Raw genomic sequence first — 57671 nt, 5'->3', positions numbered from 1 at the left:
CATTCTTCTTTGATTATCTTCTTTTTTATAATAAACTGTTAAAGACTTCCCTGTAGTTCCTCCTGTATTAGATTTAATGGCTTTTCCTTTTGGTATTGTGATTATATCTTCTATATTTTGTCTGACCATTTCTTTAGTTACAATAGGAAGTTTTGTTAAATCGTTAATATTTTTAAACTCTGTAATATTAACTTCTTTATACAATTCACGATAAAAGCGACTATTTTTTGATGCATACTCAATTAACTTCATCACTTCTTCAAATTGCTGTTCTTCTTGTTTTTTCTTCGAAAAATTATTAAAGCTATTAAGGAAATCTAAGTGTTCATAGTAATATTCTCCGAATCGTTCTTTTTTTATTTTATAACCATACATGGTGGCCATAAAATTTTGAATAAAAATAGGTGAATTATCATAAATCCCTTGATATTTCATCAATATCTCACTTCCTGTAGTAATTATATCAAATAATAAAAATAGACTATCCCTTGGATATAACCCTTATTTTAGTTTAAAAACTATCCCCACATCTAATCATCTAGGTATTCATAATTATATCTGAAATCATTCAAAATGCTCTTTTCGTTCATATAGTCTTAATTACTGTATAAGCCCATTATATTTTTGTAGCTTGTTATAGCCTCCAGTATAAATAGCTGGTATCTTCTGCCTCTTTTCTATTAAACATTCCCTTAACATCTATCAAGACTGGTCTATGGTTCCAGTATAACTTTCTAATTTCGCTTAGGTTCAAAGATTTAAACTCATTATGTGGAACTGCAAATATTAAGGCATCCATGTCTCTTACTTCTTCAACGGAGCATAGATTGATTTTATATTCATGCCATAAATCTTCTTTGTCTGCTATAGGATCCACTACAGTTATATCAATGCCATATTCCTCTAGTTCATTGATAATATCTATAACCTTGGTATTCCTTACATCAGGGCAATTTTCTTTAAATGCAATACCGAAAATCGCTACTTTTGCACCTTTAATTTGCTTATCTGCTTTAATAAGGTTTTTTACCGTATTTTCAGCTACATACTTTCCCATATCATCGTTTATTTTTCTACCTGAAAGAATTATTTGAGAATGATATCCCATTTCTTCTGCTTTATAAGTAAGGTAATATGGGTCAACACCAATACAATGCCCGCCAACCAGACCTGGGTGAAAATTCAGGAAATTCCATTTTGTTCCAGCTGCTTCTAATACTGCCTTAGTATCTATTCCCATTTTGTTAAAAATAATAGAAAGTTCATTCATAAAAGCAATATTGATATCTCTTTGAGAATTTTCTATAACTTTAGCAGCCTCTGCTACCCTGATACTCTCAGCTCTATGTACACCAGCTTCAATTATCATTTCATATACCCCTGCTATATTCTCTAGTGTCTCTTCATCCATACCAGCAACAACTTTTACTATACTCTCAAGTCTATGTACTTTGTCACCAGGATTAATTCTTTCTGGAGAGTATCCTACCTTAAAGTCCACGCCACATTTCAACCCTGATTCTTCTTCTAATATAGGCACACATATTTCTTCAGTAACACCAGGATAAACAGTAGATTCAAATACAACGATAGAGCCTTTAGTCAGATTTCTCCCAACAGTTTTGCTTGCGCCTTTGATTGGTCTTAGGTCAGGAGTTTTGTCGACATTAATAGGAGTAGGAACAGCAACTATGTGAAACTTACAATCTCTAAGAAATTTCTCTTCCCAAGTGAATTCGGCTGATGATTCTTTTATCGCTTGATTACCAACCTCTTTAGTAACATCAATTCCTTTAATATAATTTTGTACCTTTTCTTTTGAATTATCAAAACCAATAACATTTACAACTTTAGCAAATGTTATGGCTAGTGGCATCCCAACATAACCTAATCCGATAATAGAAATTTTCTCTTTTTTTTCTTTGATCTCATCATATAAACTCATTTATTATACCTTCCCTTTTAGAAGTAAATTCATTGTTTTTAATATCACTTCATTAACTTTATTTACATCAAATTTTTCTTTACATATCCTGAGGCTTTCTTGTCCCATTATCTCTGCGTCTTCTCTGTGTTCTATCATCCAAATCATTTTTTCAGCAAGTTTATTAGCATTTTTCACAGGAACTAAGAAACCATTAATTCCATCAACTACTGTCTCTCTACATCCAGGGGCATCTGTAGTAATAATTGGTCTGCCAATGGCCATTGCCTCAAGGACACTTTTAGGGGTACCCTCGTGGTAAGATGGCAACACATAAACCGTTGATTTTTCCAAAAATGGTCTTACATCGTCTGTAGGTCCTAAATACTCAATTATTCCTTGATTAATATATTCAGATATCTCTTCTTTTTTAATTGCTGTTGGGTTCGTGTCAAAATAGCCAACTATCTGTATTCTTGCTTCAGAATATTTATTTTTCACTATTTTTGCTGCTTCTAAATATTCTATTATTCCTTTATCTCTAATGATTCTGCCCACAAATAAGAATACTGGAAATTGAGTGATTGGTTTGTCTTTAAATTTTTCTAAATTAACACCTGAACCATTTATCATTACTATTTTTTCATTTTGTATCAGACCGGTGTTTTTCATCTCATTACAATCATCTTTGTTTTGGAAAAACACATTATCGCATAAATTAAAAGCAAATTTATACTCTGTCTTAAGAATAGCTCTTGCAATACTTCTTCGATCATTATTGCGAAAGACAGAACCAAGTCCTCCCATTAAGGCAAAAATCCCTTTTACTCCTACTAGCTTAGCTGCTATACAACCGTATATAATAGTTTTTGCTTGATAAGCAAATACTTTATCTGGCTTTTCCTTTTTTATTTGTTTAAGAATAGAGAAAAAACCATTAATATCTTTTATTGGATTCGTCCCAGTACGCTCTATTCCTTGAATAGAAACATATTTTATATTGCGTTCTTTAAATTTATGTCCCCATTCTTCCACTGGTTCAGGAGCAGCTGCTATCACTTCATGGCCATTATTAATCATTGCTTTCATCATATCTTCTCTAAAATAAAACAAAGTAGGAGCATAACTTGATAAAATCATAACTTTCATAAAAGAGGCCAACTTTCATTTTTAGTGTTATTTATTCTCTTAATCTTTCAAACTCATTTATTTCTGCTTCTATTCCTTTTTCAAAATCCATAGGGGTATAGTTAAAGTCTTTAGTAGCTAACTCATGACTATAAGCCCGATTCTCTCCCATGCGAAGGACTTTTTCAACAATATCAATTTTACCAAGAGATAGAATCTTGATTATGCCTGCAACAAAAGAACTTAACCTTAATGAAACAGGAATAAATAATGTTTTTTTATTTAGCTTATCGCTTATCATAGAAAGTGCTACTTTCATACTAATTGGCTTATCACCAGATAAATTGTATTGCTTATTAGTTGTTAATTCAGGATTCATTAAGACATCATAATAAGCTTGTCCTAAATCTCTAGCATTCACAGGTTGTATTAACCCTTTCCCACTATCGATTAATGGATAAATTTTCATTTTATTTATCATTTGTATAAACTTACTCATATTATGATCACACATGTCACCATAAATCATAGTAGGTCTCAATATTGTTAAATTCAATCTGTTCTGTTTGGCAATTTCTAATACTTCCGACTCTATCTTAATATATTCATTTGAAGCATCTTTAAATTTCGAATAAATACCCGTGGTATGGACTAAAATTGCTCGTTCTATTTTATTAGCTATAGCTGCTTGTATAATCCTGGGAGAATGATGAATATTATAGATATGCATAACTGTATGAATATCTTTCATGATTTCATTTGTGAAATTTACGTTGTTCAAGTCTCCGACTACGATTTCAATATCAAGACCACTTCTTTTTAATATGTCAACATTACTATTTTCTCTTACTATGCACCTTAATCGGTCTTTGTAGTTATTTTCCACTAGTTCCTGAAGAAAATACCTACCTGTATGTCCTGTAATACCTGTAACTAATAGCATAATTCCCCCCTACTTTAACTATGAATTTTTTTCTTAAGTTCAGTTTTTACTTCACTATTCCCCTCTTTAACTCCCTCGCTTCTAAGCACACTAAATACTGTCTTAAAAAAGATCTTTGTATCAAAGCTAAGACTAATTTTTTTAACATATTCTCCATCAAGTAACGCTTTAACTTTTATTGGTAGTTCGTCCCTACCATTTACTTGAGCCCAACCTGTTAGTCCTGGATATATATCATTAGAGCCATATTTATCTCTTTCAGCTATTAAATCATACTGATTCCATAGAGCAGGTCTAGGGCCTATAATGCTCATATCACCTTTTAGAATATTAATAATCTGAGGTAGTTCATCAAGACTTGTTTTCCTTAAAAACTTCCCACTTTTAGTTATAAATGCATCTGGGTTCTGTAACAAATGAGTAGGCATATCCTTAGGCGTATCTGACCTCATTGTTCTAAATTTAAGTATATAAAAATGTTCTTTATTTTTCCCTACACGCTTTTGCTTGAAGAATACCGGTCCCTTAGAGTCTAATTTTATAATTGCAGCAAAAATTAAAAAGATTGGCCAGAGAAAAACCATTGCAGTCAACGCAAGTATAAAGTCTAAAGACCTCTTGATTATTGGATAAACTTTCACGTAAACACCCTTCCTCAAAAACCTAGAAAATTAATAAATCATTATTTGTTAATCTTGTAATACTCTATATACCAATCTATAAAATTACCTATTCCATTTTTAATAGAAGTCTGTGGACGGAAATTTATATCCCTAAATAAATCCTCTACATCTGCATATGTTTCAGGAACGTCCCCTGCTTGTAAAGGCATGAAATCCTTCTTAGCTTCAATACCTAATTTACTTTCGATTGCCTCAATGAAATCCATTAATCTTACTGGATCATTATTACCAATGTTATAAATCTTATATGGTGCATAACTTGTTCCTGGGTCAGGTTTTTTTCCGCTCCATTCATGATTTGGTTCAGGTGTTCTTAATGTTAATCGGTATATACTTTCAACAATATCGTCAACATATGTGAAGTCTCTCATCATTTTACCGTTGTTAAATACCTTAATTGGCTCTCCATTGATAATGGCCTTAGTAAACAAGAATAATGCCATATCTGGTCGGCCCCATGGTCCATATACAGTAAAGAATCGTAACCCGGTAGTTGGAACCCCATAAAGATGGCTATACGTATGTGCCATTAATTCATTTGCTTTCTTTGTAGCAGCATATAAACTGATTGGATGATCAACATTATCATGTACTGAGAAGGGCAAACTCGTATTTGCTCCATACACTGAACTCGACGATGCAAAGATCAACTGCTCCACTTTATGGTGGCGGCTGCCTTCCAGAATATTAGTAAATCCAACTATATTGGATTCAATATATGCATGAGGATTTTCTATACTATAGCGGACACCTGCTTGCGCAGCTAAGTTAACTACAATTTCAGGCTTATAACTAGAAAAAACAGAATTCACTGCTTCTCTGTCTTCTAATGCCACTTTTTCAAAAGTAAAGTTTTTCTGATCTTGTAGGATTCTAAGTCGTGAATATTTTAGATTTACGTCATAATAATCGTTCACATTATCCAGCCCAATTACTTGAAAACCTTCTTTTAATAATCGATTTGAAAGATGAAACCCAATAAATCCAGCAGCGCCTGTGACTAAAACTTTTTTCATTTCACTTCTCCTTTTTTCTTTATGTATTTGGAATTCTTCCATTTTTGTTTTAAGGATTATATTCTTTGTTTTAAATATTAATTTTATCAACCAAGTTACTTTCACCAATTAGGACTACTTCTTTTAAATAAGCAATGATTTCATTTTGTAAAGCAAACTCAATCTTAGTTTTCACAAATCCAGCTCTTTCACCAACATCATACCTTTTACCTTCAAAGTCATAAGCAAATACATACTGCATTTGATTTAACTTTTGACGCGCATCCGTTAACTAAATTCCCCTGCCTCACCCATTTTTTGCTAGTCAAGCAAACTGAAGATTTCTGGAGTAAGAATATTTCCTTCCATTATGGCTAATTTGGAAGGGGCTGTTCCTAGTTCTTGTTTTTCTACAAAGTTTTCAACTTGGTAAAGTCGGCCATCTTGAAAAGCAGGAACTATTATCCCATAGCGATTCGTTTCTTCCTTAGGCACAATTTGAACTCCAATAATTGAATTATTTGTTTCTACACTGATTAATCAGCTGCTTTAAGCATGGAGTATCACTCTGATAAATATCATCACCTAAAAGTACAGCAAATGGCTCGTCCCCAATAAATTTACGTACGTACCATACAGCGTGTCCTAATCCTTTGGCCTCCTTTGTCTAATGTAATGAATATTAGCAAGGCAAGTAGGGTATTGTACCTTATTGAGTAGTTCCATTTCCCCTTTTCCCATTAGGTTTTGTTCGAGTTCTTGAGCATAATCAAAATGATCCTCAATCGCACGTTTGCCTTTCCAGTTACGATGATTATATCTTCTATTCCTGATGCAACGGCCTCCTCCACTATGTACTGGATAGTAGGTTTATAAACACATAGCTTTTGAAGCTGGCAAAAAACGAGTACCCAAACCATCGGCAGGAATTATTGCTTTTCTGACTTTCTTCAATCATATTCCTCCTAATATCTATTTCGCTGCTGAGAAAGCTTTATTCTTTCTCCTATTAGCTAAATTTATAACGAATTCTTTAAGTTCCATTATGGAAAAATCATCATAGGAGTTTAAAAGATACTGTATCTCTTCTTCCTGTTCCAGTACCGCTTTTCCTATAAAAATCTTAGGGAACACAGCTTCACTATGAACCTCTTTCTCCCCTAATAGTTCTTCATACATCTTCTCCCCAGGACGGATTCCTGAAAATTCAATTCCAATTTCGTCTATGGAATAACCTGATAACTGAATAAGGTTTGTCGCTAATTCTACAATTTTAACAGGTTCACCCATATCAAGAACAAAGATCTCCCCACCTCTAGCCAAGGAACTTGCCTGAATGACTAATCTGGATGCTTCAGGTATAGTCATAAAATACCTTGTCATGTCTGGGTGTGTGACCGTTACTGGTCCACCTGCTTGGATTTGCTTTTTAAATAAAGGAATGACACTCCCTCTGCTTCCTAATACATTTCCGAAGCGAACCGCGACAAATTTTGTTGTGCTATTTTTAGCTAACTGCTGGATGATCATTTCAGCAATGCGCTTGGTCGATCCCATAACGTTTGTTGGGTTAACGGCTTTATCGGATGAAATCATCACAAATGCACCTACACCAAAAGTATCTGCCGCTTCTGCAACATTCTTTGTACCAAAAACGTTATTCTTAACTGCTTCACGTGGATTATATTCCATAAGCGGCACATGTTTATGTGCAGCCGCATGATAAACAACGTCAGGTCGGTACGTGTCCATCACTTCAAAAATTCTTTCTCGGTCCTGAATATCCGCGATGATAGGTATGATTTCTATTTGATTTGCATAGAGCTTTTTCAGTTCCATATCAATCTGATAAATACTATTTTCTCCATGTCCAAGGAGAATAAGTTTGCCAGGTGAGAACCTGCATATTTGACGGCAAATCTCCGAACCAATTGAGCCTCCAGACCCAGTAACTAGGATGGTCTTGCCTGTTACATATTCAGATATACTGGTTATATCTAATTCGACGGGTTCTCTCCCTAGAAGATCTTCGACTTCCACTTCTTTAAACTGATTAACATTTACTTTCCCTAACATAATATCTTCAATCATCGGCATGATTTGTGTTTTGGCACTCGTTTTTACACATTCATCAAAGATGACCTTTAATTCTTTCTTACTTAATGAAGGAATCGCAATGACAATATTATCTATATGGTATTTTTCCACCATTTCAGGGATATGTTTAGAGTTACCAACAACGGGTATTCCTAAGATGTCTAACTTATTTTTCTTAGGATCATCATCAATGAATGCTACTGGTTTAAGCTCCGTACCATGATTATTAAGAAGTTGACGTACAACCATGGTTCCTGCCGATCCTGCGCCAATAACCAATGTGTTCCTGGTTTCCTTTTGATTATGTATCAAGCGGTCGCGCAGCATTCGCCACGAAAAGCGGGAACCGCCAATAAGGATGACATGCATCATCCAGGTTAATGCCATGGCTCTTACATAAACATCTTGAAAGACCATTAACTGGATGGCAATAACAGTGATAACCGATAAGCTTACTGCTTTTACAATGGACAGTAATTCCCCAATACTCGCATATTCCCAGGCCTTCTTATACAGTTTATAAATAGAAGCAAAAAAATGATGGCTAATTAATAAAGAGACAGATGTGACCAAGAGCGTTGGTAATTTAAATATATTTAAATACGGATACAAGAATAAATAACTTACATAAATGGCCGATAATACTATTAAGGAATCTAAAAGCGCCAGCAGTGTTAGTCGTTTTCGGTAGGCCAACCACATTTCCCCCTCTAATAAAATGTCGATATACTTTCTATTAAATACAGTATTAATGCATTGTATTCTTTTTCACATGATATTATTTTTTAATATCATGATGAATGAAGCAGTCCTTATTCCCTTTTAAATGCCCTTATTGATCCTAATGACTATTTTGCTGTTTTTAAACCAGGAACTTCCCAATTGGAAGGTGGTTTATCCCTCTCCTTAATAAGTCGTTCCAGCAACAAAAAACCTAAAAATTTTAACATGGAGACAAATTTTTTTATGATGTGTAGGCCTCTTAATTATCTTTATTCTTAGAAGATTCCAAATATTTTTCTTTTAAATTGTATAGGTTTATCAATTAAAGGACTTTGTCCCTTTATTAGCAGTTCAGCATTTTCTTTAAAATAAAATGCACGCTCAATTCCATGTGTTTTTGTGATGGTTGCGTAAGCCTCTTGAAGGCTGAAGTTCCTAGAGCCTACATTATGGGCATCGGTTGCAATGAAATGAGCACAATTATGTTCTATAATTCTTTTTGAAAAAGACTTAATATTCTTCCCAAAGAGTCCGATAATACTACCAGAGGTAAGTTGAGTTAAGGCACCCTCCTGGACCAAATCAAATAAAAGTTTATGATTCTCGATCAATTCCTTATTTCTCTCCGGATGCACGATTATCGGTGTTATTCCTTTAAGCAGCAGCTCATAAATCACTTCTTGTGTGTATGTAGGGACCTTTCCCGATGGAAGCTCTAGCAGCAAATATGTACCATTATCGTCTAACGTTAGGATCTCTTCTTTTTCTAGTGAAGTAAATATGTCCCGGTGTATTCTTACTTCCTGTCCGAAATGAATGGTTAGAGGAATATTGTCTTGTTGTAAACTCTCATTTAACCTCACTGTATGGTCAATGATGTCACTCTTCACATTTACATATTTCCCATTTAAGTGATGTGGCGTTGCAAATAAATGGGTGATTCCTGCTTCCGCCGCTTTTTTTGCCATGATCAAGCTTTCCTTCATGTCCGCGGATCCATCATCAACTCCTGGGAGAATGTGACAATGTATATCAATCAAATTTCACACACTTCCTTTTAACAAATTGGGGAAATAGGCTTAATAACTAAGAAAATAGATAGGAATTAATACCCTGAATAATCGTAGCATATTAAACTACCATTAAACAGGGTGTTATTTTGTCGAATTTTGTCTTATTTTCTTTAAGATTGATAGTAATAATAATTGCTGTTATCAGTTTCAACGCCATTTAAAACGACTCCAAGCAAGGCTGTATTAGCTTTCACTAAAAGTTCCTTTGCCTTCACTGCGCTTTGTTTGTTTGTTTTGCCGCTTGACACTACCATAATCACGCCATCACATTTATTGGCTACAATCTGGGAATCAGGCACTATCAGAACGGGCGGTGTATCAAAAATGATATAATCATACATTTGTTTAAGTTCTTCAATGGCTGTTTCTATCGCTTTTGAATTTAGTAATTCCGAAGGGTTAGGCGGTATTGGACCGCTTGTTAGAATTTCCAGATTAGGCACATTCGTTTTCAATAGTGCTTTTTCTATGCTTATTTTCTTCGTTAGCACACTCGTAAGCCCCTCTATATTACTGAGACTAAAGGCATAATGTACGGATGGTTTCCTTAAGTCGGCATCCACAAGCAGAACTTTTTTCTCCTCCTGTGCTAGCACGATAGCGAGGTTTGCAGCTGTGGTCGATTTCCCATCATTAGGCTCTGCTGAAGTTACCACAATGGTTTGTATGTCTTTGTCCACTGAGGAAAATTGAATATTCGTTCTAATTAATCGATATTGCTCAGTGATAGGTGACTTAGGATTAGTCTGTGCAATCAAATTCACCTGTTTTTTATCTTTACTTCTCAAAAATCCCGCTTCCTTTCATATGCTTCTTTTCTGGGTAGCCTTGATTATGTATTTATGAAATCCTTTGAATCGATCCAAGGATGGGTAATTCTAGGAGCTTCTCAATATCAGCCTCGTCCTTGATCGTATTGTCCATATACTCAAGGAGGAATGCCAAGCCGACACCAGCCATCAATCCGACCACCACCGCAATAACGATATTCAATAATGGATTAGGTTTTACAGGAGCAGGATTATCCTTTATTTCTGCCTTCGCAAGTATGCTAACATTGTCGACTTTCATAATATCCTTGATTTCCTTTTGGAAAATTGAAGAAACCGTATTGGCAATTTCAACTGCCTTGGCTGGATTAGTATCTTGAACCGTTAATGAGAAGACCTGCGAATTTTCTTGACTATTTATGGTGATTTTTTCACTAAGTTGATCTACGCTTTGGTCTAGTTCAAGCTTCTCAATGACCTTCTCCAAAATGGCAGGGCTTTTTATGATCACACTGTATGTATTGATCATGTCGATATTAGAACGTATTTGAGTCGAGTCCAATTGGTTTTCCGATTGTTTCTGATTAACGAGGATCTGTGTTGAAGATTGGTAAACGGGTGTTAATAAGAAATAAGAAATTGATCCGCTAATCAAAGCGGCAATTAATGTCAGCAGCATGATCAGCTTCCAACGCTTCTTTAATGTTTTAAAAATATCTTTAATACTAATAGTTTCTTCCATTTCATCCTCCTGATATGTTAAAAATGACCTATTCCATTGTAGCATAATATTACCTATATTTATGTATTTCTAAGGAAATTTACATGAAACTTACAAACTACTTTTTTTATACAAAAGTAGTTTCATTCCCTAAATTTCCCCATATCATATATATATAGGCCATTTTCCGGAATATTCCGACCCATAATTCAATAAATCTAAGTATACACCAAATCCCAATCTTTCTTAGATGATTTTTCAGTTTTGCAAAAATTCCTTGAAAGTACCTAACTAAATGCCTACCAAAATAGGAAAATCCGTTTATTCATATAATTGTGTCAATTATTTTAGTGCCTAGTTATCATTAAAAAGGGAGAAAAAATGTGTAAACTGAAAATAATAGTTTAAAAATCATTTATAACTTTCATTCATTTTAATGGTTAGGTGTGGTCAATATGATAGGTTACCGAGTTAAGTCGCTTAGGGAAGAAAGGAAAATGTCAATTAGTGAACTCTCCACAAAATCCGGCGTTGCCAAATCCTATATAAGCTCACTGGAAAGAAACCTTCAAACAAACCCTACTATTTTAGTCTTGGAAAAAATCGCTAGAATCCTTTGTATTAAAGTTGATGCTCTGCTGAATGAACAAGCAGACAAAGGCATGGATGAAGAGTGGATGGCAATCATGCAGGATGTTATGGGGTCGGGGATATCGAAAGAGGAAATGCGCGAATTCATTCTAGATAGAAAGTGATGTCTCATTAATTAATAGAAATCCATTCCGATTCGAAAACGATAAAAGGGGGAAAAGTTGATATCGTCACTTTTCCCCCTTTTATATGCACTACTTTAACTTAAAGTTTTCCTGCAAAGTCTCGAACCATATGTAATGCCCTTGGTCATTGGGATGGATGTTATCATTAGTCAGTATATCAGCCAATCTAAATTTCTTTTCTTCAGCTTCTTTTCAATTCCCTCTTTGCTATTCATATAAGTCCATTTAATCGTTTTGATGACCTTCTCAGAAGTTTGAATATAATCCAAATAATTCAGCCCTAAACTATTACCCGTTTTACTATTTGCGACTGAGTTTGGTGAAATGATTAAAATTTTTGCATCCGGCAGCTCTTTTTGCAATTTTGACATAATGTTGCTTGTGAGATTGTAAACTAGCAAGATAAAAAGAGAACAAAGCTACTTATTAAAGTAATAGCGTCTATAAAGATATTAATATGATTCGATTTTGTTGTGGGCGCCGATGGCTGTTTAACTAAAAAGAACTACAATTTAAAAAAATAGTTAAAGATGATTTATTTTCTTATATTGGGACATTCCACAAGAGTTGTCAAGGAGGATTAAAGACGAAAATAGTAGTTATAATAGTAGGAGTTTCTAATTTTATCAGCACACAATCCAACTTTCCAACAGAAATATAATATATAACATTGATGGCTATCCATTGAAAGTTTTTATGACTATAAACGGAGATCAATTTATTAGTCTTGTGCTGAAGATTCTTTTAACAATATTTATTTCACTGAATAAGGTAATACAATAACGTATGTTGAGGCAAAAGCTAGGCAAAAAGAATACCGATGGTGGGCCTATATGGACACATGTTTCGATACTGGCAGAATGTAAAACGCACTTTATTGTGTACGCCTTTCCTTTCGACAACTCACTTTTGTTTCAATTTGAAGATTTTTTACGACTCAACAATGACGGAGTTCCCCAACTCATTTTGAGTGAGATTGTTTCAAAACAGCATACAAATATTTTTTTATTTAAGAAGGTATTTATAAGGTTCGGATAATCACACAGGAGAAATTACCTTGATAAGCGCGGAACATGGGAAGAAAAAGTGAAGTAATGTATTACGGTCTAACAACAGATGCCGTAGAAATATTTGTTCACCCAGGGTAGATTCATCCACTTGGCTGGATTTGGATTATAAGGACACATTTAGAATATCACCCTTTGTTAACTGTAAAATGTATTGTGATGGGTATAAGATGACTAGAAAGGAAGTAGAAAAAAATTTCCTAAACCAGTCTGATTAATATCCAGTAAGGAGGAAACATGAGTGATTTAAAAGAAATAATAATAAACGTAAAAATTTTTGGAGCAAAGGGTGACGGCATTACTGATGATACCGTCACCATCCAAAATGCCGTTAATACTTCAAGTAGAGATGGTGGAACCATTCATTTCCCGTCAGGCACATACATGGTGAATGCTTTAACGAGTATCATTCTAAAATCAAATTTAAGACTACTTTTAGACAAAAATGCAACCATCAAAGCAATTAATAATGGGTCTTCCGCTTATTCTATATTTAGGATTGAAAATATCAACAATGTTTGCATTGAAGATGGTACCATTATAGGAGATAAAACAACGCATGCTGGAAATACAGGAGAATGGGGACGTTGTTTTTATATTTTGGGAAGTTCAAATATCACTTTAAAAAATTTAACAATAAAAGACGCATGGGGCGATTGTATTACAATAGGTGGCGATGTTATTAATGAAAAAATAATAATTGATAACTGTATTATTGACAACGCTAGGAGAAATGGAATTACAGTTGCTCATGCGAAAAATGTAGATATTAAAAATACAGTTGTTAAAAATACAAGTGGTACTGCGCCAACAGCAGGAATTGACATTGAACCTGATATTGGGGACTACGTAGGAAACATTATTATATCAAACTGTTATGTGCATAACAATTTAGGTAATGGAATAATAGTCGCTTTCGATGCACAGAAAGTAAATATCACAAATGTATTTGCATACAGTAACGGTGGAGCAGGAATAGCTGTGGACGGCAATGAAACGCGGAGAGGCAAGGAAGTAATAATTCAAAATTGCCATGCTTACGATAATACAAGAGGAGTTTATTTAGAATATGCAGTAGATACTCACATTATTAATTGTCATACTCATCACAACCTTACCGATGGAATACAAGACGTATTTGGAATTGGAAACACAATAGAGAGTAATAACTCCAATTATAATAGCAGCAACGGAATATCACTATTGAGTACAATTCGAAGCACAGTACTAACGAATATGGTATACGGGAATTTTTTGCATGGGATAAGGGTTGCCGGCGGTGTAATTAATACAGAAACATCTATTTTAAATAACAAAACTATCGCAAATGCAACGCAAAATATATCTTTAACCAATATGTCTTATGGATTAGTTTCAGGTAATTATGTTAGAAAAGGCATGGGAACATCCGTTTCAAAAACAGGTATAAATTTCATAGCGTCAGTAACTAATACAATGCTTATGAATAATGACTGTTATGATGGAGGGTCGGACATTGGAATTTCTACAGGTGGCTCTAACACGATGAACGGTGGGAATAGAAACAAAGACGGAACTTTTACAACAAATCCAAATTGACTGTTCAAGTAGACAATTTAAACTGTAAAATGCCACAAATTAAATGTTAGTTTCATTAGGAAAGATTTGTGAACAGACTCCGAAACCCCATACTGTAATAAACTTATTAGAAATGGAGAATTCACAAACTTTTACATATTTCAAAATTCTCCATTGTTTAGCCGGAAATTTTATGATTTAAATATTACTAATAGTTAATTCCTGATCATAATGCTTTAACTTTTGGATAATCTTAAGAATATTCTTTGTTCTTTCAAATGAATACCTAAGTAGTAGCTATTTACAGTATTTCACACCGTATTTACCTGATCAAAATAAGATCTGTGAGTGAGTACCACTTAGGCATTGTAACCTTAATTCATCAACAGTAGCAGTCTCAGTTGGAATTTCCATGTTGCAACTTATAGATTTTGAAGAGAGTGATAATATATATAAAACGGAATATGGAGAAAATCTCTTACCCTATTGAGATTTCCGCTATACATAAAAAAGCCTCCGTGATTCACTCAGAGGCTTTACATATTCACAAATAATGTTTTTATCATTTTTTAACAGAACTTTCACCACTTAAATTTTTCGCTTTATCTTTGAACTAGGTAGGTATTTTCAGCTGTTGCTTAGGAATTCCGCCGTGAATTTGCATTTACTCGTGCTTTGGCAGAGCTGATGACTTTTCCAGTTGATTTAACGCAAACAATGGAGTTGGATTTGGTTTCTGTTTCCCGGTTACTTTTGTCGTTTTTGTCTTTACTGTGTTGACCGTCAGTTTACCTGTTGCTGTTTTGTCTGCTACGGTCACTGTTTTCACTGAGCTTGTATTTCCTGCTTTATCGGTTGCTGTAACAAATAGGAATTTTTTGGCTTTTATTTATTTTAAATCGTTCTTGTGAAATTCCCTAAGCTAATGAACTTTGCTTTGCCGAACGCAGTGCTCCCATTTTAACAATAACGGCAGAGCCTGTTCCGCTTTTCCATTAACTTTTGTTGTGTTGTATCGCCTTCATTTACTGTCGGTTTCACAGATGCTGTTTTATCCACTACAGTATTCGACTTTGCACAAGATCTCATTAAGATTATTTATGCTCAAAAAAACCCAGCATTTCTGCTGGATACTCCAAAGTGCAAATCACTTAACCAAATTCAATACTTCTAGAAGTTTACCATCTGAATTATAGTTAAAAGTGACCGTCTTATCATCATGAATGTGATAGCATAAACCAAAAAACTCACCGTCATCTGGAAATCTTTGTACAAATTCATCTAATTGTTCGGAATTTAGTTTAACAACCATAGGTTTCTTCCTGCTATTTTGAGAATCTTCTACCGTCTCCATTAAAGTCTCTGTAAGTCTACCCATAATTAACTCCTTTAATCTCTCATTTCCCCATTGATAATAAACCTTATAAATGGTAAATAAAAGGTCCTTAATTAAAATTTCACATTAATGATATGAACTCTTAACAACTATCCCAAATACCCGACATTTTTACCATAATTGCCAGGTGGATCAATTAATTTCCATTTGAACTTCACGGTAAATATAGGCTTTTACAACTACGTTTGTTTTATGCAAAGGTAACTCCACTCTGCAGTAGAGGCAGGAACATGATCAAATGGCATTATTGATATTAAGATTCAGACCACTATTGGCAATGGACTTAGTAATAACTTACTTTTTGTCACCTCTTAGCACCTTCATATAAGATATAGAGCTAATATCCATCACCTAAAAACAAATTCCTCCTCATAAGTCTATCCTCTTATTTATTTACATAAATATAACATTTTTATTATTTTTTACAAATTAAATTTTGTATTTTCTGAATACAAAGTGACTTCCATCCTAATTTTTTGTTTCTATTATGATTTTATAGACTATCTATCAGTCAATATTACCTATATAAAATGTGATCACTTATTTTCTATTTCTATTCTTTATAGATTGTTTTCTATAACTCTAGTAAAATGAGAATGATAATTACTATCAATTAAGGAGAATGACTATTATGGGTATACCCTTGTTAAAAGAAGAACTTCCGGTTGCCAATAAAATCTGGACACGTGATTTTGTGATGATTTTCATTGCTAACTTCTTTGTTTTTTTATCCTTTCAAATGACTTCCCCTACCCTTCCGCTTTTTGTAAAAGAGCTTGGCGGAAATGAACGGTATATTGGGTTAGTTGCTGGCATGTTTTTATTTTCTGCCCTGATTGTCCGCCCCTTTGCCGGACAGGCCCTGGAAACAAAAGGTAGACGTTTTGTTTTCCTGTTCGGTCTAGCCTTTTTGGCTGTAGCGATAGGCTCGTTTGGATTTATGATGAGTATTTTCCTTCTATGTGCAATGAGGATTGTCCAAGGGATTGGCTGGGGATATACGACCACCGCATCAGGTACGATTGCCTCCGATCTTATACCAGCAAAGCGTCGGGGTGAGGGAATGGGATACTTCACTTTATCGGGTAATTTGGCGATGGCTTTTGGTCCGTCATTTGGACTTTTCTTAGCGGATGTTTTAACCTTTCAGCATTTGTTTTTATTTTGCGGGGCATTAAGCCTGGCAGCTTGGATCATGGCTTCAACAATTACCTATAAAAAAGTAGATCATCCTTCTGTCCCCGCTAAAACTAATAGGTTTGACATTTATGAAAAAAGCGCAGTTGCTCCGTCCGTTCTTGTTTTTTTCATTACGGTATCTTTTGGCGGGATTGCTACCTTCTTACCGCTTTATACGATCGAAAAAGGTCTGACAGGTATTCAAGGATACTTTTTTCTTTACGCTTTAGCTCTTATTTTCACACGAATGTTCGCTGGAAAAATCTTTGATCAAAAAGGACATCAAGCTGTCTTCATTCCATCTGCTCTTTTTATCGTAGCGGCGATGCTATTGCTAGCATGGATGCCTAGTAACATGATTCTGTATATGGCAGCTATTTTTTATGGCATTGGATTCGGTGCTGTCCAACCGGCTCTTCAAGCGTGGTCTCTTGAACACGCTGCCCGAAATCGAAAGGGCATGGCCAATGCCACTTTCTATTCCTTCTTTGATCTTGGAATCGGTTGCGGGGCCATCCTCTTCGGACAAATCGGCTATCTATTTGGGTATATTAGCATTTACATAATGGCAGCAGTCTCTGTGGGGATATCAATATTGGCTTACCTATGGATTTTGAGAAAAAAATAATTATATATCCGGATTATAATATCCCACAGGTTTCCCAAAGCCCATAAATGCAGTAGACAAACCTCCTGATAGTTTATAAAGGAAAGTTAGGCCGTTCCATTTGAGCGGCTTTTTTGATTTGGCTCTTTTCGTAAAGATTGTTGTTTTTAAAACGAAACTATTTAAGGTTGATTGGAGCGGAAGTGCGAGACTCCTGCGGGAGCAGCGGGACAGGTGAGACCCCACAGGCGTTTACGCCGAGGTGGCTCACCGCCCGCACCAAGGAAAGCGAGCATCTGGAGGGGAAATCAACTACAACTCACTACCTGGTAAATAGCAACATAGTATGTGAAAACAGCCTTTGATTTAAAGGGAGAGTTGGAACAAAACTGTACGGCAACGAACAATTAAATAAGTATATCTTTAAGGACTGTTCACTCCTCGCCCTTTCTTACCTAATAAAATAACCTTGAATCTATCGAGGCGATTTTTTAATTCAATGTAAAGTATGTAATGGTTTTATTTGATTTAAGTAATGATATTGTATTTCATGTAGGTTTCGCCTTTTTTTGTTGTATGATTAAAAAAAAAAGGAGTTTTGGGAATGCTTATTCTGCAGTATATTGGAAAACTTTTTTCATTCATGCAAAAGGATATACCAGAAACTCATGTTAAATGCCATGTTTGTGCAGGTACGGGGGCCTACGATATTTACACAGATTGTCTTACCTGTAATGCAAAAGGATTAATAAGTAAAATTGAATATAATAGGAGGCTTGAAGAAGGTGAAATTTAAAATATTTCGTGTAGGACGATATTGCAAAGTAGATGAAACAACAGATGAGCAAAGAAGCAATATTCGCTATTGCTTCTTTTTTTTGACCCAAAACAAGAGTGATACAAGTACAGCCCCCAGTACTTATTATGGGGGCTGTACTTATTTTCATATCACTTTTTAACCGTGACTTTCCTTGATTCACTTACATTTTTCGCTTTGTCTTTGGCATAGGTATATAGGTTTTTCCCGGCTTTTTGCTTGGGGATTTTAACCGAGAAAGTGCCTTTATTCGTTGCTGTGGCAGAGCCGATCACTTTTCCTGATGCTTTGATGGAGACAGTGGAGTTGGCTTCTTCTTTGCCTGTTACTTTTGTCGTTTTTGTCGTGACCGTGTTGACCGTAGGTTTACTTGGTGCTGTTTTGTCTGCGACGGTCACTGTTTTGGCTGAACTTGTATTTCCTGCTTTATCGGTTGCTGTAACGGATAGGACTTTTCCTGCTTTTTGTTTCTTTGACATCGTTACGGTGAAATTACCGGCGTTATTGGAATTTGCTTTGCCAAGGACCGTACTGCCATTTTTGACAGTGACTGCAGATCCCGCTTCCGCTTTTCCCGCTACTTTAACGGTATTGTCTCCTACCGTATTTACTGACGGTTTTAAGGGAGCCGTTTTATCTGCCACTTTAAATGAAACGGGTATACTTTTATTTCCCGATTTATCGATGACCCTAGTAGAGATGGCCGTTCCGGCTGTTTGTTTTTCGATGGTCGCTGTAAACGACTTTTCGCCGTTGATCTTCACCGTGGCGAGTTGTTTTTTATCGGTATAAATGGAGACGGTCCCCGTTTTGAAGTCAGTTGGGATTTTCCCATTCATCTTGGTGTCCCTATCGGAAATCGCGGTCACGGCCGGTTTGGTCAGCGTCTTCATTTCCAGCGCTTTTTTGGCATTGAGCCGCCCGTTTCCATAGTAGATGTCTTTCCCTTTTGCACCGAGGTCCACAGCTGAATCATATAGGCGGTATTCGACCTCCGATTTGTTGAGCTTGGGCTCATACGACCAAATCAGTGCCGCTACACCCGTCACCATCGGCGTGGCCATTGATGTTCCGCTCATCCAGCCGTATTTACCATCCGGTAAGGTTGAAAGGATATCATCTCCAGGGGCTGCAATATCCACTGTTGAATGGTAGTTGGAATAACTAGTACGCTTGTCCCTTGAGTCAGTGGCCGCAACGGAAATGACATGGCTGAATGCAGCTGGATACACACGCTGTACATTTTTGCCCATATCACCTTCATTCCCGGCAGCTGCGACGATCAGGACGCCTTTTTTATAGGCTTCTTGGACAGCCTTGTTCAACGCCTCGGAATAACTGGTGTCTCCCAGGCTCATATTGATGATGTTAGCCTTGTGCTGTACGGCAAAATGAATGGCGTCAATGATATCGGCCGTATTGGCATATTCGCCATCAAAAACGTTGATCGGCATGAGTTTTACGTTAGGCGCAACACCCGCTCCGCCAATGCCGTTGTTTGCAGAACCTGCAATGATGCCAGCAATATGCGTTCCATGCTCCCCTTTTGGTACGATATTCTTCCGATTGCGTACCGTATCATAGGCATTGACGATTTTCCCTTTTAAATCAGCGTGGTTACGATCGATCCCATCGTCAATAATGGCTACGACCATTTCCTTTGAGCCCATGGTTTTTGTCCATGCTGCATTCGTTCCGAGCGTTTTATGATGCCACTGGTCTTTATAGGCAGGGTCGTTCGGACTGTCCATCTTCTTGAAAAGATAGTTTGGCTCTGCATATTCCACATTCTTCTGATCTTCAAGTTCTTCGATAACGTTGTCGGTCGTTTCCCCTTTAGGGACCTCGACCTTTTCTATCAAGTCGTTGATTGGCTCATCATTCGTCTCTTTATATTTGACGATGACACCATCGGATTGCGGGATTTCTTCTGCAGATGCAGCATCCGGCTGGCAGATTGGCAGAATCATAAACAGCAGTAGAACCGGCAGTAAGGCCTGAATAAGTTTGTGCATGAAATCACTCCAAAAAATATGATTAAGAATAGCTATGGATGAGGTTTTGATCATGAACCCATTCTACTATTATCCCTAACTAGATTGTATACCGAGTGATTTGGTTTTACTAACCTTTTTATCTAGTTGAAATAGCTTATTTAAAAAACAAAAAAACGCTATAAAGCGAGCTCAGTTTGTCGACAAAAATGGGTTCTATCTAATTTTAAAACAAAGCGGTTGACTATAGACAAACTTGATAATAATTGATTACTTTAAAATTTGTACTTTGATTTCCACTCCAGGCACTCGCTTTCCCCGCAGGAGTCTCGAACACCCGCTCCAATCAACTCATTCAGATATAAACACTTTTGTCTAAAAAAGGGGGCCGAAGTATCTCACCCCGAATCCTTTTATAAAAGAAGACTTGTTTATCCTTCATGTTTTTTACTTTTTATATGGATGAAACACTAGATTGAAGAAATTTGCGACACTCCTGCCGAATTACTGGCTAGCCGAGACCCCACAGCCGCTTACTTTGATAAGGCTTTGCAGACAATCGGCGGAAAGGGAGCGGATTTCTGAAATCAACTGCCACTTTTTTGAAATAAAAAAACTGCAGGCAAACTCGCTTTTCTTCGAGTTTGTCTGCAGTTTGAATCCGCTATAAAGCGGTTTAATGCCCTCCTAAATAGGCATTCTTGATTTCTTCGCTTGCGGTCAGTTCCTCAGATTTGCCTGATAGGACAATTCGGCCTGTTTCGACAACATAGGCTCTGTCCGCGATGGATAGGGCAAGGTTGGCATTTTGTTCAACCAGCAGGATCGTTGTACCTGTTTTATTGATTTCTTCGATGATATGAAAGATTTGCTTCACCAATAATGGGGCGAGTCCCATGGATGGCTCGTCCAACAACAGAAGCCGGGGCTTGGCCATGAGTGCCCTGCCCATTGCGAGCATTTGCTGTTCACCGCCGGAAAGGGTTCCGGATTGCTGTTTCAGGCGCTCAAGCAAACGCGGGAATAATTCATAGACTTTCTCCATGTCCTGCTTGATGCCTGCCTTATCTTTGCGTAAATAGGCACCAAGCTGAAGGTTCTCTTCAACGGTCATATTAGCAAATACACGCCGGCCTTCAGGTACATGGGAAATGCCCATTTTGACGATGGATTGTGCGGCCTTTCCGCCGATGGATTGCCCTTCATACATGATTTTCCCCTGTTTTGGTTTTAACAGTCCCGAAATGGTTTTCAGCATCGTGCTTTTCCCCGCTCCGTTTGCCCCGATCAGGGTAACGATTTCACCTTCATTAATAGAAAGCGAGATTCCTTTCAAGGCTTGAATGTTTCCATAATAGACGTTGATGTCCTCGATTTTTAACATTATGAAACCTCCTCGCCCAGATAGGCCTCGATGACTTTTGGATTGTTACGGATTTCCTCTGGCTTGCCGTGAGCGATCAGCTGTCCGTGATCGAGTACATATATGCGTTCGCAAACACCCATGACGAGCGGCATATCATGTTCAATCAATAATACGGTCAAATCAAATTTTTCACGGATGAGGGCAATCAGCTTCATGAGCTCGTGCGTCTCCTGAGGGTTCATTCCCGCTGCCGGTTCATCCAGCAAAAGCAGTTTCGGGTTGGCTGCAAGTGCACGGGCAATTTCCAAACGTCTTTGTTTGCCATATGGCAGGTTCTTCGCTTTTTCATCCTTATATTGATCAAGGTTGAAAATCTTCAGGAACTCAATCGCCTTTTCATCCATTTCCTTTTCGCCTTTAAAATGGATCGGCATCCGGAAGATCGAGCTTAAAATACTATGCTTCGAAAGGGAATGATAGGCCACCTTTACATTATCGATCACGGATAGTTCACTGAATAAGCGTATGTTCTGGAATGTCCGGCTGATGCCTTTTTGGGTGATTTTATATGGAGGCTTTTTTCTCAAGTCCTCCCCTTTTAAAGAAATCGTTCCCTCCGTCGGGACGTATACCCCTGTCAGTAAGTTAAAAAAAGTCGTTTTCCCGGCTCCGTTCGGTCCAATCAAGCCAACCAATTCTCCAGGGTACAGCTCGACGTTAACTTCGGAAACGGCTTTTAGCCCCCCGAACTGGATGCCGACCGAATCGACTTTAAGCAGCGGTGTTTTTATTTTCATGGCGGCTGCCTCCTTTACGTTTGAACATGGATGTTATTTCTTTTGTTCCCATTAAACCTTGTGGACGATAGATCATCATGACGATTAGCACAAGGCTGTAAATGATCATTCGCGTTTCAGGATAATCCTGGAGGAATGTCGTGACCACAGTCAGTAGGATGGCCGCCAAAACGGCTCCTGAAAGACTTCCAAGGCCGCCAAGTACAACTAAGATCAAGATATCGAATGACTTAAGGAATCCGAAGTTGGATGGCTGGATGATGTAGAAGTTATGCGCGTAAAGCCCTCCAGCAATTCCGGCGAAAAAGGCCCCGATCGCAAACGCGACAACTTTGTAATAGGTCGTATTGATCCCCATCGAATCGGCAGCCGTCTCGTCCTCACGGATCGATATGCAGGCTCTGCCATGTGTCGAACTTGTGAAGTTCCTGATGACGATGATCGTAACGATAACGGAAGCGAATACCCAAGGCCAAGTGGTCAAATGGGATACCTGCATCCCGCTTGCCCCGCCAACATAATCGATATTCAAAAGCACAATCCGGACGATTTCCCCAAAACCGAGGGTGGCAATCGCCAAGTAGTCACCTTTTAAACGTAAGCTTGGGATTCCTATGATCAATCCTGCCAGCGCTGCCGCCAAACCGCCCACGATCAACGCAAGGGCAAAAGACATGTCAAGCTTCATGGTCATAACGGCTGAAGCATAGGCTCCGACTGCCAGGAATCCGGCATGTCCGATGGAAAACTGCCCTGTTATCCCGATGATCAAGTGAAGGCTCGCTGCCAGAATGATATTGATCCCGATGAACATGAGCGTATTTTGATAAAAAGGATTTAGCGATCCGCCGCCGATTAACACTTGAACTACGGCGAAAAAGATCAATGATAGTAAAATCGAGAGCCAAAAACCTTTTGCCCGCTTAAATGTAGTCATTGCTTTGTCTCCCCTATACTTTTTCTTTTTTGTTTTTACCGAATAAGCCTTGTGGCATGAAAATCAAGATAAGAATCAGTACGACGAAGGCTACCGCATCACGCCATAATGAGTAACCGGCGGCACTGACCAAAGCCTCGATGACACCAAGTAATAAGCCTCCGACCATGGCGCCCGGTATAATCCCGATCCCTCCAAGTACGGCGGCGACAAATGCCTTCAACCCCGGAAGCACACCCATTAGCGGTTCGATCTTAATATAATAAATGCCGAAAATGACGCCTGCTGCCCCAGCTAAAGCGGAGCCGATTGCAAAGGTGGCAGAAATCGTGTTATTAACATTGATCCCCATCAGCTTGGCTGCATCCGCATCGAATGAAACGGCACGCATGGCTTTTCCTATTTTTGTTTTATGAACGATGATTTGAAGAATGATCATCAGGACTACAGCCACTCCAAAAATCAAAACCGATTGACTATTGATGGAAACTCCAAAGATATTGAACTTGTCCGTCGGCAATACATCATTCGGGTAAGCTTCCGGCTGTGCACCACGGACGTAGATGAATCCGTATTCGATCAAAAGGGAGACCCCGATGGCCGTGATAAGTGCTGCAATACGCGTAGCGTTTCGTAATGGCTTGTATGCGATACGCTCGATTATCACTCCAAAGAGCGCACAGATCGTCATCGAGATTAATAGAGCTGGCACAAATGAAAGATCCAGAACCGTTATCGAGTAAAATCCAACGAATGAGCCGACCATGAAGACATCACCATGTGCAAAGTTTATCAATTTAACAATCCCGTAAACCATCGTATAACCGAGAGCGATAAGGGCATAAATACTTCCTAGTGAAACTCCGTTTATTAACTGCTGTATCAATTCCATGTTCGACTCTCCTTGAAAAATCTAATTTTATAATGTGATTAGTCCAGAATCTTTGCATTCCGCCAAGGGGAAGTTCAGTGACCTGGTATACCTGAAAAATGAGAATTCGCCAGCACCTTCTCTTATGACGAAGGGCCGGCGAAAGGGTTGGAGTTATTCTCCGAAATTAAGGATTGATTTTTGTGTTAAATACTTGTTTTCCCTCTTTAAATTCAAGGATTGTAGCGGATTTGATCGGATTATGTTTTTCATCCAATGTAAAAGTACCCGTTACAAGCTCAAGGTCTTTCGTTTTTTCCAGCGCTTCTTTAATTTTTTCTGAATCGGCTGAACCGGCACGTTTGATCGCATCGGCAAGGAAGTATCCTGTGTCATATCCTAGAGCGTTAAATGCATCCGGGGATTTATCTTTGTACTTCGCTTTAAATGCTGACACAAATTTCTGAATTTTCTCATCAGGGTCACCTGAAGAATAATGGTTCGTTATGAACGTGTGATTAAGCGCTTTTGCACCGGCAATTTCAACTAGCTTAGGAGAGTCCCAGCCGTCTCCGCCCATGAATGGGACGTCAAGTCCAGTTTCACGCGCCTGCTTCACGATCAGACCAGCTTCTTCATAGTAACCAGGCAGGAAGATGAAATCAGGTTTTGCCGATTTCAAACGAGTCAATGTGGAACGGAAATCCGTATCCTTCGCAATGTAAGCTTCCTGGGCTACGATCTTTCCGCCATTTTTTTCGAATTGTTCTTTAAAGGCTGCAGCTAATCCTTTTGAATAATCACTTGCGCTGTCAATATAGATGGCCGCACTTTTCGCTTTGATTTCTTTAGTGGCAAAATTCGCAGCAACCGTTCCTTGGAAAGGATCGATGAAGCTTGTCCTGAAAATGTAATCATTCAATTTATCCTTGCTGAAAGTGATTTCAGGGCTTGTACCAGAAGGTGAGATGACCGGCACTTTATTATCTTGTGCAATCTGCACTTGTGCAATCGAGTTCGTGCTTGTCGCTGCACCCACGATCGCTGCAACCTTATCTTGTGATGTCAGCTTGATTGCGCCGCTAGTCGCTTCGGACGCTTCAGATTTATTATCGACTTTTATTAGTTTGATTTTTTTTCCGTCAATGCCTTCTTTATTGATTTCTGCAGTCGCAAGTTCCAGGCCTTCCGAAATTGATTGACCATATGAGGCTACACCGCCTGATAATTCAAGGTTGACACCGATCTTGATCGTATCACCGTCCCCGCTTGTTTTATCTGATGAACCGGAGCCGGAACAACCCGCTAGAACTCCTGCAGCAAGTGTTAGAGAAAGGAATGCCCCTGCTAATTTTTTCTTCTTCAAAATAATCCCCCCATTTTGTAATCATAGCTCTGATGCATGAATATTTATTCAAGATGCCCCAGAAAAAATTGATTAGATTAAATCTTCTAAATTAAATTAATATTTCGAAAAATAGTTTACCGCATAATTTTCATTCCGTCTATACAATAATTATGAGAATATTTCGCCAAATAGTATATTTTTCACAGGGAGCACAACACCATTTTTATCTTTATATATTTTAAATATTGCGAAAACAATGGATATATTCAGAAAAAACTGATAATTTAATTATATTGAAATTGTAAAATCCTCATTTATTGCTCAAAAAATTTTATTCATTCTCTCATTTTACCCATCCTATTAATTACATTTTTACCAAAATACCAGTATACTGATAGGGAATTAAACCCAGTTTTTTCACTCTTCTTTAGTCTTAATTCCTATATCAAAATTGAATAATACTATTTTGAATGCATAAAATCATGCATGAATCTCCTGTCCATTTTTAAACTACCTTGTATATTTCCCATCTCCCAAGCTTCAAATCCCCACAAAAAAACCGCCAAACGGCGGTTTGAATTCTTTAAAGTAATCGTTGTTTTTACCCCTGCGGCAAGAAAATCAAAATCAAGATAAGAACGATGAAAGCCACACCATCGCGCCATAAAGAGTAACCGGCGGCACTGACCAAGGCCTCGATGACTCCAAGCAGCAATCCGCCAAAGCCGAGCCTATGGCGAAGGTAGCTGAAATCGTATGATTCACATTGATTCCCATAAGCTTAGCCGCTTCGGAATCGAATGAAACGACACGCATCGCTTTGCCGATTTTGGTTTTATGGACAACGAATTGTAGGATGATCATTAAAATGATGGATACAGATAAGATCAATATCGATTGACTGCTGATGGAAACGCCGAATATATCGAGTTTATCCATCGGAAGGACATTATTTGGATAGGCTTCCGGCTGGGCGCCCCGGATGTAAATCAGCCCATTTTCTATCAGAAGGGAAACACCGATTGCCGTTATCAATGCCGCAATCCGTGTTGCATTACGAAGGGGTTTATAAGCGATCCTTTCAATTAAAACGCCAAAGATGGCACAAGTGACCATCGAAATCAATAAAGCCGGGATGAAGGATAAGTCCATAACGGTTATGGCGTAAAACCCTACAAATGAACCAACCATGAATACGTCGCCATGGGCGAAGTTTATCAGCTTGACGATCCCATATACCATCGTATAGCCAAGCGCAATCAATGCATAAATGCTGCCGAGTGAAATGCCATTTACCAATTGCTGAATCAGTTCCATATTCCACTCTCCCCGATAAGGCGTTATTTAAGTGAATATAGAATAGGGGGTGCTGCCCCCTATCCACATAAGGTATTATGGATTGATTTTTGTCTTGAATGTTTGTTTGCCATCTACATATTCCAGAATGGTCGCCGATTTGATCGGATCATGATTTTCATCAAGGTTCAGCGTTCCGGAAACTAATTTAAGATCTTTGACTTCTTCCAACGCTTGTCTGATTTTTTTGGGAGAGGCATCTCCAGACCTTTTGATGGCATCTGCCAAGTAGTACCCAGTATCATAGCCAAGTGCGGCAAAAGCATCCGGTGTTTTATTGTATTCCTTTTTGAAGGCGGCAACGAAATCCTGAATTTTTGGATCTTCATCTTCTGGGGAATAGTGATTCGTAATATAGGTATTTTTTAACGCCTCAGCTCCGGCAATTTCAACGACCTTCGGGGAATCCCAGCCGTCTCCGCCCATGAACGGAAGGTCCATCCCGTCCTCACGGGCCTGCTTTAAGATCAATCCGACTTCTTCATAATAACCAGGAAGGAAAACGAACTCTGGTTTTGCGGATTTGATCCTTGTCAATGTAGAGCGGAAATCAGTATCTTTTGTAACATAAGCTTCTTCTGCAACGATTTTACCGCCCTTGGCAGTGAACGCTTCTTTAAAAGCTGCGGCCAATCCTTTAGAATAATCACTTGCGCTGTCCACATAGATCGCAGCCGTCTTCGCCCCTATTTCGTCGGATGCGAAATTGGCTGCAACCGTACCTTGGAATGGATCGATAAAGCAAGTTCTGAACACATAATCATTCAGCTTTCCAGCTTTATTGGTGATGTCGGGATTTGTTGCAGTTGGTGTAAGTAGAGGAACTTTATTATCCTGTGCGACCTGAACCTGTGCCAATGTATTTGTGCTTGTCGCTGATCCGACTACAGCAACAACCTTGTCCTGACTGACTAACTTAATCGAACCGCTTGTAGCTTCTGCTGCATCTGATTTGTTATCAACCTTAACGATTTCCAGTTTCTTACCGTCGATGCCCTCTTTATTAATTTCATCGATGGCCAGTTTCAAACCATCTGCGGCCGATTGGCCGAATGATGCCGTACCTCCGGACAATTCAAGGTTGGCCCCAATTTTGATTGTGTCACCCGATTTGGATGAACTCCCGCCTGAACTGCTGGTTTTCACGTCGCCACCACAGCCTGCGAGCGCCCCTGCAACCAATGAAAGTGATAGAAACATTCCTGCCAGCTTTTTATTCTTCATTTGAAACCCCCTTGTTTTGTATGTTCTTTTAAGTAGAAATGATATCTGAATAAAAAAAATATTCTGAAAATATTTTATCTCATTCTTTCGACCCCGTCTATATGATATGGTTAAAAAAGTTAATATAAGGAAATATATGCTTTTTCGACAAAAAAACTGACCCCGTATAGAGTCAGTCAACTTATTATCAATCATTTACACGGCGAACTTCAATGTCTTTTAAAATATCATTGATTACCCAGCTTGCCGCAATTAAGCCCGCTACAGATGGTACGAAAGCATTCGAAGATGGCGGCATTTGGGCTTTACGGATTTTCGCCTCATCATTGCCGACTTCTTTCCGGACATCCTCACGAATGACAATCGGGCTTTCGTCCGAGAAGACGACGGGAATTCCCTTTGTGATGCCTTCTTTACGCAATCTAGTACGAATGACCTTTGCAAGCGGATCTGTATGCGTTTTGGAGATATCGGCAATTTGGAAACGCGTAGGATCCATTTTATTAGCGGCCCCCATGCTTGAAATCACCTTGATATTCCGTTTCAGGCATTCCTTCATCACATGCATCTTATAAATGACCGTATCGGATGCATCAATGACATAATCCAGGCCATAACTGAAGAATTCCTCAAACGTTTCTTCTGTATAGAACATTTTAAGAGCGATCACTTCGCAGTCGGGATTGATGTCTTGAATGCGATTTTTCATCAATTCCGCTTTCGGTTGACCGACTGTTGATAATAGTGCATGAATCTGCCTGTTTACATTAGTTATGTCGACATCGTCCTTATCCACAAGAATAATACGGCCGACACCCGTGCGTGCCAATGCTTCAGCTGAAAAAGAACCTACGCCTCCCACACCCAGGACAGCAACGGTCGTGTTTTTCAGTATATCGATGCCTTCCTTGCCAATTGCTAATTCATTTCGTGAAAACTGATGCAGCATATATATTCAACTCCAATAAATTCTGTTCTTATTTAGCTTCCCATTTAACAATATATCATAAACATCATTTATGACAAGCGAAATATAAGCAGTCTAATCGGAATTAATGTACTAGGTCATTTTCGATAATTTTTGAAGGATGGTAGCCAGCAGGAGAGTCCGTTCTGTCAGGCTGGGAATATCCAAATACTCCTCATCACTATGTGCATCCCCTCCAATGGGCCCGAGTCCATCCACTGTCGCTATACCCAATTCAGAAGTAAAAGAAGCATCCGATCCTCCACCAGTGGCCATATCCGTGATTTGGATGCCAATTTCCTTCCCAGACTGACGGATCGTCTCTAAAAGCAAGTTCGTTTTCTCGTTCTTTTCCATGGGAGACCGGTCCATTTTCCCGCTTAATACCGTTTTCGTCCCTGGAATATAGGTTTCCGCGCAGATTTTTTTCAATTGTTTGAGGATGATGCCTTCTTGCTTTTTTTCAGAGATCCGCACATCCACATAAGCGGCTGCATGGGAAGCGATGGTATTGACAGCAGAACCTCCTTCAATCATGCCTACATTAACGCTGATTCCTTTCTTTGGATCATTCAATTGGTGTAAGGCGATGATCTTATGAGCCAATTCTTCAATTGCACTTCGACCCTTTTCCGGTTCGATCCCTGCATGGGCGGCCACCCCCACTACATCCACCTTAAATTGTCCGCAGCCCCTTCTTTCCGTGACCAGTGAACCATCCGCCCTTGCCGGTTCAAGAATTAACGCGAACTTCTTATCAGCCGCCTTTTCCGATATAAGTGAAGCGGACGACGGAGACCCGATCTCTTCATCACTATTGAGAATGATTTGGACATGCTTATAGCCTGTCTGCCCCGATTGTTTCAAACAAAGGATCGCATAAAAAAGCAAAACCAAACTAGCCTTCATATCAGCAACACCAGGACCGTAAGCCCGATTTCCCTTCACTTTAAAAGGACGTTTTTGGGCTGTCCCTTCAGGAAAAACCGTATCCATATGTGCGACGACAACAATATGCGGCTGATGCGCGTCACGATGCTGGATGACCAGCTGATTGCCATAATTCTGCTGCTCAACCGTATCCACAATAAAATCCAAGCTTTCAAATTTCGTTTTTAAAATCGAACCAATTTCATCAATGCCCTTTTTCGTATGAGAACCACTATCTATATTCACTAGCTGCTCCACTAATTGAAGCATTTCCTTCCTCTTTGCATTCAATAAATCCTTCAAAGCTCTCACTACTTTCTATCCTTGGCTAATTATTATTTCAATCTTACTATAATTTACGAATCTATATTGCGGAATGTTACTTAAATGGGGATATTTAAGTTGTATTCGAGAATAATGGAGACTTACTCGAGAGAAATTGGGGTTGGTCATGAGTTTGGGCACTTTACTCGTGGATTTAGGGCGTTTACCCGTGAATTTGGGCGCTTTACTCGTGAGTTTAGGGCGTTTACTCGTGAGTTTAGGCACCTTACTCGTGGATTAGGGCGTTTACTCGTGAGTTTAGGCGCTTTACTCGTGAGTTTAGGGCGTTTACTCGTGAGTTTAGGCACCTTACTCGTGGATTTAGGGCGTTTACTCGTGAGTTTAGGCACTTTACTCGTGAGTTTGGGCGCTTTACTCGTGAATTAATCCATCAAGTCTATATACTCTATTTTTATATTGTCCCAAATAGGTTGCATGATATCGATTGAATCTATTTGTAATAAAAGCCGTGCTTGTTGATTCGTTATTTTGGGCTCTATGAGGAGGGCATAATCACGAAGAGTTTGAATGTGGGCATCCTTGGAGGCGTAAGCACATTGACCACATGACCATTTGCCCCAGTGATATTGCATATGAAGAGCTGAACAATCAGGGCATTGAACGCTATTTAGCAGATCTTTCACATCAATCTGATACCATTCGAGTATATCCGGATTATATGGGGCATTTTTTTGCAGCAATGTGTTCGATAGTTTATTGCTCTGCCTTTGGGTCAACTGCGCAGAAGGATACTTTTCTTCAATGGTATGAATCTTGGAAATCAGAGTTTCTTTTCCCGTGATTTTTTTGAAAATGGGGGTAAAACCTGGGGTAGTCCTTATGATGGTATTCGAGTTTGCATTGGCAATGAGCGTTTCAATCGGTAGCGAGGGAAAGTTATGAAGAGTGAGCCAATCCATTAAGCAGGATTTTTGCACATCCACTTGAATTAATGGATCCAGATAAGCTTGTTCCTGCCCATCTATTGTCCGAATCAATTGAGGATAAGAGCGATCAAAATAGAGCATTCCCGCAAAGTTTTTCACTTCGATGATGATACAGTAATTCCGGGTGATAATAAGGAAATCCATTTGAAAATAACGGCTCCCATCGTGACTTAGCCTCAAATCATGTAATACTCGATATTCTTTTGGAAGATCCTTCAACTCATTTCCAATACTCCGCTCCCCGTTAAACCCTGTTCGAATTTTCCGGAAATCGTTCCTTATCTGTTCCTGTTTCGGATGGTTTGATGTTAGCCTCCTGCTTAATGCCTCCAGTTTGAGCATTTTCATAGGCTTTTCACACGGTTTTAGCATTCATTCGTCAACTCCTTCTTTTTTAGCTTCTTTATTAAAACCCTTTTTTCCTGCTGGGAAACTAAAAATCAGCATTTTACTCTGAGTTTACTCTGTTTAATTCGTCAGATTTGTTCCTAAACTCATGTATTTTTTTTATTCGGTCGAGAATTCACCCTTTTTACTGTAAAATCATGCTCTTTACTCATAATTTCACTCCATTACTCGTGAATTTGCGCCATTTACTCGTGAGTTTGCGCCATTTACTCGTGAATTCATGCCTTTTACTCGTGAATTCATGCCTTTTACTCGTGAATTCACCCCTTTTACTCGTGAGTTTGCACCATTTACTCGTGAATTCATTCCCTTTACTCGTGAATTCACGCCATTACTCGTGAATTCACACCTTTTACTCGTGAATTCACCCATTACTCGTGAGTTCACACCATTTACTCGTGAATTCACACCATTTACTCGTGAGTTTGCGCCCTTTACTCGTGAATTCAAGCCATTTACTCGTGAATTTATGCCATTTACTCGTGAATTCACCCCTTTTACTCGTAAGTTCACACCATTTACTCGTGAGTTCACACCATTTACTTGTAAGTTACCATTCTTCACTTTTTTAACGCACAAAAAAACCCATGTTTATTTAACATGAGTTGCTTTGTAAGTTGTAAGAGTCCCAATTGTGCCGTTTACGCCTTTGTTTTGAACCCGCTCTCCGCAGGTGGGTGCTCGGTTCCTCGCGTTTGTAAGTCCTCTTCGAGGGAGGCATTTACGCGGCCAGGAAACTAGTGCTCCCGGTAACTATAAGTGTTCGGTCAAAACTTATAGGTTAAAGAACGAACACATCAGGACCCTTACTTGTTGAAAACATCATATCATAATGCTTAACTCTGTTTCAAGAGAAACCATCTAGGTATTTTTTCATATTTTTGCCAGATTGATTATTTTTTTAGTGCAGCAAGCCTTAGGCTAAGTTCGGCCAATTGCTTGTCACTTACAGCACTTGGTGCGTCAACGAGCAGGTCGCTTGCGCTTGCTGTTTTCGGGAACGCGATGGTGTCGCGAAGGTTCGTGCGGCCAGCAAGCAGCATGACCATACGGTCCAATCCAAGGGCGATTCCGCCGTGTGGTGGCGTTCCGTATTCGAATGCATCCATTAGGAAGCCGAATTGTGCGTTTGCTTCTTCTTCCGAGAATCCAAGGACTTTGAACATTTTTTCCTGAACGTCGCGTTCGTAAATACGCAGTGATCCGCCGCCAAGTTCGTAGCCGTTCAAGACAAGGTCATATGCTTGTGCACGGACGCTTGCTGGGTCTGATTCCAGTTTGTCCATGTCTTCACGGAATGGCATTGTGAATGGATGGTGTGCTGCATAGTAGCGTCCTTCTTCTTCGTCATATTCAAATAATGGCCAGTCCGTCACCCATAGGAAGTTGAATTTGCTTTGATCAATCAAGCCTCTTTCTTTACCAAGCTTGTTGCGAAGTGCTCCAAGTGCATCAGCGACTACGCCTTTCTTATCTGCAACGAATAAGATTAGATCGCCCACTTCAGCTTCCAATACGGATACTAATTGCTGTTGATCTTCCGCGAAGAATTTAGCGATCGGTCCTTTTACTCCGTCTTCTTCAACTTTCAGCCATGCAAGGCCTTTTGCACCATAAATCGCTGCAAATTCAGCCAATCCATCAATATCTTTACGGGAATAATCTGCATTTCCGTCCTTTACGACGATCGCTTTAACTTGTCCGCCGTTTGCAATAGCTCCAGTGAATACTTTGAAATCACTGTCTTTGACGATTTCAGAGACATCTTTAAGTTCCATTCCGAAACGTGTATCCGGTTTGTCGGAACCGTAACGGCCCATCGCTTCAAAGTATGTCATTCTAGGGAATGGCAGTGTTACGTCAAGCCCTTTAACTTCTTTCATCACTTTAGCCATCATGTTTTCTGCGGTGTTAATGATATCTTCTTGGCTCATGAAGCTTGTTTCAATATCGATTTGCGTGAATTCTGGCTGTCTGTCGGCGCGTAAATCTTCATCACGGAAACAGCGGGCAATTTGATAATAACGTTCGAAACCGGATACCATCAATAGCTGCTTGAAGATTTGCGGTGACTGCGGAAGTGCATAGAACTCACCTTCGTGTACGCGGCTAGGCACTAAATAATCACGTGCTCCTTCAGGTGTGCTTTTCGTTAAGATAGGTGTTTCGATATCCAGGAAGCCTTCACCGTCCAAGTAATCACGGATTGCTTTTGTTGTTTGGTTACGCATTTTCAACGTTTCGAACATCGCTGGACGGCGCAAGTCCAAATAACGGTATTTCAAGCGGATATCTTCAGAAACATCCGTTCTTTCATCAATGACGAACGGAGGGGTTTTCGCTTCATTTAAAATTGTAACGTTTTCGGCTTGAACTTCGACCGTACCTGTTGTTACATTCGGGTTGAAGTTGGCTTCCTCACGTTTGATGACTGTCCCTTGGATATCAAGGACATATTCATTACGGATCTTTTCAGCTGTGGCCAAGGCTTCTGCCGAAATGTCCGGATTGAAAACGACTTGGACGACTCCGCTTCTGTCACGCAGGTCGATAAAGATGACCCCGCCCAAATCCCGACGTTTTTGTACCCATCCTTTTAATGTTACTTTTTCACCAATCGCTGCTTCTGTCACTTCACCATTGAAGTATGTTCTGCCAAACATGGTATTTCCCCCTTAAGCCTGTAGCTTTTTGAATTGTTCAACGAATGTGGCAAGATCCATTTGGACTTGTTCACCGGTTTCCATGAACTTCACGTTGATTTTATTATTTGCCAATTCCTCTTCACCGAGTGTCGCCACATATCTCGCTTCGAGACGGTCGGCTGATTTGAATTGAGCTTTCACTTTACGGTCTTGATAGTCTTTTTCGACAGTAAAACCGGCATTCCGCAATTGATGGGCAAGTTTGACGTTATAATCCTTGGCCGCTTCACCTAGGGAAACAAGATAGCAGTCAATACCCTTTTTGATCGGAAGCTCGATGTTTTCTGCTTGCAGTGCTGCAATCAGGCGTTCAATGCTAAGCGCAAAGCCGATTCCGGGTGTTTCCGGTCCGCCAAGTTCTTCAGCCAGCCCGTTATATCGGCCGCCTCCGCAAAGTGTTGTAATGGCGCCAAAGCCCTCTGCATCACTCATGATTTCAAAAGCAGTATGATTATAGTAATCCAAGCCCCGCACTAGCGTCGGATCCTCGACGAATTCAATTTCCAAGTCCGTAAGATGCTGTTTAACCTTTTCGAAATAAATACGGGATTCATCATTTAAATATTCAATGATGGATGGCGCCGTGTTCATCAATTCGTGATCGTGATCTTTTTTGCAATCCAGGATACGCAATGGGTTTTTTTCCAGACGATTTTGACAATCACGGCAAAACTCGCCAATACGAGGTTCGAAATGTTTGATTAATGCATTCCGATGCGCTGTCCGGCTTTCCTTATCACCAAGGCTGTTGATCACAAGTTTCAGCTTTTTCAATCCAAGTTCTTTGTACAGGTTCATCGCAAGTGACAAAACCTCTGCATCGATTCCGGGATCCTTACTTCCTAAGGCCTCGATGCCGAATTGAACGAACTGACGGAAGCGGCCTGCTTGTGGACGTTCGTAACGGAACATCGGCCCGATATAATAAAGCTTGACCGGCTGATTGGCCCACCCGAACATTTTGTTCTCGATATAAGACCGTACAACTGATGCGGTGCCTTCCGGACGAAGGGTTAAATTCCTTTCACCGCGATCTTGAAATGAATACATCTCTTTTTGTACAATATCGGTCGTATCACCTACACCACGTAAAAATAATTCCGTGTGCTCAAAAATCGGTGTGCGGATTTCTTTATATTGGTAACGGTGACAAATCTCACGCGCTGTCTTTTCGATATACTGCCAAATTTCCGTTTGTCCAGGCAATAAATCCTGGGTACCTCTAGGAATCTGAATAGACATATTTGTTTCCCCCTTAAAAGCATGGCGCCCTTTCTGATACGGCGCTATACTGATTTTTTCCAAACAAAAAACTCCCGTCCCTTGTAACATATCCGTTACAAGGGACGAGAGTTTGGATATCCCGTGGTGCCACCCTAGTTGAAGCACAAAAAATAAGTGCCCCCGCTCAAAACAGTTAACGCCTGTTTTACGTCCATCTCCTATTAAGAAAAAATCCGTTCGGAGTGAAGCCTACGGAGGGTTCTTTCATTAAGTCATCATGTGGAATGCTTTCAGCCTCGGCATTTCCTCTCTTTCCATGTGTTTCTTAATTACTCTTCTCCATCATTGGTTATTGCAGTAATAAGTCTGATATTTTATAATCATACGGACGTTAACTTCAAATGTCAAGGCAGGCTTCAGTATTTTGTCGCGTTTTATTGGTTAAAATGTTTTTTCAAATTTTTGATCGTCCTGACATTGACTCCGTATTCGGATGCCAATTCAACAAGGTTTGAGCTTTGTTCCTTCTGGATGAAATCGTGAAAATCGACACCTAATACTTGATTGCCCCCGCTTAAGCTCGTTTGATTTTTTTCGCTGAATTTCATGTGGTTCCCTCCTAGTGTTATATAAGCTTTATTCTTTCCTAAAAAAAATGTTTTTTGCACAGGGAAAGAGGAAAATTTTTGTTGAACGAGAATACATACATATAGACGTTAAAAGGGAGAGACAACTTATGAAGAAGAAATCGGGTTTATTCGGCCTGATCCTAATGCTGATTATGGCAGCCATTTTCCCCATCGATCACGCTTTTGGAAAAGATGAAGGGGAAATTATCGTGACGTCCAAAGTGGTCAATGTCCGTGAAGGCGCGGGTCTCAGTTTCCCTATCGTAAAAAAACTGGCAAAAGGGGAATCCTATCCAATCCTGAAGGAAGATGGCGACTGGATCGAAATCCGGATGGGCATCGGTAAAACTGGCTGGGTCGCCAATTGGCTAGTGGAAAGAACGTCGGATTCGGACACCAACCTGGTCAAAAAGGAATCCGGACAAGGAATGATCTCAGGCAGCTCCGTCCGCGTCCGTACAGGTCCCGGTACAACATTTCAAACGGTTGGCTCCTTGAATAAAGGAACAGCTGTCGACATCATTGAAAAGAATGAAAATTGGATAAAAGTCAAAACAACGGATCTTGAAGGCTGGGTCTCTTCTGATTATCTTAAGCTTCCCGCCGCTTCCGGGAATGCAGCGAAGAAAGGTTCATCTAAGAAAAAAGAAGCAACGAACCAATCCGTAAAATCAGGAGTCACTTTGGTGGACCGGCTCAATGTCCGTTCGGAACCATCGAGAAGCAGCGTAACGCTAGGAAAGCTGAATAAAAATACGTCAGTGACCGTTTATCGCATTGAAAATGAGTGGGCCGAAATTGATTTCCAAGGAGTCCGCGGTTGGGTAGCTGAACCTTACATACAAATAAGCCAAGATAAAGGTGATTCGAAAATCAATACGGCAGGAGCCACTGCAAGGGTGACCGCTACGGGTTTAAATGTGCGGAAAGGTGCATCTCTAAACAGCAAGGTCATCGGTTCGGTGAACAAGGATGAGACTTACGCCGTCTTACAAACAAAGGGAAACATGACGCAGATCCAGCTTTCCGGTTCAAAAGAGGGCTGGGTCGTGAGTTGGTACTTGGAAAAAGAGAATGTTGAACAAACGCCAAAGGAAGAGAGGATTGAGGCGAAGGGAAACAAGATTACCATCATTCATGATGGAACGATTTTTAGAAGTGAGCCTGATGGCAACTCGGAAATCGTAAAGCAGGTCAATGAAGGTGAAACATTCTCCGCAACAGGTATGGAAGGCGATTGGTATTCGATTAAACTAAATAACGGGAACACCGCTTATGTTGCGGGGTGGATCGTGACGGTCGAAGGAAATTCCGAGCAAATCCAACGCCCTGGGGTTGAAAAATATTTAAAGGATAAAACAATCGTTATCGATCCCGGCCATGGCGGCAGGGATAGCGGTACAGTAGGGGTCGGTGGCACTCTTGAGAAAAACCTGACGATCCGGACGGCCGAGTTGCTGCGTGACAAACTTCAGGCTGCAGGGGCCAAAGTGATATTGACCAGAAGCGGCAATACATATGTTCCGCTCCCTTCCCGGGTCGGCACTTCACATATCCATAACGCGGATGCTTTCATCAGCCTCCATTATGATAGCACCAAGGACCAGATCACCAGCGGGATAACAACATACTACTATCATGGCTACCAACGTTCATTGGCCACTACACTGGCCAATTCACTCGGTTCCACCATGCAGGTGCCAAACCGCGGATCACGATACGGGGATTTTCATGTTATCAGGGAAAACAAACGGGTAGCTACACTTATTGAACTAGGTTATTTAAGTAATCCAGTGGAAGAATTGACGTTATCATCGAATGAGTATCAAGAAAAAATCACATCCGCCATTTATAATGGATTGGCGCGATATTTCAAATAAAGAAAAGCCAGCTTCCCATCGAAGCTGGCTTTTCATTTCGTCCGTACTGATTTATTAAAAACAAAAAACCTGCCGCAGCAGGTTATTTTTTGCTTTCCAGTATTAATGTAACGGGACCATCATTAGTAAGCTGAACGTCCATCATGGCACCGAATTGACCTATTTCCGTATGGACGCCTTTATTCCGGAGTTCCTCGTTAAATGCTTCATATATTTGATTCGCCTCTTCAGGACGGGCGGCGTCCATGAAGTTCGGTCGACGGCCTTTACGGCAATCGCCATATAGGGTGAATTGCGAAACTGATAAAATCGAACCTCCCACATCCAATAGTGAGTGGTTCATCTTTTCATTTTCATCTTCAAATATTCTGAGATTGACAATCTTATCGGCCAAATATGCGGCGTCATCGATGGTATCCCCATGGGTGACACCAACCAATAGAACGAGCCCGCTGTCGATTTGACCGATTATTTGGTCTGCGACAACGACTTTGGCGGCTTTGGAACGTTGTAAAACAACACGCATGGTAATAATAACCCCTTAGTTCATTATCCGTCTAACGGAATAAACATCTGAAATTTGTTTGATACGGTCAACGACCTTTTGTAAATGGGCAATGTTATGAATATAAATCGACATGTGAATGGTCGCCACCTTATTCCTGTCGGATTTACCCGAGACCGCTGAAATGTTGGTCTTGGTTTCATTGACGGCTTGCAGCACTTCGTTTAATAAGCCGCGGCGGTCATACCCGCTGATTTCAATTTCAACGATGTATTCCTTGCGCTCGTTAATCGTACTTTCCCATTCAACCGGTACGAGGCGATGATCGGAATCACCGCTTTCCAGGTTCGGGCAGTCTTGCCTATGGACTGAAACTCCACGGCCTTTGGTTATATAACCAACGATTTCATCTCCTGGAACTGGGTTGCAACAGCGTGATAAACGGATAAGCAGGTTATCAATCCCCGGTACCCTTACACCTGAGTCACGTTTTTTAGATGAATTGGAAAAGGTTTTCAGATCGGCTACCGCTTCTGAAATATCCGCTTCTTGCTCGACCATTTTCTGCTTACGCCACTTTTCGGTAAGGCGGTTAGCCACCTGAAGTGCTGTTATTCCGTTATACCCGACTGCTGCATACATATCTTCTTCATTCAGGAAATTGAATTTATCTGCAACACGCTTGATGTTCTCGGCAGAAAGGATTTCTTTCAGATCGAACTCCATTTCCTTGATTTCCTTTTCAACAAGCTCTTTGCCCTTTTCGATATTTTCTTCGCGGCGCTGCTTTTTGAAAAATTGGCGGATCTTATTTTTCGCTTGAGATGTTTGAGTGAGTTTAAGCCAGTCCTGACTTGGACCATATGAATGCTTAGATGTCAGGATTTCAATGATGTCGCCAGTTTTCAATTTATAATCCAGCGGTACCATTTTCCCGTTCACTTTGGAACCGATCGTTTTATTTCCGATTTCCGAGTGAATCCTGTAAGCGAAATCAATCGGGTTGGATCCTGATGGCAGTTCGATGACATCGCCTTTTGGCGTGAAAATGAATACCATATCAGAAAAAAGATCAATTTTAAGTGATTCCATGAATTCCTCGGCATTTGTCGCATCATCCTGGAATTCAAGAATTTCCCGGAACCAAGTCAATTTTTCTTCTAATGAAGGCTGTTCACCTACATCTTTTCCTTCTTTATAAGCCCAATGCGCGGCAACCCCGAACTCCGCAATGCGATGCATATCGGAAGTACGGATCTGCACTTCCAGCGGATCGCCTTTCGGGCCGATCACCGTCGTATGGAGCGATTGATACATATTTGGCTTAGGCATGGCGATATAGTCTTTAAATCGGCCAGGCATCGGCTTCCAGCATGTATGGATGATCCCTAAAACGGCATAGCAATCTTTTATGCTATTGACGACGATCCGGACTGCAAGCAAATCATAAATTTCGCTGAACTGCTTATTTTGCAAAGCCATTTTGCGATAAATGCTGTATATATGTTTCGGTCTGCCGGAAAGGTCAGCCTTAATGTTGACTTCCTCAACGTTTTTACGCACTTCATCAATGACTTCTTCCAGATACTGTTCACGTTCTGCACGCTTTTTCTTCATCAGGTTGACGATTCGGTAATACTGCTGAGGATTCAAATACCTTAGTGCAGTATCTTCAAGTTCCCATTTAATCGTACTGATACCAAGACGATGGGCAAGGGGGGCGAAGATTTCCAGCGTCTCGTTCGATATCCTTCTCTGCTTTTCCTGCGGCAGATGCTTCAATGTCCGCATATTGTGCAGTCTGTCGGCAAGCTTGATCAAGATGACCCTAATATCCTGGGCCATCGCCACGAACATTTTCCGATGGTTTTCCGCCTGTTGCTCTTGTTGTGATTTATACTTGATTTTCCCTAATTTGGTCACGCCATCTACGAGCATGGCGACTTCAGGACTGAAATTCTCTTCAATATCCTTCAGAGTGATCTCCGTGTCTTCAACAACATCATGTAAAAAACCTGCCGCAATAGTTGCAGGGTCCATTTCTAGATCAGCAAGAATGCCCGCCACTTGAATCGGATGAATAATATACGGCTCCCCCGATTTACGGAATTGTTCCCGGTGAGAATACTCTGCATACTTAAACGCTCTATGAATAAATTCAGCTTCTTCCGGCTGAAGATATAAGCTGGCCCGTTCTACAACCTGCTCGGCAGTCAATATTTGATCATTAGCCATTTAATCACCTTAACCCCACTTTAACTGCCACCGGATATAAACCGGATTGAGTATGATTGGTAGCACTTCCCTTTATTCTGCAAAACGTGACAATTTTTGCGAAAAAAAATAAATCCGCTTAACACGGATGCAAGTGCAAATAAACTTATTAGCAGAAAAACTCTTTATTATTACTATTATCGAAAAAAAAGGCAAGGATGTAAAGAGTAAAACGTGTATTTTATAAAGAATACTGCATTTTTTCACTGGAAATTCGACAAAATCCATTTAAATCGGGTAAAACAGAAAGAGCACCCTGGTCAGAGTGCTCTTCTTTATTAAAAGCTCATTAATGTCAAGACATCATAGCCGTCTAATTTATCTTTGCCATCCAAGTCCGTCAATTCAATAAGGAATGCAATCCCGGCAACAATTCCGCCAAGCTGTTCAACCAATTTGATCGTCGCTTCGATCGTACCGCCAGTTGCAAGTAAATCGTCCGTGATCAGAATACGCTGTCCCGGTTTAATGGCATCTTTATGGATAGTCAAAACATCCTTGCCGTATTCTAAACCATATTCGACTTTTATCGTTTCACGCGGAAGTTTCCCTTCTTTTCTCACTGGTGCAAAGCCCACTTCCAATGAGTATGCGACTGGACATCCGATAATGAATCCGCGTGCTTCCGGTCCGACCACTAAATCGATATTTTTATCGCGAGCGTACTCGACGATTTGGTCTGTTGCGTATTTATAAGCTGCGCCGTTATCCATTAATGTTGTAATATCTTTGAAGACAATACCCGGTTTCGGCCAGTCTTGTACAATTGTTACATATTGCTTTAAATCCATTGCTTTGTTTCCTCCTCAAGGTCTGTTGCCTCATGAACTAAATAATGATTGAACCAATCGAATAATTGCTGATAGGAAGAATAAACAAGCTCTTGTTCAAGCTCAAATTGCTCTTTCTTTCTTATATACGATTCAGATTCACTGAGATCGCGTTTTTTCGCATTGGTTGTGAGCATGATTAACCCATTCTCTATTGTAACAAAACCAAGCTCAAAAAACACCTTAGAAATGAAATCCACGGTATCTCTTGACCACCCGCGGTACTTGGCAAGGTCATCACCATATCTTTTCACATCGAGCGGGCCCTTTTTGGCGAGGAAGGCATAAAACCATTTAAAATGGTCCCTTGTTGGCATCGTACTTAAGAAATGGTCCTGCTCATGTGAAAGGTGTGCATAGATACGCGATGGGTTCTTATTGGCAATCACCCGTTTCAAATATTCCCTTAACGGCGGCATGTCCATAAATACCACATGGCCTTCGAAGCAGTCGAGCTGATCTGCATCCTGTCCATTCTTGATATGAACGAGATCGGAATGGTTTTGTAAAAATGGATATCTACTATAAATATCTTCCGAGAAAATGACGATCTTCCGGTTTTGTGCCGGAATGTCGGCAAGCCACTTCTCTGCCTGACCCTTACCGCGGTAATCGAATAACTGCCAATGGTTTACAGAGACATCCTGGACAAAGATCTGGGGCTTTTTCATATTATTCCACTCATTGATGGAAAGCTCTCCAATTACCGAGACTTCAGCGTGCGGAGCTATTTCATCCACAAAATGACCTAGACCGAAGCCCACTCCATCAAGTTTATGATTTTCTCCATCTTCAAGCTGCACTTTCAAGTGATTTTGGTTGGCACCGATTTTTCGGACACTTGAAAGCTGTACGGAATCTATCAAAATCTTCGGCTTTGGATTCGTAACCCCAAATGGCGCCAGCAAGCTCATTTCCTGAATCGTTTGAACGGAAACTTCCGCTAGAGTGGTTGCTCCATCCAAGTTGGTAATTGGTGTGAAGTCCTCTTCGCTGAGCTGTTCCTTCGCAATCAGGTTCATGCGGTCCCTAAGCTCCTGAACATCTTCTATTTTCAATGTCATTCCAGCAGCCATCGGATGTCCACCAAAATGAGGCAGTAATTCACGGCAGGTGGAAAGACTTTCAAAAAGATCGAAACCGGCGATGCTCCGGGCAGAACCTTTCGCGTGCCCCTTTTCCCGGTCGTAGCTCAATACAATCGTGGGGCGGTAAAAGCGTTCAACCAGTTTGGAGGCTACAATACCCACTACCCCTGCGTTCCAGCCTTCTCTCCCGATGATAAGCACACCATTGGACTCAGGCGGGAAGTTTTCCTCAACCTCTTGAATCGCTTCTTCCGCCATTGCCGCAACCATCGCCTGACGCTCTTTATTAATATCATTGATTTCATTGGCAAGTTCCATCGCTTCTGCCAAGTTTTCAGACATCAATAAATCCACAGCCGGGTCAGCATCTCCAAGTCGTCCGACAGCATTGATCCGCGGTGCCATCGCAAAACCGATTGATTCTTCATTCAATGCTTCCTGCTGAACATTCGCCACTTTCATTAGAGCAACAAGCCCCGGACGGCCAGTCAATCGTAACTGCTCGATCCCTTTCGCAGCGATGAGGCGGTTCTCCCCTTTTAAAGGCACTAAATCCGCAATGGTGCCGATGGCCGCTATTTCAAGTAAATCCTCAGGCAATTCCCCTAGCAAAGCGTGTGCCAGCTTAAAAGCGACACCTACTCCTGCAAGATCTTCAAATGGGTAGGAACTGTCCTCAAGTTTAGGATGGATGATTGCCAATGCCTCAGGCAGTTCCGGTCCAGGTTCATGGTGGTCGGTCAAAATATAATCCATGCCAAGCTCGCCGGCAAGTTTCGCTTCATCGACTGCAGAAATTCCGGTATCGACGGTTATTAATACCTTCACCCCTTGCTCAGCTGCAAGGCGGAACGCCATCGGATTCGGACCGTAGCCCTCTGTAAACCGATTCGGGATATAAAAATCCACATCGGCCCCCAATCTCGTTAGCGCCGTCATCATCACTGTGGTCGATGTCACGCCATCTGCGTCATAATCACCGAAAATCCGTATTTTTTCTCCATTTTGAATCGCTTCTCTTATTCTATAGACTGCTTTATCCATATCTTTCAATAAAAATGGATCATGAAAAGTTTGATTTTTTACAAATAAAAATGATCGGGCACTTTCAATCGTGTCCAGGCCTCGATTCACAAGCAGGGCTGCAACCAAAGGTGTGATATGAAGCTCTTCAGCTAGTACAGCAACTTTGTTTTCATCGGCAGTTCGCAAGTTCCACCGGGTTTTTGGTTTTAACATGAATTCACCCCTTAACTTACTTATTATACAAAACGACAATAACGGTTTCAATTTATTTTAAACTCAAAAATGGCTGTAATTCCCTATTCAAAAAGCTAGTCTCACAAAAAGAAGGCTGGCATCATGCCAGCCTCCTCTCACATATTAAACTTGTCCTTCAAGACTTTGTTTCTTTTCTTTTGCGGTGTTCAGTGGTCCTTTTTTCTTCAATTCCCTGATTTTTAAATCAAGCCAGAATTGGGACGCGATTAATAGAGACGAATACACGCCACATATTAAACCGATAAACAGGGCAATTGAGAAGTTTCGGATAGCTTCACTGCCGAAGATCATCAACGCGATAACCGTAATGAGAACGGTTAGTACGGTGTTAATGGATCTCGTCAATGTTTGCCTGATACTGATATTTACAATATTCTCAAGCTCTTCAGCGGTTTTGACTTTACGACTGAAGCGTAAGTTTTCACGAATCCTGTCAAAGGTTACGATCGTATCATTGATCGAATAACCGACGATCGTCAGTACCGCAGCAATGAAGGTGATATCCACCTCGAGCCGAAATACACTAAATATCGTTATGATGAAGAACGCGTCATGTATAAGCGCTACGACAGCAGGTACAGCCATTCGCCATTCAAATCGTATCGATACATACAAAATGATTCCGAGTGATGCAATCGCTAACGCAACCATGGCATTTTTCGCGAGTTCTTTTCCGACTGTCGGCGATACGGTGCTGACATTCGGTTCTGCTCCATAATCCTTCTTGAAATGGTCCTTCAATTTTGCGATTTCCTGCTTATCAAGGACACCGACTGTCCGAACGACAGCATTTTTATTTTCTTTTCCAGTGAGCCTGACATCCTTGACATCATTCTCGTCAATGCCGACCTTGACAATTTCGGTTTCGACTTGCTGTTTCGTCAAGACATCTTTGGACGCAATCTCAATCCGGGTACCGCTCGTGAAATCAATACCTAGATTCAATCTGAAGACGAGCAGGAAAATGATCCCGATAATCGTTACACCGACTGAAATGCCATAAAAAACTTTCCGATGTTTGACGAAATCGATTTTATCAAAGCGTGTTGGCAATGACATTAAATTAATTTTCTCCGATAAATCGTGAATGTATTTCTTCTTCACGCCAAACCAGGTTGTGCGTTTGTCAAGGAACCCGCTATTCACCCAAAGGCTCATGAAAAGACGTGTACCATAGACGGCTGTAATGAAACTCATTAAAATCGAAATGATCAAAGTGGTCGCAAACCCTTTAACGGAGCTTGTTCCATAAAAGAATAGAACAGCCGCAGCCAGCAAGGTCGTTAAGTTCGCATCCGTAATCGTGGCAAGTGAGTTTTTCGTACCTTCTTTATAAGCTGCTTTTACAGAACGGCCAAGTTTCAATTCATCTCTGATCCGCTCGTAGGTTATGATGTTGGCATCGACAGCCATCCCGACCCCGAGTACCAATGCCGCAATACCAGGCAGCGTAAGGACCGCATTCATCCAATCGAACACCAATAGCGTCAAGAAAAGGTATATGCTTAAAGTGACGACTGCAATGAATCCAGGGAAGCGGTAATACACAAGCATGAAGATGAAAACAAGTGCAATTCCGATGATCCCTGCAAAAACAGTATCATGCAGGGCACCTGCACCAAATTGGGCACCTACAGATGTGGAGTACTTTTCCTTTAGATCAACAGGCAGGGCACCTGCATCCAGAAGGGCTGCAAGCTCTTTCGCTTCTTCCACCGTAAATTGACCGGTGATATATACCTTCTTCGTATTAAAAACTTCACTGACAGCTGGAGCGGATATCATATTGTCCTGTGAAGCCGGATCTTTAAAGGAGTCTTTTCCTTTCTCGAAATCCAACCAGATTGCAAGTACATTTGTCGGACGTTGCATCGTGGAAATTTTTTGAGTGATTTCTTTAAACTTATCCACATCTTTCAATGTGACTTCAACAACCGGTTTATTATCTTGGAACGTTTGTTTCGCGCCGCCTTCTTTCAGGTCAGCACCGGTCATCATTTCCTTATCGTTGTAATCACGGAAGGATAATTTGGCTTGGGTCGATAGGATTTCCCGAGCTTTATTTTGGTCTTTAACTCCGGCCAATTGAACACGGATCCTGTCCTTCCCTTCAATTTGAATGCTAGGTTCATTGACACCTAATACATTGACACGCCTCTCAAGGGAGCTCACTGTAGCTTTCAGAACATCCGGAGTAACCTTTCCCCCAGCCAGCGGTTTTACTTGATATAACACTTCAAAACCGCCTTGAAGATCAAGACCCAGCTTGATATCCTTTAGGATTCCTTTTGAAGTCGTTCCCATCGCTGCGAAAATCAAAAGTGCGATTAGAAAAAACGCAACGATCCTGCTTCTTTTTACCATTATGTAGTAGGCCCCTTTCTATAATACGCCTGTTCCTGAAGTTTTAATAAAACTGACATTTTTTTATAATAAATGCATCCCTTTTGCTTCTTGAGAAAAAAGACATAGCTTCCCATAATTTTCCCAAAAAAGGCATAACCATATCTATTATGAGTCATATACAAACCGCTGTCAATTTAAGTATATCTTTGCTTTATTCCTTCAAAAGATCCTTCAGCTCATCTTCAGAAATCGGCTCAAAAAGGTTTGGTGATTTATAGGCTTCAACCATTTGGAAGGTCATGAACTGGTTGCTCGAAAAAGTCACGATGTCGGCTACGAGTTCGTGAATGTGAATGTTTTCCTGCGGACGCTTCCATTTATTTTTGGTTAAGGTTCCCCATATATCTTCCTCTGTTACGGCATTCAATCCAACCATTTGGAATTCCTCACGCTTGCTTTTCAAAAATGGACGTACCTTTACATAATACCTTTGATAGGGATGATTCTTTTTCGTCATCACTTTGCCTCCAGTAAAAATGATTCTCATATGAATGCGCATTTTCTTAGAAGGAAATCCGATCATTTGTAAGAACGCAAACACTTTTGTCATGCTTTGTCCAAGTACAAGCATATAGATAATTGTATAGCATAACCGCTTTTTTGAGAAGGCAGGGAGGGAGTTCAATGTCCAAGTTTTTAAAAGGGACGCTGATTTTATTAATCGCAAGCCTGATTACAAGGGTTCTTGGGTTCATTAACCGCATTGTCATCGCCCGCTTCATCGGCGAAGAAGGCGTTGGTTTATATATGATGGCTTTACCGACCCTATTTCTCGTCGTGAACATTACCCAGTTAGGCCTGCCTATCGCCATTTCCAAATTCGTTGCTGAGGCCAATGCCAAAGGTGATGAACGGAAAATCAAGAAAATCCTTGTCGTCTCTTTGGCCTGCACCTTTACTCTATCGATGATTTTCACTCCTGCAATGCTGCTTTTCGCGCCGGTTCTCTCAGAATACCTATTCACTGACGATCGGACGATGTGGCCGCTCATGGCAATCGCTCCTATCGTACCGATCATCGCCATTTCATCCGTACTGCGCGGTTATTTCCAAGGGAAGCAAAATATGAAGCCCTTCGCTTTCTCACAAGTCATCGAACAGGTGGCACGAATCACATTCATAGCCGTCCTGACGAAGGCCTTTTTGCCATATGGAATCGAATACGCTGCAGCCGGGGCGATGTTCGCTTCAATTATCGGAGAACTTGTTTCACTCATCTACTTATTGACTAGCTTTAAATTAAAGAAACATTTTAAGTTCCGGAAAGGATTTATCAAGAATGTCAAATCAGGAAAAGGAACGTTCACCGAATTGATGGGGATTGCCCTTCCTACTACCGGAAGCAGGATGATTGGATCAGTTTCGTGGTTTTTTGAACCGATAGTGGTTGCCCAGAGTTTGGCAATCGCCGGTGTCACCGCGGCAGCAGCCACCAGCCAATACGGGGAATTGACAGGGTACGCACTGCCTTTACTCATGCTTCCTTCTTTCGTTACGTCATCATTGGCGACGGCACTTGTCCCCGCAGTGAGCGAAGCCCGTACGACCGGAAACTTTCTACTCGTTGAGCACAGGCTTCAACAGTCCCTGAAAATCACCTTTATCACAGGCTGTTTAGCTGTCGTCATTCTGTTCATTTTTGCCGAACCTATTTTACAAGTCATGTATGGCTCTTCCCATGCTGCTGTTTTCATTAAATTCCTGGCACCTTTTTTTATCCTTTATTATTTTCAGTACCCGCTACAGTCCATGCTTCAAGCACTGGATTTAGCAAAAGCCGCAATGTTCAACAGTCTGGCTGGGAACATCCTTAAAATCGGTGTGATTTGGCTGCTGGCGTCGAAGGAAAGTTTCGGGATCATGGGAGCCGCAATCGGGATAGCCGTCGGTTCGATGCTCGTTACTTTTCTGCACTTTTCAACCGTACTGAAGGTCGTCCCTTTCACGCTTCATTTCCGGAGCTATATGTCAGCTTTGGGCCTTGCCTTAATTTCAGGCTGGGGCGGTTATTATCTTTATAAAGTCCCGCTCTCCTCACTGCCTCTTGGGGGACGGCTTTTGCTGTCCGTGACGGTCGTGATCCTGCTGTTCACATTTTCCCTCCTCATGACAGGCAGCATAAAAAAAGCGGATTTGATCAGGATTCCTGTAGTGGGCGGCTTTTTATCAAAGTTTGCTTGGAAATAAATTGAACCGAAGCATTTAACGGCTTCGGTCATTTCTTCGTTTCATTCTTATCGATGTAAAATTGGCCATCTATGTATCCGCAAATCGAAATCTCTTTAATATTCGTTTCTCCCATTTTTTTCAACTGGTACCGGAGCCAAAAATGATTTTTGCCAATTTTATCGAGATTAGCCTCCTGAATCTCGCCGTCGATTATAAGTGGGTAGGGAGTTTCTACACTTTCCGACCTTTCTTCCTGCGTATTTTTAATCACCGAGAGCTTCCCTGAAGTTTCAAGGATGGCAAATTTAACAACATTTAAATCATTAATTCCTTGTTCACGAAGCTGGGTCAATAAGTCATCAAAATTATATCGTTGTTTACGCATCGCCTTTTCATCTATTTTCCCCTGATTGATAATGATCTGCGGCTTACCGTCCATGAAATTGCGAAACCTGACACTTTTCAATGAGATCAATGCCAATGTCATTTGGAGGCCCGCGAGGACAAACATTGGGATAGTCTGTCGAACAAACGGTTTTTCCAAATCTTCAAAGGATAGCACGGCAATGTCCCCTATCATGATGGATACCACTAAATCAAGAACGCTAAGTTCCCCTACTTCCCGCTTACCCATCATTCGAAAAAGGAACCAGATGACTAGATAGATCACTGTTGTTCTAAAAATAATAGCCAGATAGGTTTCCACTTCATTTAACACATCCTTCATCCATAGCATGGCTTGGGGACTGAAAAATTACTCCATATTCTTTTCTAATTTTATGGGAAGCTTCTGTAAACCTGGTCTAAAGGTTCCATACCGGGAATATGCTTGTACTAACACATAAACAGGCTAAAACGTAACAGCCTTTTAAAAAGGAGGAATACCCATCGAAACTAAAAAAATGAGTGTCGCCGTAATTTATGGCGTAGGCTCCATCTTTGCCATAGCGATGATTGCAAGTTTAATCGTTTCCATCCTTCTTCGTTTTACTTCACTGACGGAATCATCCCTGACATATGTGATCATGATCGTGTCCTTTTTATCGCTGTTCATTGGTGGATTCATATCAGGAGGCAAAGGGAAAAAGCAAGGACTATTCTTAGGAGGAAGTACTGGGCTGCTTTATCTGTTGGTCGTGTTCCTTTTTCAATATTTAGGTCACGATGCACTCTTCACCATCAAGCAATGGATCTACTACGGCTGTTTTGTCATTACGGCCATGATGGGTGGCGTGCTTGGGGTAAACATGAGCTCCGAATCACGCACCAATTAAAAAAACACAGCAAAAAAACCGGGCACATGGCCCGGTTTTCGTTTGTCTTATAATGTTGCTTCTTTATTTGGTGCGCTTTCCGTAATTTCACGGATTGAAGCACGGTCGAAAGTCAGTTTTGTACCGTCTGGTGATTTAATGACGATTTTCAATTCATCGATTGAATCGATTGTTCCGTGCATGCCGCCGATAGTAGCAACTTTATCACCTTTTTTCAAGCTAGTTTGCATGCTTTGCGTAGCCTTTTGGCGTTTTTGCTGCGGACGGATCAATAAGAAATAGAACAATACGAACATTAAGATCAACGGAAGTATTTGTGTTAAAGAACCCATTTGTAAATTCACTCCTTTCGTTCATTAAAATATTTATGGAATTAGAAGTTTCTCGCATTTGGTTCGTTGAAACCATATTGCTCAAAAAACTCTTCCCTAAAGTCTCCAAGACGATCTTCTCGAATAGCTTGTCTGACCTGTTCCATTAAGTTTAACAGAAAATGAAGGTTATGGTAAGTCGTAAGACGAATTCCGAAGGTTTCTTCACATTTAATCAAATGGCGGATATATGCCCGGCTATAATTCTTGCAAACATGGCAATCGCAATTTTCATCGATTGGACCAAAATCGCGTGCATATTTCGCATTTTTCACAACCAGCCGCCCATTGCTCGTCATCAGCGTACCATTACGCGCAATTCGCGTCGGCAGTACACAGTCAAACATATCGACACCGCGGATTGCACCATCGATCAATGAGTCCGGCGAACCTACCCCCATCAGGTAACGCGGTTTGTTAGTTGGAAGCAGCGGACTTGTAAACTCAAGAACGCGGTTCATGATATCCTTCGGTTCCCCTACGGATAGTCCTCCAATAGCATAACCCGGAAAATCAAGGGAGACAAGGTCTTTTGCACTTTGTTTACGAAGGTTTTCAAACTCCCCGCCTTGAACGATCCCGAACAGTCCTTGGTCATTTGGGCGCTCATGGGCATTCAAACAGCGTTCCGCCCAGCGTGATGTCCGTTCAACCGATTTCTTCATATACTCTTCGGTTGCCGGAAATGGCGGACATTCATCGAATGCCATCATAATATCGGAGCCTAGCGCGTTTTGGATTTCCATCGCTTTTTCTGGGGATAAAAATAATTTATCACCATTCAGATGGTTCCTGAAATGTACGCCCTCTTCTTCAATTTTGCGGAATTCACTCAAACTGAAGACTTGAAAGCCGCCTGAATCCGTCAGAATCGCGCGATCCCAGTTCATGAACTTATGCAATCCGCCAGCTTCCTTGATGATTTCATGCCCCGGGCGGAGCCATAAGTGGTACGTATTGCTCAGGATGATGCCTGCCCCCATTTGTTTCAAATCTTCCGGGGACATCGTTTTGACAGTAGCCATCGTTCCAACCGGCATGAATGCCGGCGTTTCAAAAGAACCATGCGGCGTATGAACCCGGCCTAGCCGTGCCCCTGTCTGTTTACATGTTTTGATTAACTCATATCTTATTGCAGTCAACGCAATAACTCCCTTCAAGAGCTTCTCACTCTTTATTACTTAATTAACATTGCATCTCCAAAACTAAAGAACCTGTATTTTTCTTCAACGGCCGTTTCATAGGCATGAAGGATATGCTCCCTGCCTGCAAGTGCAGAAATAAGCATGATTAAAGTAGATTTCGGTAAATGGAAGTTCGTTATCATCGCATCTATCCCTTTGAACTCATAACCCGGATAAATGAAGATGCTCGTCCAGCCATTCTCTTCCTTGAAAACCCCATCATTACGGGACGCAATCGTTTCTAATGTCCTTGTTGACGTAGTGCCGACCGTGATGATTTTCCCGCCTTTTTCTTTCACATCATTCAGTAATCTGGCTGTGCCTTCAGTCATTTGATAAAACTCTGAATGCATTTCGTGGCTGTCAATATCATCCACACTGACAGGACGGAACGTACCAAGCCCAACATGTAGCGTGATGAAAGCGATGTGGACACCCATCCCTTTAAGTTTCCCGAGCAAATCCTCGGTAAAGTGCAGGCCTGCCGTAGGTGCCGCTGCAGATCCCCGTTCACGCGCATATACCGTTTGATAACGGTCCTGATCGTCGAGTTGTTCCTTGATATATGGAGGTAAAGGCATTTCGCCAAGCTTCTCTAGTATTTCATAAAATATGCCTTCATATTTAAATTCAAGGATTCGGCCGCCATGCTCAAGTACACCTGTACAGACGGCACTTAGTTTACCATCGCCAAAAATGATTTTCGAGCCTACTTTAATCCGTTTGGCTGGCTTCACGAGCGTTTCCCATACATCATCATGCTCTTGCTTAAGCAGCAATACTTCAACCTTTGCACCCGTTTCTTCTTTACTGCCGTATAGCCGGGCCGGCAGCACCTTCGTATCATTCAACACCAGGCAATCTCCCGGTTTGATATATTCCGTGATATGGCTGAATACATCATGCTGGAGCCTACCGGTTTCTTTGTCCAACACCATCAATCTACTTGCTTCCCTATCCTCCAAAGGAACTTGTGCAATCAATTCCTCCGGTAAATGAAAATCAAACATTTCCAATTTCATCTGTTCCACTTCCTAACCTGTCTATCAAGCTGTAATTATTATTTAAAACGGCCGATCAAATAAAAAATGGCGGACAACACAACACTGACGATGATTGATGTAACGATAGGAAAGTAAAAAGTCGTATTCCCCTTTTTCAGAAAAATATCTCCCGGCAGCCTGCCGAGATGGATATATTTCATCGCAAAACCAATCACGAATATAATCACACCCAGTATCATTACCATTTTTGGTATATTCATCATTCAGGCATCTCCATTCCGAAATGCTCATAAACCAGCTGTGTTGCCATCCGGCCTCTTGGAGTCCGCTGAAGAAAACCGACTTGTAACAGATATGGTTCATACACGTCTTCGATCGTATGTGCCTCTTCGCCAATCGTTGCAGCAATCGTTTCCAGACCCACGGGCCCGCCACGGAATTTTTCAATGATCCCTTTAAGTAATTTATGGTCAATATGATCGAGTCCTAAACGGTCGACCTGCATTAATTCAAGCGCATAATCGGCAAGTTCGGCAGTTATCGTACCATCACCGCGTACCTGGGCGAAATCCCTGACCCTCCGTAACAGCCGATTAGCAATTCTCGGGGTTCCCCTTGACCTTCTTGCAAGCTCTGCAGCTGCCTGATCATTCATTTCCGTATCCATGATTCTTGCTGTACGGATGATGATATCAGCCAAATGGTTTTCCGTATAATATTCAAGACGGCTTAAAACGCCAAAACGGTCCCTGAGCGGTGCAGATAGTGACCCTGCACGTGTCGTGGCCCCTACGAGGGTGAACGGAGGCAGGTCGATTCTGATCGAACGGGCTTCCGGCCCCTTACCGACTACAATATCCAGACAGAAGTCCTCCATAGCCGGGTATAGCACTTCTTCGACAACACGAGGAAGACGGTGAATCTCATCAATGAATAACACATCACCGGGCTCAAGTGCACTCAAAATGGCCGCCAGATCTCCCGGCCGCTCAATGGCGGGACCGGAAGTCGTGCGGATATTGACACCCATTTCATTGGCGATGATGACAGCTAGCGTCGTCTTCCCAAGTCCGGGCGGTCCATATAAAAGTACATGATCAAGCGTTTCTTCCCTCATCCTTGCCGCTTCGATGTATACGCTCAAATTCGCTTTCACTTTATCCTGTCCAATATATTGCTTTAAGTTTTGCGGCCGCAGGCTTTGTTCAAAGGATAGTTCGTTCAGATCGGCTTCCTGATTGAATATTCTCTCCTCCATTGCGCCACTCCTTATCTTAACATCATTTGCAATGCTTTCTTAATGTATTGCTCGGTCGTCATATCTTCCGTCTGCAACTTCTTAGCAACCTTTTGGATTTCCTTTTCAGAATAACCAAGAGCCTTTAAAGCAAGAATGGCTTCATCCAACGCTTCCGTATAACCATTGGGACTGAGTGCGGCCGTGACGCCTTCGTTAAACAAGCTTGGAAAGGCATCCGGAATAATGTTCTCAAGTTTCCCTTTTAAATCCAGAATCATTTGCCGTGCCGTTTTCTTGCCGACTCCCGGGAATTTCACCAAAAACGATTCATCTTCACTTTCGATCGCCTGCACCACCTGATCAACTTGTCCTGATGCTAATATGGCTAGAGCACCCTTCGGTCCGATTCCGGTTACATTCAATAATTTTGTGAATAATGCCTTTTCTTGCCGAGTCTGAAATCCGTAAAATGCAGCCATATCCTCGCGCACATAATGATATAAAAAAACTTGGATTTCTTTCTGGTATTGGGCGGAAAAAATAAAAGGATTCGGCGTCATCACTTGATATCCGATTCCCCCATTTTCCACAACTATGTATTCAGGTCCAATATAATCGACCTTGCCTTCTATATAATCATACAAATTAATTCTCTCCCTGATTTTGCTGTACCTCTCATTTTATCATAAAAAAGAAGGGTTGTTCATTAAAAGTTATTTAGTAGTCGGCAAAGACTTTTCCAATGGACGCTATCCCGTTTTATCGCATTTGGGGTTTACGGTTTTCTGGAGAAAAACAAAGAGGATGGGTGTCATCCCATCCTAGTTTACCGAATATGGCTCATATTCTTTAATGAGCTGTTTATATTGGTCTTTATTCATGATCGGTATCCCTTTTTGCAGTTCCTCCTGCTTGTATACTTCAAGTTTACCAACGTCTATTTGGTAAAAAGTATGAATGATCTTGGCGTGCTCAGGCCTTCCGATAAAAATGGATAACGTACCATCTTCCCTCATCCCAAGATAACCATTCGCTTTTAAAAGCGGAGATATGTCATTTTCAATTTTCTTAAGGACAATATGTTCTTCATTTTGATCGACTACTTTCCACCCTTGATATTTTGACCAAAAGTCTTCCATCGACCAAATTGTTTCTGTCAATTTCTCCTCACTTAACTCGCCATCCAGATACATACGCTGAAGGATGACTTTCCTTTCAATTGGTTCATTTTCCTTCTGCACAGGTCCTTCGGCATAAACGGTTAAACAAAATGGCAGGATGAAAAGTATCATGAAAAATTGGATCCTTAGTTGATTAATCAATATTCTCACCTCTTAAGGCGTTTACTTTTTAAGTAGTTTGACCCAAATAAGGATTATTAACCAGAAAAAATCTAAAAGGGCTGACCATGGAATCGGGGTCAGCCCTGTAATTATTTTAAGTGATCTTGATGAATGTTAAGATTCTCGAACATGTCATTGGCATCCAGAATGACCATTTCCCTCGTATCGCCATCACGAAGATTGTTATCAAGTGTCATCGACCTATAATAGACACCTTGATCGGTTGTGACGTATAGGTTCCGGCCATTTGAAAGCGGTCCGATTTCATTCTTGACTTTTTCTTTGACATTTTTTGCTTGGCTGTAGTCATTAAGCAGCAAGGCAACCAGCATTTCGTCTTTCATGATGATTGTTCTGGCATCGATAACAGGGTCCACTCCATTGGCGATTCCATTAGCTTTGTCGGCTAACGTGCCTTCATAAGAATTATAATAAGATGATCGGGCCCTCAGCGGTTTACTTTCATGGCCATGGTAATTACGATCCCGCGTACTGTATGCATCATCTTTATCGTAAAGGCCTTGCCCCATATTCCGATAATTGATGTTTCGTACCAATACATCTTTTTCAGTTGTATGGTACCCTGTTTCATTCGTTATATTTTCGTTTTTCGCTGTATCATTATTAGCGCATCCAACCAAACTGACAGCGGCTAATACCGTATAAAGTGGCAGTGTCCATTTTATTTTCTGCAAAATAACCCTCCCATTGCAATAGAATGAGCTATATTCCGCTCATAATTAGCATGGGTGTCTAACGATGAATGTACTCTGTAAGTTACGGCCAAAAGCGCGTTTTATTTCCTCTTTAGGGAAGAAATCTTCTTCTCCAATTTTTCATTCATCTCAATCCGCTCCGAAAAACCTTCCACAGTCATTTTCCAGACCGAATGAAGCTGAGAAGAACTTTTATTAAGACGATTCCATTCACGGAAAATATCCGTAGGATAAGTTAAAGCATATAAAAAGGCCAGGTCAGACTGATAGCTTTGCAATTGCGGCACTTCCCACAACTTGGTGGCCGCATCTTCCAAATGAGGTGAAATTCGATTTGCATACTGTAAATAATCAATGCATCTTGGAGCACTTGACATTAGATCAAAATCGATTAAGGTTAAAGTGCCGTCTTCTCTCCGCAAGAAATTATGGTGGGCACAATCACCATGAATGATGACTTTCTTTTCCTTACTCCATAAAGACTGGTTCTTATCAAAACCCTCTAATGCCCACTCCCCCCATCTAATCCATTCTTTAATAATATCTTCGGAAACATATTGGCGAACATAAGAAAAGTTATTTTTAAATAGTGATAAACGCTCTTTCCATTTTTTTGATTGATCAAAAACAGGCGCATTAATGGAGAGATGTTCAGAAACATCATGGAAGCTTTCCAGTAACTGAATTCCCTCTAAACGGTCCTTATGATTGGAAAATCGGAATTTTTTCTTACTCGGCGGAAAATAGTCCATACTGCCATACCATTTCCCTTTGAATTGAAAGGGCATTAAATTCTGATGAATATAATACGTTTGATGGAAACCCTTTTGTTTTAATAAAGAAGTCAATTCTCTTTGCCGATCCCATTTTTCAAAACTGCTGAATCCTTTAAGGATTATTGGATGACCCTTTTCAAAAGTTATTAAATAGACACTGCTTTGAAGATGGTGGACTTTCTTTGGCTTACGATTTATATAAGAGAGGAGACGAGTGTTAAAAACACTGTCTCCTTGATAATTAGTAGTCATCGCTTTCATCTACATATGTTGGTATCCCAAATGTTTCAGGAGCACGAACGCCACCGAATTGGCCAGGCTGTCCTCCCATTTGTCCAGGCAACATAGCTTCAGGCTGCCCCCGCATCATGCCCGGCTGACCACCAAATTGACCCGGCATCATCATCTCTAGCTGACTTCCCGGCTGACCTCCACCTTGACCTCCCATCATCCCTGGTTGGCTTCCTGGCTGGCCTCCACCTTGACCTCCCATCATCCCTGGTTGACCTCCTTGGAAGCCTCCCATCATTCCTGGTTGGCCTCCTTGAAAGCCTCCCATCATTCCTGGTTGACCTCCTGGATGGCCTCCCATCATTCCTGGTTGACCTCCTGGATGGCCTCCCATCATTCCTGGTTGGCCTCCTTGGAAACCTCCCATCATTCCTGATTGACCTCCTGGATGGCCTCCCATCATTCCTGGTTGGCCTCCTGGATGGCCTCCCATCATTCCTGGTTGGCCTCCTTGATGGCCTCCGATCATTCCTGATTGACCTCCTGGATGGCCTCCCATCATTCCTGGTTGGCCTCCTGGATGGCCTCCCATCATTCCTGGTTGGCCTCCTGGATG

General features: G+C 40.7%; 52 protein-coding genes, 1 other RNA gene, 3 pseudogenes and 1 other annotated feature (1 of these 57 running past the window's edge). Of the genes and pseudogenes, 10 read left to right on the top strand and 46 right to left on the bottom strand.

Annotated elements, in window-relative coordinates; translation table 11 throughout:
• The 11 genes and pseudogenes from SB775_RS13900 to SB775_RS13850 form a co-directional block, all read right to left on the bottom strand.
• Nucleotides 1-438, bottom strand: partial view of a phenylacetate--CoA ligase family protein gene (locus SB775_RS13900; RefSeq protein WP_410861923.1) — the beginning only. It extends 930 nt beyond the left edge of the window; 438 of the gene's 1368 nt are visible here — the first part of the coding sequence; the start codon lies at nt 436-438; its stop codon lies beyond the left edge, outside the window.
• Between the two features lie 196 nt (nt 439-634).
• Nucleotides 635-1945, bottom strand: coding sequence for a nucleotide sugar dehydrogenase (locus SB775_RS13895; RefSeq protein WP_410861922.1), 1311 nt, complete (start codon nt 1943-1945; stop codon nt 635-637).
• 3 nt (nt 1946-1948) lie between these two features.
• On the bottom strand, nt 1949-3073 hold the full coding sequence (locus SB775_RS13890) for a glycosyltransferase family 4 protein (protein ID WP_410861921.1): 1125 nt from the start codon (nt 3071-3073) through the stop codon (nt 1949-1951).
• A gap of 31 nt (nt 3074-3104) precedes the next feature.
• Nucleotides 3105-3995, bottom strand: coding sequence for an SDR family oxidoreductase (locus SB775_RS13885; RefSeq protein WP_410861920.1), 891 nt, complete (start codon nt 3993-3995; stop codon nt 3105-3107).
• Nucleotides 3996-4009: 14 nt separating this feature from the next.
• Nucleotides 4010-4636 carry a sugar transferase gene (locus tag SB775_RS13880; RefSeq protein WP_410861919.1) on the bottom strand — a complete coding sequence of 209 codons (627 nt, stop codon included), beginning with the start codon at nt 4634-4636 and terminating at the stop codon, nt 4010-4012.
• A gap of 41 nt (nt 4637-4677) precedes the next feature.
• A complete protein-coding gene (locus tag SB775_RS13875) occupies nt 4678-5694 on the bottom strand; it encodes an NAD-dependent epimerase (RefSeq protein ID WP_410861918.1) in 1017 nt (338 codons plus the stop codon).
• Between the two features lie 70 nt (nt 5695-5764).
• A pseudogene (locus SB775_RS13870) lies at nt 5765-6627 on the bottom strand (UTP--glucose-1-phosphate uridylyltransferase).
• Nucleotides 6628-6645: 18 nt separating this feature from the next.
• Nucleotides 6646-8466, bottom strand: coding sequence for a polysaccharide biosynthesis protein (locus SB775_RS13865; RefSeq protein ID WP_410861917.1), 1821 nt, complete (start codon nt 8464-8466; stop codon nt 6646-6648).
• Nucleotides 8467-8768: 302 nt separating this feature from the next.
• Nucleotides 8769-9533 carry a tyrosine-protein phosphatase gene (locus tag SB775_RS13860; protein WP_410861916.1) on the bottom strand — a complete coding sequence of 255 codons (765 nt, stop codon included), beginning with the start codon at nt 9531-9533 and terminating at the stop codon, nt 8769-8771.
• Nucleotides 9534-9676: 143 nt separating this feature from the next.
• Nucleotides 9677-10354: a CpsD/CapB family tyrosine-protein kinase gene (locus SB775_RS13855; RefSeq protein WP_410861915.1), complete on the bottom strand. Its 678-nt coding sequence runs from the start codon at nt 10352-10354 to the stop codon at nt 9677-9679.
• A gap of 52 nt (nt 10355-10406) precedes the next feature.
• Nucleotides 10407-11078, bottom strand: a complete 672-nt coding sequence (locus SB775_RS13850) for a YveK family protein (RefSeq protein WP_410861914.1) — start codon at nt 11076-11078, stop codon at nt 10407-10409.
• A gap of 434 nt (nt 11079-11512) precedes the next feature.
• Here SB775_RS13850 and SB775_RS13845 point away from each other — a divergent pair, with 434 nt between their 5' ends.
• Entirely contained in the window at nt 11513-11812 is a 300-nt protein-coding gene (locus SB775_RS13845) for a helix-turn-helix domain-containing protein (protein ID WP_410861913.1), read from the top strand.
• Nucleotides 11813-11982: 170 nt separating this feature from the next.
• On the opposite strand, the gene SB775_RS13840 is transcribed toward SB775_RS13845, so the two are convergent.
• Nucleotides 11983-12204 carry a hypothetical protein gene (locus SB775_RS13840; protein WP_410861912.1) on the bottom strand — a complete coding sequence of 74 codons (222 nt, stop codon included), beginning with the start codon at nt 12202-12204 and terminating at the stop codon, nt 11983-11985.
• Between the two features lie 933 nt (nt 12205-13137).
• Between SB775_RS13840 and SB775_RS13835 the strand changes: the two genes are divergently transcribed.
• Nucleotides 13138-14478 carry a right-handed parallel beta-helix repeat-containing protein gene (locus SB775_RS13835; RefSeq protein WP_410861911.1) on the top strand — a complete coding sequence of 447 codons (1341 nt, stop codon included), beginning with the start codon at nt 13138-13140 and terminating at the stop codon, nt 14476-14478.
• A 643-nt stretch (nt 14479-15121) separates the two neighbouring features.
• Here SB775_RS13835 and SB775_RS13830 read toward each other — a convergent pair.
• Together SB775_RS13830 and SB775_RS13825 are read right to left on the bottom strand one after the other, a co-directional pair.
• Complete coding sequence (locus SB775_RS13830; RefSeq protein ID WP_410861910.1) at nt 15122-15286, bottom strand: hypothetical protein; 165 nt, start codon at nt 15284-15286, stop codon at nt 15122-15124.
• A gap of 318 nt (nt 15287-15604) precedes the next feature.
• Nucleotides 15605-15835: a hypothetical protein gene (locus tag SB775_RS13825; protein ID WP_410861909.1), complete on the bottom strand. Its 231-nt coding sequence runs from the start codon at nt 15833-15835 to the stop codon at nt 15605-15607.
• Between the two features lie 649 nt (nt 15836-16484).
• On the opposite strand from SB775_RS13825, the gene SB775_RS13820 reads away from it, so the two are divergent.
• Both SB775_RS13820 and SB775_RS13815 read left to right on the top strand, forming a co-directional pair.
• Complete coding sequence (locus SB775_RS13820; protein WP_317778905.1) at nt 16485-17660, top strand: MFS transporter; 1176 nt, start codon at nt 16485-16487, stop codon at nt 17658-17660.
• A 583-nt stretch (nt 17661-18243) separates the two neighbouring features.
• Entirely contained in the window at nt 18244-18435 is a 192-nt protein-coding gene (locus SB775_RS13815; RefSeq protein ID WP_061464205.1) for a hypothetical protein, read from the top strand.
• A gap of 152 nt (nt 18436-18587) precedes the next feature.
• On the opposite strand, the gene SB775_RS13810 is transcribed toward SB775_RS13815, so the two are convergent.
• Complete coding sequence (locus SB775_RS13810; RefSeq protein ID WP_410861908.1) at nt 18588-20471, bottom strand: S8 family serine peptidase; 1884 nt, start codon at nt 20469-20471, stop codon at nt 18588-18590.
• Between the two features lie 454 nt (nt 20472-20925).
• Here SB775_RS13810 and SB775_RS13805 point away from each other — a divergent pair, with 454 nt between their 5' ends.
• The gene (locus SB775_RS13805) at nt 20926-21120 is read left to right on the top strand and encodes a hypothetical protein (protein WP_410861907.1); all 195 of its coding nucleotides are present in this window, start codon (nt 20926-20928) and stop codon (nt 21118-21120) included.
• A 6-nt stretch (nt 21121-21126) separates the two neighbouring features.
• On the opposite strand, the gene SB775_RS13800 is transcribed toward SB775_RS13805, so the two are convergent.
• The 9 genes and pseudogenes from SB775_RS13800 to SB775_RS13760 all read right to left on the bottom strand — a co-directional run bounded on the left by SB775_RS13800 (nt 21127) and on the right by SB775_RS13760 (nt 30558).
• Nucleotides 21127-21834, bottom strand: coding sequence for an ABC transporter ATP-binding protein (locus SB775_RS13800; RefSeq protein WP_061464207.1), 708 nt, complete (start codon nt 21832-21834; stop codon nt 21127-21129).
• The gene (locus tag SB775_RS13795; RefSeq protein ID WP_289337273.1) at nt 21834-22613 is read right to left on the bottom strand and encodes an ABC transporter ATP-binding protein; all 780 of its coding nucleotides are present in this window, start codon (nt 22611-22613) and stop codon (nt 21834-21836) included. Before SB775_RS13795 ends, SB775_RS13800 begins: the two co-directional genes overlap by 1 nt.
• Nucleotides 22588-23550, bottom strand: a complete 963-nt coding sequence (locus SB775_RS13790) for a branched-chain amino acid ABC transporter permease (RefSeq protein ID WP_289337272.1) — start codon at nt 23548-23550, stop codon at nt 22588-22590. The genes SB775_RS13795 and SB775_RS13790 overlap by 26 nt, the downstream gene beginning before the upstream one ends.
• 13 nt (nt 23551-23563) lie before the next feature.
• Complete coding sequence (locus SB775_RS13785; protein WP_061464210.1) at nt 23564-24442, bottom strand: branched-chain amino acid ABC transporter permease; 879 nt, start codon at nt 24440-24442, stop codon at nt 23564-23566.
• A gap of 166 nt (nt 24443-24608) precedes the next feature.
• Nucleotides 24609-25787, bottom strand: coding sequence for an ABC transporter substrate-binding protein (locus SB775_RS13780; protein ID WP_410861906.1), 1179 nt, complete (start codon nt 25785-25787; stop codon nt 24609-24611).
• A 583-nt stretch (nt 25788-26370) separates the two neighbouring features.
• A pseudogene (locus tag SB775_RS13775) lies at nt 26371-27086 on the bottom strand (branched-chain amino acid ABC transporter permease).
• A gap of 75 nt (nt 27087-27161) precedes the next feature.
• Nucleotides 27162-28349, bottom strand: a complete 1188-nt coding sequence (locus tag SB775_RS13770; protein ID WP_410861905.1) for an ABC transporter substrate-binding protein — start codon at nt 28347-28349, stop codon at nt 27162-27164.
• Nucleotides 28350-28536: 187 nt separating this feature from the next.
• Nucleotides 28537-29298: a tRNA threonylcarbamoyladenosine dehydratase gene (locus SB775_RS13765; RefSeq protein WP_125160028.1), complete on the bottom strand. Its 762-nt coding sequence runs from the start codon at nt 29296-29298 to the stop codon at nt 28537-28539.
• Between the two features lie 111 nt (nt 29299-29409).
• Nucleotides 29410-30558, bottom strand: coding sequence for a M20 family metallopeptidase (locus tag SB775_RS13760; RefSeq protein WP_410861904.1), 1149 nt, complete (start codon nt 30556-30558; stop codon nt 29410-29412).
• A gap of 90 nt (nt 30559-30648) precedes the next feature.
• Here SB775_RS13760 and SB775_RS13755 point away from each other — a divergent pair, with 90 nt between their 5' ends.
• A complete protein-coding gene (locus SB775_RS13755; RefSeq protein ID WP_410861903.1) occupies nt 30649-30957 on the top strand; it encodes a hypothetical protein in 309 nt (102 codons plus the stop codon).
• Here SB775_RS13755 and SB775_RS13750 read toward each other — a convergent pair.
• Entirely contained in the window at nt 30954-31889 is a 936-nt protein-coding gene (locus SB775_RS13750) for an NERD domain-containing protein (RefSeq protein WP_410861902.1), read from the bottom strand. The genes SB775_RS13755 and SB775_RS13750 overlap by 4 nt on opposite strands.
• Before the next feature lie 256 nt (nt 31890-32145).
• On the opposite strand from SB775_RS13750, the gene SB775_RS13745 reads away from it, so the two are divergent.
• Nucleotides 32146-32529 (top strand): hypothetical protein, encoded by a 384-nt coding sequence (locus SB775_RS13745; RefSeq protein ID WP_410861901.1) that lies wholly within the window; start codon nt 32146-32148, stop codon nt 32527-32529.
• Between the two features lie 17 nt (nt 32530-32546).
• Here the strand turns inward: SB775_RS13745 and ssrS are convergent.
• The 4 genes from ssrS to SB775_RS13725 all read right to left on the bottom strand — a co-directional run bounded on the left by ssrS (nt 32547) and on the right by SB775_RS13725 (nt 36462).
• A non-coding RNA gene (ssrS, locus tag SB775_RS13740) (6S RNA) lies at nt 32547-32732 on the bottom strand.
• A gap of 86 nt (nt 32733-32818) precedes the next feature.
• Complete coding sequence (aspS, locus tag SB775_RS13735; RefSeq protein WP_125160031.1) at nt 32819-34588, bottom strand: aspartate--tRNA ligase; 1770 nt, start codon at nt 34586-34588, stop codon at nt 32819-32821.
• A 12-nt stretch (nt 34589-34600) separates the two neighbouring features.
• Nucleotides 34601-35872 (bottom strand): histidine--tRNA ligase, encoded by a 1272-nt coding sequence (hisS, locus tag SB775_RS13730; protein WP_061464216.1) that lies wholly within the window; start codon nt 35870-35872, stop codon nt 34601-34603.
• 97 nt (nt 35873-35969) lie between these two features.
• Nucleotides 35970-36209 (bottom strand) — a binding site (T-box leader).
• 79 nt (nt 36210-36288) lie between these two features.
• Nucleotides 36289-36462: a hypothetical protein gene (locus SB775_RS13725; RefSeq protein WP_176431781.1), complete on the bottom strand. Its 174-nt coding sequence runs from the start codon at nt 36460-36462 to the stop codon at nt 36289-36291.
• A gap of 128 nt (nt 36463-36590) precedes the next feature.
• Between SB775_RS13725 and SB775_RS13720 the strand changes: the two genes are divergently transcribed.
• Nucleotides 36591-38363, top strand: a complete 1773-nt coding sequence (locus SB775_RS13720) for an N-acetylmuramoyl-L-alanine amidase family protein (RefSeq protein WP_410861900.1) — start codon at nt 36591-36593, stop codon at nt 38361-38363.
• An 82-nt stretch (nt 38364-38445) separates the two neighbouring features.
• Here the strand turns inward: SB775_RS13720 and dtd are convergent, their stop codons facing one another.
• From dtd to SB775_RS13690, 6 genes are all read right to left on the bottom strand, one after another.
• Nucleotides 38446-38889: a D-aminoacyl-tRNA deacylase gene (gene dtd, locus SB775_RS13715; RefSeq protein ID WP_410861899.1), complete on the bottom strand. Its 444-nt coding sequence runs from the start codon at nt 38887-38889 to the stop codon at nt 38446-38448.
• 15 nt (nt 38890-38904) lie between these two features.
• On the bottom strand, nt 38905-41103 hold the full coding sequence (locus tag SB775_RS13710) for a RelA/SpoT family protein (protein WP_061464219.1): 2199 nt from the start codon (nt 41101-41103) through the stop codon (nt 38905-38907).
• Nucleotides 41104-41420: 317 nt separating this feature from the next.
• A complete protein-coding gene (locus SB775_RS13705; protein ID WP_061464220.1) occupies nt 41421-41933 on the bottom strand; it encodes an adenine phosphoribosyltransferase in 513 nt (170 codons plus the stop codon).
• Complete coding sequence (gene recJ / locus SB775_RS13700) at nt 41924-44299, bottom strand: single-stranded-DNA-specific exonuclease RecJ (RefSeq protein ID WP_410861898.1); 2376 nt, start codon at nt 44297-44299, stop codon at nt 41924-41926. The genes SB775_RS13705 and recJ overlap by 10 nt, the downstream gene beginning before the upstream one ends.
• Nucleotides 44300-44443: 144 nt before the next feature.
• Nucleotides 44444-46705: a protein translocase subunit SecDF gene (gene secDF, locus SB775_RS13695; protein WP_410861897.1), complete on the bottom strand. Its 2262-nt coding sequence runs from the start codon at nt 46703-46705 to the stop codon at nt 44444-44446.
• 193 nt (nt 46706-46898) lie between these two features.
• Complete coding sequence (locus tag SB775_RS13690; protein ID WP_061464223.1) at nt 46899-47204, bottom strand: post-transcriptional regulator; 306 nt, start codon at nt 47202-47204, stop codon at nt 46899-46901.
• 167 nt (nt 47205-47371) lie between these two features.
• On the opposite strand from SB775_RS13690, the gene spoVB reads away from it, so the two are divergent.
• Nucleotides 47372-48934, top strand: a complete 1563-nt coding sequence (spoVB, locus tag SB775_RS13685) for a stage V sporulation protein B (protein WP_410861896.1) — start codon at nt 47372-47374, stop codon at nt 48932-48934.
• Nucleotides 48935-48962: 28 nt separating this feature from the next.
• Here the strand turns inward: spoVB and SB775_RS13680 are convergent, their stop codons facing one another.
• The gene (locus SB775_RS13680; RefSeq protein ID WP_410861947.1) at nt 48963-49622 is read right to left on the bottom strand and encodes a DUF421 domain-containing protein; all 660 of its coding nucleotides are present in this window, start codon (nt 49620-49622) and stop codon (nt 48963-48965) included.
• A gap of 196 nt (nt 49623-49818) precedes the next feature.
• Between SB775_RS13680 and SB775_RS13675 the strand changes: the two genes are divergently transcribed.
• The gene (locus SB775_RS13675; RefSeq protein WP_061464226.1) at nt 49819-50190 is read left to right on the top strand and encodes a TIGR04086 family membrane protein; all 372 of its coding nucleotides are present in this window, start codon (nt 49819-49821) and stop codon (nt 50188-50190) included.
• 47 nt (nt 50191-50237) lie between these two features.
• Here SB775_RS13675 and yajC read toward each other — a convergent pair whose 3' ends face one another.
• The 10 genes and pseudogenes from yajC to SB775_RS13625 all read right to left on the bottom strand — a co-directional run.
• Complete coding sequence (gene yajC / locus SB775_RS13670) at nt 50238-50522, bottom strand: preprotein translocase subunit YajC (protein ID WP_061464227.1); 285 nt, start codon at nt 50520-50522, stop codon at nt 50238-50240.
• A gap of 41 nt (nt 50523-50563) precedes the next feature.
• Nucleotides 50564-51703, bottom strand: coding sequence for a tRNA guanosine(34) transglycosylase Tgt (tgt, locus tag SB775_RS13665; RefSeq protein ID WP_061464228.1), 1140 nt, complete (start codon nt 51701-51703; stop codon nt 50564-50566).
• A gap of 35 nt (nt 51704-51738) precedes the next feature.
• Nucleotides 51739-52767: a tRNA preQ1(34) S-adenosylmethionine ribosyltransferase-isomerase QueA gene (gene queA, locus SB775_RS13660; RefSeq protein ID WP_410861895.1), complete on the bottom strand. Its 1029-nt coding sequence runs from the start codon at nt 52765-52767 to the stop codon at nt 51739-51741.
• Between the two features lie 38 nt (nt 52768-52805).
• Nucleotides 52806-53012, bottom strand: coding sequence for a DUF2905 domain-containing protein (locus tag SB775_RS13655; RefSeq protein WP_034308809.1), 207 nt, complete (start codon nt 53010-53012; stop codon nt 52806-52808).
• Nucleotides 53009-54007, bottom strand: coding sequence for a Holliday junction branch migration DNA helicase RuvB (gene ruvB, locus SB775_RS13650; RefSeq protein WP_089361645.1), 999 nt, complete (start codon nt 54005-54007; stop codon nt 53009-53011). Before ruvB ends, SB775_RS13655 begins: the two co-directional genes overlap by 4 nt.
• Before the next feature lie 11 nt (nt 54008-54018).
• Entirely contained in the window at nt 54019-54633 is a 615-nt protein-coding gene (gene ruvA / locus SB775_RS13645) for a Holliday junction branch migration protein RuvA (protein WP_410861894.1), read from the bottom strand.
• A gap of 177 nt (nt 54634-54810) precedes the next feature.
• Nucleotides 54811-55311, bottom strand: a complete 501-nt coding sequence (locus tag SB775_RS13640; protein WP_061464232.1) for an intercompartmental signaling factor BofC — start codon at nt 55309-55311, stop codon at nt 54811-54813.
• 110 nt (nt 55312-55421) lie between these two features.
• Complete coding sequence (locus tag SB775_RS13635; RefSeq protein WP_284470112.1) at nt 55422-56027, bottom strand: YhcN/YlaJ family sporulation lipoprotein; 606 nt, start codon at nt 56025-56027, stop codon at nt 55422-55424.
• Between the two features lie 101 nt (nt 56028-56128).
• The gene (locus SB775_RS13630) at nt 56129-57076 is read right to left on the bottom strand and encodes a phosphotransferase (RefSeq protein ID WP_410861893.1); all 948 of its coding nucleotides are present in this window, start codon (nt 57074-57076) and stop codon (nt 56129-56131) included.
• Nucleotides 57066-57671: pseudogene (locus SB775_RS13625) on the bottom strand (hypothetical protein); the annotation flags it as partial. The pseudogene SB775_RS13625 and the gene SB775_RS13630, both read right to left, overlap by 11 nt.

This window comes from Peribacillus sp. SIMBA_075 (genome assembly GCF_046534585.1).
The sequence above is the reverse complement of the archived record's forward strand: the minus strand, read 5'-3'. Positions and strand labels throughout refer to the sequence as shown.

Coding starts and splice junctions, on each gene's coding strand:
- SB775_RS13785 (WP_061464210.1), bottom strand. CDS start 24,442: ATGGAATTGATACAGCAGTTAATAAACGGAGTTTCACTAGGAAGTATT.
- SB775_RS13835 (WP_410861911.1), top strand. CDS start 13,138: ATGAGTGATTTAAAAGAAATAATAATAAACGTAAAAATTTTTGGAGCA.
- SB775_RS13885 (WP_410861920.1), bottom strand. CDS start 3,995: ATGCTATTAGTTACAGGTATTACAGGACATACAGGTAGGTATTTTCTT.
- SB775_RS13705 (WP_061464220.1), bottom strand. CDS start 41,933: ATGGATTTAAAGCAATATGTAACAATTGTACAAGACTGGCCGAAACCG.
- SB775_RS13765 (WP_125160028.1), bottom strand. CDS start 29,298: ATGCTGCATCAGTTTTCACGAAATGAATTAGCAATTGGCAAGGAAGGC.
- SB775_RS13750 (WP_410861902.1), bottom strand. CDS start 31,889: ATGCTAAAACCGTGTGAAAAGCCTATGAAAATGCTCAAACTGGAGGCA.
- SB775_RS13850 (WP_410861914.1), bottom strand. CDS start 11,078: ATGGAAGAAACTATTAGTATTAAAGATATTTTTAAAACATTAAAGAAG.
- SB775_RS13770 (WP_410861905.1), bottom strand. CDS start 28,349: ATGAAGAATAAAAAGCTGGCAGGAATGTTTCTATCACTTTCATTGGTT.
- recJ (WP_410861898.1), bottom strand. CDS start 44,299: ATGTTAAAACCAAAAACCCGGTGGAACTTGCGAACTGCCGATGAAAAC.
- SB775_RS13820 (WP_317778905.1), top strand. CDS start 16,485: ATGGGTATACCCTTGTTAAAAGAAGAACTTCCGGTTGCCAATAAAATC.
- SB775_RS13630 (WP_410861893.1), bottom strand. CDS start 57,076: ATGACTACTAATTATCAAGGAGACAGTGTTTTTAACACTCGTCTCCTC.
- hisS (WP_061464216.1), bottom strand. CDS start 35,872: ATGTCTATTCAGATTCCTAGAGGTACCCAGGATTTATTGCCTGGACAA.
- aspS (WP_125160031.1), bottom strand. CDS start 34,588: ATGTTTGGCAGAACATACTTCAATGGTGAAGTGACAGAAGCAGCGATT.
- SB775_RS13890 (WP_410861921.1), bottom strand. CDS start 3,073: ATGAAAGTTATGATTTTATCAAGTTATGCTCCTACTTTGTTTTATTTT.
- SB775_RS13690 (WP_061464223.1), bottom strand. CDS start 47,204: ATGACGAAAAAGAATCATCCCTATCAAAGGTATTATGTAAAGGTACGT.
- SB775_RS13810 (WP_410861908.1), bottom strand. CDS start 20,471: ATGCACAAACTTATTCAGGCCTTACTGCCGGTTCTACTGCTGTTTATG.
- SB775_RS13795 (WP_289337273.1), bottom strand. CDS start 22,613: ATGAAAATAAAAACACCGCTGCTTAAAGTCGATTCGGTCGGCATCCAG.
- SB775_RS13825 (WP_410861909.1), bottom strand. CDS start 15,835: ATGGGTAGACTTACAGAGACTTTAATGGAGACGGTAGAAGATTCTCAA.
- SB775_RS13895 (WP_410861922.1), bottom strand. CDS start 1,945: ATGAGTTTATATGATGAGATCAAAGAAAAAAAAGAGAAAATTTCTATT.
- SB775_RS13745 (WP_410861901.1), top strand. CDS start 32,146: ATGCCTTTTACTCGTGAATTCATGCCTTTTACTCGTGAATTCACCCCT.
- SB775_RS13840 (WP_410861912.1), bottom strand. CDS start 12,204: ATGTCAAAATTGCAAAAAGAGCTGCCGGATGCAAAAATTTTAATCATT.
- secDF (WP_410861897.1), bottom strand. CDS start 46,705: ATGGTAAAAAGAAGCAGGATCGTTGCGTTTTTTCTAATCGCACTTTTG.
- dtd (WP_410861899.1), bottom strand. CDS start 38,889: ATGCGTGTTGTTTTACAACGTTCCAAAGCCGCCAAAGTCGTTGTCGCA.
- spoVB (WP_410861896.1), top strand. CDS start 47,372: ATGTCCAAGTTTTTAAAAGGGACGCTGATTTTATTAATCGCAAGCCTG.
- SB775_RS13655 (WP_034308809.1), bottom strand. CDS start 53,012: ATGATGAATATACCAAAAATGGTAATGATACTGGGTGTGATTATATTC.
- SB775_RS13710 (WP_061464219.1), bottom strand. CDS start 41,103: ATGGCTAATGATCAAATATTGACTGCCGAGCAGGTTGTAGAACGGGCC.
- ruvB (WP_089361645.1), bottom strand. CDS start 54,007: ATGGAGGAGAGAATATTCAATCAGGAAGCCGATCTGAACGAACTATCC.
- SB775_RS13800 (WP_061464207.1), bottom strand. CDS start 21,834: ATGTTAAAAATCGAGGACATCAACGTCTATTATGGAAACATTCAAGCC.
- SB775_RS13720 (WP_410861900.1), top strand. CDS start 36,591: ATGAAGAAGAAATCGGGTTTATTCGGCCTGATCCTAATGCTGATTATG.
- SB775_RS13875 (WP_410861918.1), bottom strand. CDS start 5,694: ATGAAAAAAGTTTTAGTCACAGGCGCTGCTGGATTTATTGGGTTTCAT.
- yajC (WP_061464227.1), bottom strand. CDS start 50,522: ATGGGTTCTTTAACACAAATACTTCCGTTGATCTTAATGTTCGTATTG.
- SB775_RS13815 (WP_061464205.1), top strand. CDS start 18,244: ATGCTTATTCTGCAGTATATTGGAAAACTTTTTTCATTCATGCAAAAG.
- SB775_RS13675 (WP_061464226.1), top strand. CDS start 49,819: ATGAGTGTCGCCGTAATTTATGGCGTAGGCTCCATCTTTGCCATAGCG.
- SB775_RS13790 (WP_289337272.1), bottom strand. CDS start 23,550: ATGACTACATTTAAGCGGGCAAAAGGTTTTTGGCTCTCGATTTTACTA.
- SB775_RS13845 (WP_410861913.1), top strand. CDS start 11,513: ATGATAGGTTACCGAGTTAAGTCGCTTAGGGAAGAAAGGAAAATGTCA.
- SB775_RS13725 (WP_176431781.1), bottom strand. CDS start 36,462: ATGAAATTCAGCGAAAAAAATCAAACGAGCTTAAGCGGGGGCAATCAA.
- queA (WP_410861895.1), bottom strand. CDS start 52,767: ATGAAATTGGAAATGTTTGATTTTCATTTACCGGAGGAATTGATTGCA.